Genomic DNA, 56,966 nt, shown 5'->3' on the forward strand with positions numbered 1-56,966 from the left:
TCTCAGGCCGGCTACCGATCGTCGCCTTGGTGGGCCGTTGCCCCGCCAACTAGCTAATCGGACGCAAGCTCATCCCATACCGATAAATCTCTAGTCAACCTTCCATGCAGAAGGCCACTCTCCTGGACATTAACCGCGCGTTGACACGGGTATTTCCTGATATGGGGCAGATTGCTTACGCGTTACTCACCCGTTCGCCGCTCGGCATTGCTGCCTCGCTCGACTTGCATGTATAAGACACGCCACCAGCGTTCGTTCTGAGCCAGGATCAAACTCTTCATTGATTTTATAATAGTCTGTCCTGTTTTCCGTAAAAGACTTCCAAGAAATTTTCTTGGGCCGTCACTAAGCATATCTCCGATTCCTTCAATCTTCCCGAAAGTCTCGCGGGCTTTCGCTTTTTCCTTCGTTCTCGGCTTTCGTTTCTTCGTTTCGGCCTCGTCTCTCAGGAACGGCGCCAATTATAGAATTTTCAGGAACATTTGCAAGGGGTAAATTCGAAAAAATTTCACTTTTTTTCACTTTTTTCGTTAAAAACGACGGGTCGGGGCACGCCATGACGGTTTTATTCCAAACATTGGGCAATTTTTTCCGAAACCATGGCGCTTCGTTTCAAGGCACTTGGTGTTTTTCCTAAAAACCAGGACGTGTCGTGCACTTTTTAAAGGGAGGTGCCCGCTCGGTAGCGGACATGACAGGCGCAAGGACAGCTCATAATGGCGACCCTGCAGCAAGTGCGGGCATGACAGGCGCAAGGAAAAACGCACAAAAACCGAGGTGACAGCACAAAAAAAATCCCGGAAGGGATACTTCCGGGACACATATTCCAATAAATTTATTCGTACACAGGACTAGTAGGTCTTTGCCTTGTCTGCAGCCAGCTGGTCAGGATCGCAGTATTCACCCTGTGCATTGGGAGTTTTGCTACAGGCGTCCGTGGTGATAAATTCACCGCCCTTGTATTTAGACCAGTCTGACTGGAACAATATCTTGGTTTCAATGGATGTGCTGATTGTAGTCTGATACTTGTCAACCAAGTACTGCGGACATTCAACTTCTTCCCACTGATAAGTCGGGTTATCAGCGGCCATATACCAATCGGCAAACCAGTGGCAACCGCGAAGCAGGTTCGGATACTTGGAGTCACCAAAGGCAGCATCGCACATGTCCTTGACGCAACTCTGGTAGCATTCCAGCGAGCCATCATAACCGCACTTTTCTCCGTTCTGGCAGTATGTCAAGAAGCCGCCATAAGTAGCACCCCATTCAATGCCAGGCTTGGTAATTTGAAGCTGCAAGGCATTGAAGATGCCCGGTCCACCGCCCGGTACCATAAGGTCGAACTGGCCAGGTTTCACATCGTGACCGATGTTGGATGCCATCACGATGATATGCTTACCCTTAAGGGCCTTGTGCGTTCCCTTGGGAGCATTATTGCCATCGGCATCTTTAAAGCTACCGTCATACTGTAGATGGAAACACTTACCACACGAAGTTGTCGCATCGCTACCAGCAACGAAAGCATATGCCAAAGTATCATTCACAGCTACAGGGGCCATGTCAGTACAAGTGAAGCCGCCACCAGATGCAGGGCTTGCTTCCTGACATGCGTTTGGCGTATTCTGAATACCAACCCAGTAGCGTTCCAAGCCCTTGCTATAAGTGAACGTTGGAATTTCAATATCGTGGATATTGCAGACACGGGCCGTGTAATGCCTAGACTCGTATTCTGCCTGGGTATTGATCTTGGGCTTGCCTTCGGCGCCATCGGTACTCGTCTGGGAGCAATGAGCCTTGCAGGCGTCCCAATAGCGGGTATTCCAGCCGCTAGTGCCATTGCCAAGAATATTCTTGAGCGTGGGCACAGGGTACAACTTGACGTCTTCTTCGGGATTGCCAACAACCTTGACAGTTCCATTGCTGCTAGAACTTTCGGCAGCAGACGAAGTCGGTTCAACTGCAGAACTCCCCGGATTGACAGCAGAACTAGACTGCGGCGGAAGAACGCCAGAGCTAGAACCAGGATTTACCGGACCCGTGCTGGAGCTTGAACCAGGATTAACAGCGCTAGAAACCGGCGTTGCAGAAGAACCCGGAATAGCAGTACCTGCACTAGAACTACTTTCAATCCCCGGCATAGAACCAGCTTCGCAACGCTGCTGTGCACTCAAGTTGACGTTAGAGATGAGAACATTGCCCGCGTCATCCACAATGCTTGTCCCGTTAAAAATGCCAACAGGATTGTCCACAACGTCCGTGACTTTGTTATCATCACCAATAATCCAATAAGAGTTGCCCACTTCAAGCAACCAACCAGAATGGGTCAAAGTCATGTAAGAACAGACGTTTGACGGAGTAGGGCCCACCGGCGGCGTAAATGGAGATGGGGAATCATCCGAACAGGCGCCAAACATTGAAACAGCGCCCACAGCAAGCAAAGAGCTCAATAAACGTTTTTTCATAATTTTCCTTTTTACACACTTCCTCTAAAACTAGATTTTATTAGAACAAAAGGCACAAAAAAAAGTTTTTTGAAAGAGAATTAATAAAAGAAAAAGGCCGCGCATTACACGCAAGCCTTTTAAAGGGGACAGGTTGTAGGTTATAGGATTTAGGAAAAGTATCATGCGCTCCGCACATCCATATTAGACGACGAAGTCGCGATAATTAACCTATAGCCTAATACCTATTACCTAACTCCTAGTCGCGGAACTTCACCTGCTTGGTGCCGGCGACAACTTCACCGATCTGCGTCCACTTTTCGCCCTTAGCTTCGAGGTGAGCAACAACTTCAGCCTTGTCAGCCGGATCAATGAACAAGAGCATGCCCATGCCCATGTTGAACGTAGAGTACATTTCGTCCTTTTCGACAGAGCCAGCCTGCTGGATCAACTTGAAGATCATCGGAGGATCCCACGTGGTGCGGTCGATAATCACGTCAACGTTGTCCGGAAGGATACGCGGGATGTTGCCCTGGTAGCCAGAACCCGTAATGTGAGCAAGACCCTGAATCTTCTTCTTGTTGCAGAGGTCGATGAGGCTCGGGTAGTAGCTGCGGTGCGGTGTAGCAAGAGCTTCGCCGATGGACTTGTCCATGCCATCCACAACGGTGTCAACCTTGTAGCCAGCCACGTCAAAGAGCACCTTACGAGCAAGAGAATAACCGTTTGTATGAAGACCAGTAGACGGAAGACCGAGAATGATCGTACCCGGCTTGATCTTCTTACCATCGATGATGTTTTCGCGTTCGACGACACCCACGATAGTACCAGAAATATCGTAGTCACCCGGACCATAGAAGCCCGGCATTTCAGCAGTTTCACCACCGATCAAGACGAGATCGTTTTCACGGCAAGCCTTTGCCATACCGGCAACGAGCTTGTCCATGACACCCGGTTCCAGACGGCCCGTAGCCACGTAATCCAAGAAAAACAGCGGACGTGCGCCCTGAACAAGAATATCATCGCAGCAGTGGTTCACGATGTCCTGGCCCGGCAGTTCGTGCGTACCCATTTCGATATCGACCTTGAGCTTGGTGCCGACACCGTCAACAGAACTCACGAGGACAGGGTCCTTCATGCCGAGGTGGTTCAAAGTGAACAGGCCACCGAAGTTGCCCACGTCGCCGAGAACGCCCTGGTTGAATGTGGTACGGACGGACTTCTTGACACCGACCATTGCCTCATCGGCACGTGCCAAGGAAACTCCTGCGTCTGCGTAATTCATCTTTTTTCCTTTGCCCTACGAGCGGGCAGCGATTTGGCCCTATTTACGGGCGCTTTGTTTTTTCATCAATATTTCTGAGCGCATCAAGGATGAGGCTTGTCGTATCCGTCATCTGGTTGATGTTTACAACATCAGGCATCACATGCGTGTCTAGCTTGAATAACGTGTCATCGCCCCACGAAAGCATCTTTTCAAGAGCATCCGGCCCTGCAAGCTTGCCGCACTTGGCACAGCAGATTCGGCCATCCTGGAAGGCGATAAAGCCATGTTCCCCGGCACATTCGAAAATAACCGTACCAGTGATATAGCTCTTTTCCATCGTTTGCGCAAAATCTATAAACGGAAGCACTTTCGCCGAAGCCAAAAGCGACAAACGTTCGAACTCGTCAAACGCCTCATCTTTTGCACGGAGTCGGTTCGCCATCACCTTGTAAAGGTAAACCATGACACTTGGATTCTTCTCCAAGAACTTCAAAAACTCCGCCTTAGGGATGTGGAGCACCGTGCAGCCGTCTTCCGCGGCAACAATCGTATTATCGGAGGGCTCATTACACAGAATGGACGTTTCACCAAAGCAAGAACCGCTTTCCAAAGTCGCAAGCGCGCTATAGTGACCATCTGGCAGAATCTGACCGCAAATCGTGGCGCATCCACTCTGCAAAACGCAAAAGAATTCGCCATCAACTCCGCCCTGAAGAATAATCTCCCCGGCGTCGTATTCGCGAATTTGGGCATTCAACAGTAAAAAATCCGCATACTCTCTTGGCACCTGTTGCAAAAACGGTACACCAAGATCATATTGAGCGGCAATCCAATCTCCAATACCTGCGTGTGACATCATACGTTAAAAATTATAGATATTTCTGTACCATTTGTAACTAGTATCGATCGAATTTACGCTCGGAACAGTGCCTTTTATGCATTTTGTAAGATTCCAGAGGAGTTCCGCCGGCCGGGTGATGGCACCTTCGTAAAAATCGTTACCACCCCCAGGCCCCTTGCGCCCGTCATTCTGGAAAATTTTTTTCTCCCTGAAAGCCTTGATATTTTTCACACGAGGCTCAAGCGAGAGGATTTCATCGACAGTACCAAATGCAGACGGATTCACCCACATGTCCACGCTATCGGCAAGCGCATAAACCTGCTCGAACGAGAACGTTAGTTCACGGGAAGTATCGGAAGCCCACAAGTAGCAGCCGCCCGCATCGCGAACCAAGTTCGCCGTAAAACTGTTGCCGCCAGAAGCATGCCAAACACCACCGTAAGACATGCCTGCCAAAACGCGAGGACAGGATTTAGTAGGCGGTAGGAAGTCGGAAGTCGGAAGTGAGTCACTTGCAGAAGAAGCTATCATTTTTTTCAATGTTTCGTACTTATTCTTCTCTTGTTCAAAAATGGTATCGGCTTGAGCGCGGAGGCCAAACAGAATTCCGTACAACTTAATCCATTCCAGCTTTGCAAGTGCGCTGCTTTCTTGCCACTCCGACGTGAGCATCAACGGCAAGTTCGTTCTTGCAATTTGTTCGTAGTTGTCATAATCGCCGCCCGTAGTAAAGTCTAGAACCAGGTCCGGACTTAACGCCATGAGCTTTTCCAAGGCGCCCGCATCGTAACCAATGCTTGCGACAGATTTCTGCCGAGCGCGTTCGTACAAAATACTATCCACAATGTACTGCCCATCCGAGACGCCAATAATGTTGTCTCGAAGTCCAAGCCTAAGCATATATCCGACCTGCGCAGTCGAAAGCGCCACCACCCGCTTGAGCGGAACACGCAGCACGAACGCAGACTGCCATTTTTCTGGGAACCCCCGACGGCGCAAATCCGTCCCCAAACCAGCAGCCGCAGAATCCATCATCACATACTTGTGAACAAGCGTATCCTTCCCGACCACGGAGCGCACAACGGCGACATCCACCCCGCATAGCTTGCCAATCGAGAAATAATCGCTCCCCACCGGCTCAAACTGTACGGAATCGCTACAAGCAGCCACCTTCGACTCTTGCTTGTCGCTGTTGCAGCCAACTACAAAAAAAACTCCCGCCAGAGTACCGCAAAAACACAAAATCGGCAAAAATAAATGCAAAAAACGCCCTATTTTGCCGTTTTTCAATATTCCTTCGTAAATTTTCATGCACAAAACCGTAAGATAATGTATTTTATTGTTTGACTTCATATCTCTTTTATGAGATTTCCTATTAGGAGAGAGCCTGTATGAAAACAAAAATAGCCTCTTTATGCGCGGCTGCGGTATTTAGTATTCTTGCATTTGCCACTTCTTCATCTGCAGCCGAAGAAGGATTCTATGACAAGGACCACATCCGTGGCTTTGTTTCCTTTGGCGCCGACTTCCGCGGCATGACCGAATCATTCCACGATTACGTCAACAAAGTTGCCTTCATAGGACTTAAAGAAGGTACACTCAGACACAAGGGTGATTCCACAGTCTACCGATTCGCCACCAACCCCAAATACAGTCAGTTCAACGAATTCTACCCAGCCCTCCATTTTAATATTGGTGCACAATACAAGCAATTCCTGACTTGGTTCGACATCAACTTTGCTTTAACGCAGATTTCTGAAAGACCGGCAAAAAACGTACAAGGCATGGACGAGAATGGAAAGCTCTCTCCATTCCCTCTCTACGACGCACGCTGGTTCAACTATGGCGCGGACTGGATGTTCGGCTGGAAGGTTCTCGGCGAAGACGAGTTCTTCAACTTGATTCCGGCTATAGGTATCGGTTTCAACATGATGAACATCCACTTCACGTCGAACTACATCGTCACCAATACGTCGTCCTCGGAAGAAATCATCACACGCGACCGCTACTATAGCACCATCGCCGCCACGTTCAACGCAGAACTCGAAGCTCGCATACAACTTGAACAATTCTCCGTAGGCCTCTATGGCGGTTACCGCGTAGTACGTTACAACGAACTCAACGTCGAAGGATCAAACCTCGACACCGAGAACTTCAACACCGACAACGATGGCGACACCTGGTTCGTAGGTCTCCGCTTCACCTGGACGTTCTTGAGCCCCTGGGCCAAAAAGCAGCAAGACAAGCTTTAAAACAACATAGCTTTTAGACGAGCCCTGCCACTGCAGGGCTTTTTTCGTATCTAGCGTTTTCGTAACTGCATTTAGGTTCATCAATCGAATCCACAATTTTTTTCAAATACGTTCGCCAAGCGCTCGAATGTGACGGATGCTGGCTGTAAGGCAACATGAACAAATTCCTTGCGACACCATGCTTAGGCGGATACTTTTCGGCCACATCTTCCATAGCAACGTAATAACCGCTCAGTTCACGCAAGCACGAATCCGTTTTCCAGTAAACAGGCGTATCGCCCTTTAAATACTCAAAATTCCAGCCCAGCAAAAGCATGGGCACTCCTTCTCGCTTGAGCCGTTCCGGCAGCGTCGAATACTGCCCCTGTGTACTTAGCAGTACAAGAACATCAATCTTGTGATAGTAAGCATAAAGGTACGCATCTTCGACAAGCTGCATGTTCGGCCCCATTTTATCGGCCCGCGTGGGTAAATTGTAATGGACTTCAAAGCCCGCAAGCGTAAGCTGTTTTTCAAAGCGTTCCATGCCATCCCCGATGGGCGATTCAGCGACATCGGTACTCCGGACATACGGATGGTAGTAGTGCCCCTCGACCTCCACCGGACATGCCTCCCTGCCCAAAAGCCTTACAGCGTAATCCCTCACCCATCCTTTTAACGCTCTAAGATCAATACGTGAATGGTAACGATGATACTTGAGATAATACTCATTCACCTTTTTAAGCGTGTAGCCGTCCAAGAAAAAGCCAACGCGCAATACGGACAATTTGCTCGACATAAAACCTCCCGATATGTTAATGAGCTTCTACCTTATTAACACGCTTTTTTGTCGAGTTTGTCCTAAAATTTTTTGTAAAAAAATATTAGTGGTTAGGGAATGAAAATTTCGTTATTTTCCATCAACTACGCCCATAAATAAGTTCGCATTCCCTTGCGTAACAGACAAGACGGCCTTTTGCTCGCCCAAATGCTTGGGCCATTGGAATTGCAATTCCGTACCATCCATCTGCTTTTCAAACAAAAGCTGGCCATTTAGCGAGAACATGTGAACCTTTTTTGTTCCAGGCAAAGGCGTGGTGATATTTACGATTCCGTTTTGCGAGATGACACTTGCTTGCTGCGGTGAAGTTTTAGATACAGCTATAGAAGATGCCGAAACAGGACGTGTTTCCGAAATCGCTATAAATATCACACCAGTTGAACTGCTAGACATTTCTTTCATCCTACCCCACTTAAAACATGCGTTGATTTATATCTTTTATACGCATGTTCGTCAATTTCATTAGCACATGCATACCAATCTATGTACAAATGCTCCCTTACCTTTTTTGATTGATTGCCGCTATCTTTACTCAAAAAACCAACGTGAGGCCATATCTTCAAATTGGATCCACTTGATGATTCTCCAGCATAAATCATAAAAGCATACTCAACAACACCATTGCCATTATTATCGTACTGTAAAAGCCCATTTAATGAATAAAGTTACTATTTTACAATCAAAATAAATAGCATTACGCATAAATTTACACATGAAATTCATGGGAGAGTTTTTTGTCAATTCTCGCCCAACCTCGGCAATTCTTTATAGACCACAACAAAAAAAAGTTCCTGCCTCAAAAAAGCACAATAGAAACGCAGCAGGAAAATTTCTTAAAGATTCACCATCTAAAATAATCAAGTACTAAAGATGCCGGAACAGGGTCCGGCGTGACGTTCTTGCAATAAACATTACTTGCAGTCATCTCCTCCAATTGGAGGGGATTTTTTTCAACTTCACTACTATCCTAAACAAATTTGAAAACGACGATTTCATTTGAAAATTGCCAGTTTTTTCATGCCACGCTCCTCACGGTAGCTGTTCGAAATGTCCTTGAAAAAAGTCGCAGTAGATTTTCTCGGAGCCTTTTATTGTTCGCGTAGGCTAGATTGGAGGGAATCCTATTAAATAGGCCCCAGTCGATATGCTATTGCATCTGGCGGAAAATTTGATTATTTACTAACCGGATATAGATTTTAAATATCCGCATCTACTTCAGACCTAAATCAACTTGCGGTCGTTGAGGTCATCGAGGAGCGAACCCGGCATCCATTTCTTTTGCTTTTGGTAATCCGGATCGTCGAGCTTTTTACGTTGTTCGTTAGCCTTGGTTTCATCGCCAGCATCGTGATAGATGCGGATGAGATTCAAGATGGAGCACCAATAGCGAATGGTTTTTCCGGTGCGTTCGAGATAATCGGCAGCGCTCTTTTCGTAGATGGCGGCAGCTTCGTCATAGCGATTTAGCCTGTAAAGCATGTCGGCCTTGATTTGGAGCATCACCGGATGGTTCGGTGCCTTTTTGAGCCCACGTTCGGCAAGCGAAAGCCCTGTCTTGAAATCCTTGCGGTCATAGTGCATCCAGATGAGCGGCGTCAAGAACAGCGGCCAGAATCGGGCCGAGCGCAAAGAACCGGAATCGAGAATCTTGAGGTATGCCTCGCGATTGTCCGACTTGAACGGAAGCCATCCAAAGCTATTATCGATGTAATAGGCGTAAATCGAGTAAAACGCCTTCGATTCAAAATCCTTGGCATCTTCAAACTGATTTGCAGCCGAGCGGGTCTGCATGGCGCCCTTGACGGAGTGTCCCGTTTCCGTGAGCACATAGCCAATCTCGAAATTGCGGAGCGCATCCCACAAGCCTTCGGTCTTGCAGGTTTCGAGATTCTTGGCGGCAACCTTGAGCGACGTGGTATCGCCCTTGTCGTCGTACATGCTCACGCGAATGATGTTCTGGAACACGCAGCCAACGCCATCGTTTTCGAGGCGGAGCTTGCGAGCCAGGTTGAACGCTTCGACATAGTTAAGTTCCATCGTTTTTTGCGTGATCTTTTCGGCAAGTTCGTTTTGAGCCGGAGAAAGCGCAAAAGTATTTTCGTCGGCAAACGAAAAGCCGGCGACCATTAAAAGCGGAACGATGAATCTCTTTAACATTATGGACAATTTAGAAACTTTTGATGTAGCACACCACATTCCACTTTGGAATATGGCAAAGACTTGTTTCCGAATGTAAAAAAATATATAAATACAATAGATGCCAATAAGAAATAAACATCTTATCAACAAAATTAGATAATTTTAAACTCTAAGTTGTTGAGGCACGGGAAGTTATAATGAGTTGAATGAGAGATATTCCAGAAGGATGAAAATGAATGTAGGCTAAAAACATTTAAACGGAGGTTTCCATGAAGATGCTCCAGAAAACGCAGACCACGGCTCTTTACTACCTGTTCCATACGGGCTTCCAGACCTTCAAGGAACGGATTAAAGATGAACTGACTTCTACGAGCGGCGTAAACCTTGAAGACATCATGGACGACTCGAACCTATATGCCTACTACCAGCAAGGCGAATCGGCAGATTTTGTGGCAGCATGCATTGCCGCGTACTGCTAAAATATAATTCTCCTCCTAGTAAAAGGCCCTGTGGTTTTTGCCACAGGGTTCTTTTTTATAAGAGCGATTAGAATTGTATGGAATCCCTCCCTGACGGTCGAGAATGACCATAGCCGCGATACTCGCCTTGTAGGGAGTCTCCTAGCGGAGTGACTGCGGCGCGAGACGTTATTTCTTTTTCTTGGGCTTGGCGTTCTTTTCGGCAACATCCTGCTTTTCGCAGGCCGTGACGACTTCGAACTTGCCCTTGTTTACGGTCACGATTCGCGTGTTGGCATTTGCACCGTGACGGAACTTGATATCACCGTAAATACCCTTGAAGTCCTTTGTCGCATTGATGTAATGCGTCATGTCATCATCCTGACCCGAAACGGCAGCCAGAGCACTAAAGATGATGTTGGCGGCATCATAGCTAAGTCCACTTACTTTGTCTTCACCAGGTTCAACACCCCAACGAGCGGTGAAGTCCTTCACGAAGTTCGTGTAAGCGATATTTCCCTTGTTCATATCGAGGCTCGGGACACTGAAATAAGAACCTTCCACAAGGCGCTTGCCCTGGATCAAGAGTTCACGACCGTACCAGCCGGAAGTTCCAAGATATGTGCCGGAGACCTTGTTGAATGCGGCCTGGCTCACCATGGCGCCAGCATCGGCCGGGTTTGTTGCCGGGATAAAGAGGCCTGGGAAATCGCTAGTTGAATCGGCAAGGTAAAGCTTGCGATCTCTCGGATTCACGGTATTGAGGTCGCTCAAGCCCTTCGCAATATTGCGGCGGCGGTTCACCTGACTAAAACGGACGTCGCGGAGAAGATTGAATTCCGTCTTGTAGTCCGGACGGCCTTCTTCGTAATTGCGGAAACCGACAACGGCACCGCCACGGCGTTCAACAGCCTTGGTAAAGCTTTCGGACATTGCCGTACCGAATTCACCAAGCGGGCTCATCACGCCAAACTCGCGAATATCGAGGCACTTGATGGCAAAGTCAGCAATGGTCTGGGCGAGGTTGTCCATGGTGATATTCACCTGAAAAATGTTCGGACCAAGCTTTGCAATGCCTGCATCAGTAGCAGTCGGAGTAAGCATCGGCACGTGCTGGAAGTTACTGCCAAGCCATGCAGCCACGGACGTTGCCGGAGCACTCATGATCGGGCCTACAATAGCGATGATGCTATCCTGATTGACAGCGCGCTGCGTACGCATGAGGGCGATGGCGGCATCGGCATGCGTATCCTGGAAAATGATATTCACCTTGTCCTTGAGTCCGGCCTGTTCGTAAGCGAGGAGAGAACCCTGAACAGCGGCGGCGCCGAATTCGGCATAGTCGCCCGAAAGCGGAGCAAGAACGAGAACGGTCGGAAAACCTGCACCGAGACCTTCAAGAGCGCTGATTCCCTTCTTGGCGGTCTTCTGCAAATTCTCGGAGGAACTCGTCTTGAGAACCTTCTTGTACCAGTACCTTGCAGCGCGGTAACGCTTGGCATTCTGGCATTCACGGCCAATCTGGAGCTGCATCCAGCCCATCACTTCGCGATCGACAGGATACTTTTCAAGCAAAGACTGGAGCTGGTCTGCCGTAAGGAGCGAGGCAGCCAACGTCTGGATAACAACATCCTTAGCACGAGACCTTGCAGCCGGGTTGGTCGAATAAGAAAGCACACGGAGCATCGCTTCGACGCCATCGAACACGGAGCCCTTTTCGACATCGACAACGGCACGTGCAAGTTCCATACGTTCGCGGTAAGCGGACTTCACATGGTATTCCAAGAAGCGGGATGCCACATCGTGAGCATCGTCCTTCTTGCCGGTGCGCAAGTAGCATTCGGCGAGCATGACAGAAGCCTTTTCACCATCGAGCTTGCGGAACGAAGAGCTATAAATCTTTTGCAGCGGTGCAATTGCATCCGAGCAGCGGCCACTCTTGACCACCGACTTTACCTTTTCGACATCGTCCTGTGCAAAAACCGACGTCGAAAGCATTGCAGCTAAAAATAAAGGAAACAAGCGATTCATATTTAACCTCGCCGTCTTACTGGAAGCTATCGGCGGCCTCCTGTATTACAAAATGTTCTTTCTTGATTTGCTTTTGAAGAGATTCGGGGAGCTTGGACCAGTCGATAACATCAACACGGAACGGGAGTCCGCTTTCGACAAATGCCTTTTCCACCGAAGTCATGTCATCAAGGGCAATGGGGGAGTCCGAAATGACAACCAATTCCAAATCCGTTTCCGGGGTCAAATCCACACCCGTCACACGCGTACCGTACGCCCAGACTTCAAAGCCCTCAAAGTGGAGCCCAAGTATTCTCTGTACGGTTTCTAACTGATCCGATTCTAAACAAAGAGTCATAGTTCTTTCAAATATAGTTAATGTATTTTGACACTGAATGACATCAAAGTCTATCAGGCACAAAACGGAGGAACCAAATTTCGGTATCGCTACCGACACGGACAGGCGGTCCCCATGAATCAACACCGCTAGAGACTAGCCATTTGACCTGATCCAATTCTCCAAGACCATACGCAAGGCGCCAAACCCAGTTAATAATAACGGTTCCCGGGAAGAATTGACCGTTGTGAGTGTGACCGGACATGGCAAAGTCGGGGCGACGACCGGGATGTTCTTCTTCGATGCCGCGCGGCTGGTGATCCAAGAGCAGCCAGGGGAGTTTTGCAGCCTCCATCGGAGGGCGCAAGTCAAAAAGCGGCTTACGTTCGACATCGCGCATTTTGGCAACGCTGAAATCAACGCGACCGGTAATGCAGGCAAACGACGTACAGACCGTAGAATCTTCGAGCACGACAAAGCCGTTATTCTGCATCCATTTTTTGTAGTCGCTGCCTTCACGTTCAACAAAACCTTCGTGATTCCCGTCGATGGCAATAGCAGCGACCTTGGCGGTTGCCGCTAGCTTTTGCACAAGGAAGTCGTATTCCCAAGCAGAAAGTGTTGTATCCACAACGTCGGCAAAGTCACCACCAAACAGAACCAAGTCCGGATGGAGACTGTCGGACACATGTACAATACGTTCCATCTTTTCGCGATTGAACAAGGGATCGATGTGGAGGTCGCTAAAGAACACGGCCGTAAATTCCTTTTCCGTCGGGATCGCCACCTTGAAACTGCGGACATGGAAATTCTCGTTTGCACTGCTGCCTGCAATACGGAAAATAATCGTGAGTAGCACAGAAACAAAAAGCAAAAGCCTTGAGACCGAAATAACAAGACGCGGGTCAATCGGCTTCTTCACGATAGCACGGCGGATGCCTCGGACAATCCACCAGAGGGTATAGAACATCAAAGCTTCGCAAAGCCATACCGCAAAGAACGACATGCAAAGCGAGGCAAAATAACTTGTTCTAAGTAAGAGACAAACAGGAAGGAGGATAACCGTTGCACCGGCAATAATGCTCCCCTTGATTCCAGGCGCCACATTCCTCACATTCATGAACAGGAAGAGTACGCCAAAAATGAGAATAAAAAAGAATATCATTTCAGTTTTTCCTGGATGAGCGAAAGAACTTCGCGATGGACTTCGTCGGGAGTACGGTCGGCATCGACGATGCTCACGACATCGCTATAATCGCGGCCGGCAGCAAGGTAGCCTTCGCGGACGCGTTCAAAGAATTCCGCTTTTTCGCTTTCGAGGCGATCGGGCGCACCGCCACGAGTCGCCATTCGCTTGCGGCTTGCCTCAACAGTCAAGTCGAGTACCACGGTAAGTTCCGGGAAGCAGGAGCCACAAGTGAGTTCCGTCAGACGCTGAACCTTGTCTGCCCCGAGCCCGCGGGCATAGCCCTGATAAGCAAACGTGCTCCACGCAAAACGATCAGCGATGACAATGTTCCCAGCATCGAGCGCCGGCTGGATAATTTCGTGAATCACCTGGGCGCGAGCGGCATTGTACAACAAGAGTTCGGTATCGTCTGCCATGATGCCCTTGAAAGCGGGGTCAAGCAAAAGCTCGCGAATGCGTTCGGAAATTTTAGCACCGCCGGGTTCGCGCAGCCTCACGACCTTATGGCCTTCGGATTCTAGCACGCGAACGAGCATGTCGATTTGTGTAGACTTTCCGGAACCGTCAATGCCTTCGAGGCTGAAAAATTTCTTCGCAGTTTTCATAAGAACAAATATGCAAAAAAAAATAACATTCGTGGATTAGGGCAATTGATTTTATATCCATATATCTTTTTCCCATTAATAAATAGCCTGACAAAAAATGATTCTAGAATAGAATCGACTTTCATCAACAACCTTAAAATTCATCCATGTTGGATTATAATTTCCGTATTTATAAATAAAAAAAATTATTGAAATAATTTATACTTCTACATATGGGGAACTTTAAGAAAATATCTCGTTTCTTAATTTTATCTATAGCTTTTTTTATAAATGGCTGTGGTGGTGTATCTACTCATGTTAATAATTTCAACATGGAAGTTTCTGAAGCACCTGAGGTGTAAGTGTTACAACATCACCTATTATATCTAATTACTTTACAATTGGCTATTATTTAAGTAAACATATATCCGTGACAGCTGGGGTTATAGGTACATCAAGTAGCTCAGATATGCAATGGGCCACATCTTTTGGATTAAATTTTTACCCATTTTAGCTATACACCCTTTGTAAAAAGCCAAGATATCATAAACAGCATGTTAATAACAAAGTAACAATATGTATTTCCCAAAACATGTGATTTTCAATATCAAATAAATTTTGTAAAAAATCCTCGGCGGGGAAGCCGAGGATTTTTCAATTACGTTTTGTGCGAGAGTGCTCGCGATTCTTGGAAGGAGATGCCCGATTAAATCGGGCATGACAATTTTGAATTATCTAGTAACTCTTATTCCACGTCCTTGCCGTGGCACTTCTTGTACTTGAGGCCAGAACCGCACCAGCAGAGGTCATTGCGACCGAGCTTTGCACCGGCCTGCTGTTGGGCGCGCTTCACTGCGGCAGCGAGAGCCGGGTTCACACGGTTCGGGCGGGTGCCCGGAAGTGCGCTTTGCGGCATCGGCTGGGAATCCTGATCTTCAGAAAGAGCGTTCGTTTCAGAAGAAGCGGCTTGGCCAGCGAGACCTGCAGCCTTGGCACCATCGGCGCTCAATTGTTCTTGCGCTTCGGCAGGCGTCCCTTCGGCAGGCTCAGGGACCTTATCGGTTGGTGAGCTTGTCGAACCATCGGCGGCCTTGCGTTCGGCGTCGATCTGTTCCTGGCTCTTGAGCTGGAGCTGGTCCGGAGAAACCGTCACACCGTTCGGGAGCGTGATGCGGATATTCAAAATGCGGAGAGCCGTGAGCGTTGCAATCTTTTCGAGGCAGCTTTCGAACATCTTGAAGCCGTCGTTCTTGTACACCATCAGCGGATCCTTCTGGGCGTATCCGTGGAAGCGGATAGCATCCTTCAACTGGTCCATAGCATACAAGTGTTCCTTCCAAACTTGGTCAATCGTCATGAGGAGGAAGCGACGTTCGATATTACGGAAGTCTGCATCCGGAATAATCTTCGTGAGCTTGTCGTAACGCACCTTGCAGAGGTCGATAATTTCGTCGAGCACCTGTTCCGGAGTCTTCGTTACAGCTTCTTCAAGCGTGAGACTGTATTCCATGCCGAGCGTGCGCTGCAAGTCTGCATGCAAGTCTTCGAGCTTCCACTGTTCCGGATAGCTCTTAGCCGGGATGTAAGCGGAAACCTTGATATCGCAAGCGTCTTCGATTCGGTTCATGATTTCGTCACGGATATCTTCACCGTTCAAGATGCGGCGGCGGAGCCCGTAAATCACCTTGCGCTGTTCGTTCATCACGTTATCGTAGTCGAGCAAGTGCTTACGGATATCGAAGCTCTGGCTTTCGACGCGACGCTGTGCACCACGGATAGAGCGGGACACGATCGGGTGGGTAATCACTTCGTCTTCACCCACGCCGAAACGGTTCATGAGGTTCTTGACGTTGTCGCCACCGAAGATACGCATCAGGTTATCATCGAGGCTCAAGAAATACTGGCTAGAACCCGGGTCACCCTGACGGCCGGAACGACCGCGCAACTGGTTGTCGATACGGCGAGATTCATGGCGTTCTGTACCGAGCACATGCAAACCGCCGAGTTCAGTCACTCCCGGTCCAAGCGCAATGTCGGTACCACGACCAGCCATGTTCGTTGCAATCGTCACCTTGTCCTTGTGACCGGCGTACTGGATGATTTCAGCTTCGCGGCCATGGTTCTTGGCGTTCAAGACTTCGTGCGGGATGCCTTCCTTTTCGAGCATGCCGTGGAGGATTTCGGACTTTTCAATGGAAGCCGTACCCACGAGGAGCGGCTGGCCCTTAGCGTGGCGTTCCTTGATTTCGGCCACGATAGCGCGCCACTTGGCATCTTCGGACTTATAGACCAAGTCCTGCAAGTCCTTACGGATGCACGGCTTGTTCGTCGGAATGACCCACGTGTTCATGTTGTAAATCTTGATGAATTCCGTGGCTTCGGTTTCTGCCGTACCGGTCATACCCGAGAGCTTCTTGTACATACGGAAGTAGTTCTGGAACGTAATCGTTGCAAGCGTCTGGTTTTCACGGCGTATAGGCACGTTTTCCTTAGCTTCGATAGCCTGATGGATACCGTTAGAATAGCGGCGGCCTTCCATCAAGCGGCCCGTGTTTTCGTCAACGATGATGATTTCGCCATCACGCACAATGTAGTCAACATCTTTTTCGAAGAGGTACCAAGCGCGGAGAGCGTTATCGAGGAAGTGAACCCAGTCGGCATGTTCGCCATAGAGGTTCGTAATGTGCATCAAGTCCTGGATGTGGAGCACGCCCTTTTCGGTAAACTGGATGTTCTTGTCCTTTTCATCGACAGAGAAGTCCTTGTTGCGGACGAGCTGCTTGGAAATTTCGTTGGCCTTTGCGTACTTTTCGGTAGCGTCTTCGGCCGGACCACTGATAATAAGCGGCGTACGGGCTTCGTCAATCAAGATAGAGTCGACTTCGTCAACGATACAGAAGTTGAGTTCACGCTGCACGAGCTGGTTCGGTTCAACAGCCATGTTGTCACGGAGGTAGTCAAAGCCGAATTCGTTGTTGGTACCGTAAGTCACGTCGGAGTTGTAGCTTTCGCGGCGCTGTTCCGGATTGAGGCCATTGATAATGAGACCGACCGTAAGGCCGAGGAACTTATAAACCATGCCCATCTGCTTAGCGTCACGGCCAGCGAGGTAATCGTTCACCGTCACCACATGCACGCCATGGCCAGAAAGACCGTTCAAGTAAACCGGGAGAGCGGCAGCAAGCGTCTTACCTTCACCGGTTGCCATTTCGGCAATTGCACCTTCATGGAGCACAAGGCCACCAATCATCTGCACATCAAAAGGCAACATGCGGAACGGCTTCACGGAATCCGGATAGAGTTCGCGAACCTTAGCGTAAAGAGCTGCCGGCAAGTAGACTTCCCATTCGTTCTTTCCGCTTTCGAGTTCGGCCTTAGCCTTGTTTACAGCTTCCTGGAGTTCCGGGCCGAGGCGGCTAAAATCAAAGCCAAATTCCGGCTTGAAAATGTTGAAGATACCCAAGCGGCGGTCGCAAGCTTCGCGGCAAACCGCAAATGCTTCAACCTTGATATCGTCGAGCGTTGCGCCGTTATTCAGTTTTTCGCGGAATTCCGCACTCTTTGCAGCGAGTTCAGCGTCGTCCAAAGTTGCAAGGGCCTTGCAGGCTTCGTGAATCTTTGCAATCACCGGGCGGAGCTGCTTCACCTTACGTTCATGAGGTGTACCAAAAATCTTATGGAGTACTGTATCTACAATGCTCATGGTTATCCTTTATAATTACCCCTCGGAATTCCGTAGGGCATGATTTAAAATTAAACGTGGTTAAAAGTAGCAAAAGATGTGCCACTTCATCCAACGTTTCAACTTGAAATAGCGGCTAATCGCCTAAAATTTAGTTTTTATTCAATAAAGTATGTCATGCGGGCGGGGCCCCAGCTCAGAGTTAATTTAAACCCATCCTGGCGCAAGCGCCAACCTTACGGCTCAACCATGACCATACAAGTATGGTCGCGGCATTGACGCTTTGCGTCATGCTAAACGGCTCAGTTATATTCATACAAGTATGAATGCAACATTCGCCTTGAGGCATACTCGCCTTTTAAGGTTGTGGCCGACGCTTCCATTCTCACAACGTCAACCTATCATTTCGTTATAACAAGCTAACATCCCACTTAACACTAAATAATTATAGTCTTGATACTCATTTTTATTTTTGCACGAATAAACCAAAACATCAATAATGTTATATTAGCAATATGAAAAAACTGGATTTTGCCAAGGGCTTTTTTGTACTCGCAGCGGGATTTTTATTCTCCGCACCCGTGAGTGCACAGACGAATGACGCTGAACTTTTAAAACATCCCGAATTTACATCGAGCAATTATCTCGTGTACCCAGAACCCGTAAATATTAAATACACAAAGGTTCCCGCCGGATACAAGCCGTTCTACATCAGCCATTACGGAAGGCACGGTAGCCGCTACCACCACGACTCAGACGAATACAAATACCTCTACAAGACACTTTCCAAGGCAGATTCCGCAGGCAAGCTCACCGAAACCGGTAAGCAAGCGCTCGCCTACGCCAAAGTCCTCGCCACCGAAGCCGCCCCGCGCAAAGGCGACCTCACGCAAGTAGGCGTCAAACAGCACGAGGGAATCGCAAACCGCATGTACAAGAATTTTGGGGAGGTTTTTAAGGACTGGAATGTCGGCGGAAAAAAAGTCACACCACATGTCAAATCGTATGCAAGCACCAGCGGACGTTGCATCGTGAGCATGACCGCCTTCATCGGGGAACTCCGTTCGCTCCATCCGAAAATCAAACCCGAACTCATCTCTGGCAAAAGCTACATGAAGTTCATCAGTGCCTTTGACTGGGGCAAACTCGACTATTCCAAAGTCAAGACCTACACGGACGAAAGCGACAAGCTTTGGCAACAGGTGAACCCACAACCGTTCTTGAAAAAAATATTCAACGACAGCAATTACGTTGCAAAGAATATCGAAGCAGACAAATTCTACAACCGCTTCTTTGAAATCGCAACATCGCTCCAGGGCATGGACAAACCGCTGCTCGACGAAATCGCCCAAGCCGCCAAAGTCCCCGCCGATTCATTCGTAAACTTGTTCACAACCGAAGAAAAAATTACACGTTGGAAAGCGCAAAACGCCTGGTGGTACAGCCTCGAAGGCACAAGCCCGCTAATCAATCGCCCCGACGGACTCAACTTTGCAAAACCCACTCTACAGAACATTATTGAAGAAGCTGACGAAGCCATTGCCGTAGACACAACGATAAACGCACGCGGCAAATCCACCAGCACGAAATCCGAGATGCGTGCGACTTTGGAAAAGCAAGCAACGCCAATAGCCGCGACACTCCGCTTTGGCCATGACGCCACACTCCTCCCGCTTGCAGCCCTCATGCAACTCCCGGTTGCAAACGCCAAAGTTTCCGACCTGTCCAAGCTGCACGAACAGTGGAACGACTTTAGAATCATCCCGATGGCCGCAAACCTGCAGATGATATTCTACAAGGCAGCAGGCAAGCCCGTCCTCGTCAAAATCCTGTACAACGAAATCGAACAGACACTGCCCGTGCCCTGCGGCACTTCAAACGAGAGACTAGAGACGAAAGACGAAAGAACTATTCTAAAAGTCTCACAAAATTGCCCCGCGGCTCCGTACTACCGCTGGGACGATATCCGCAATTTTTATAACGACCTTCTCCAGAAATAGTTTATCATGAAAAAATCAATCGCACTCCTTTTTTGCATCGCCACAACGTCGCTTTTTGCCGCCTCCAACGCCACCAAAAGCGCTAACGCCGACGCAATCGAACGCCTCATAAACGAAGGCGTACAGTTCCACGAGCAAGGTCAATTTGACGATGCCATCGCCAAGTACAAACAGGCCGAAAAGAAAGACCCGAAAAACGCACTCGTCAAATACGAAATGGCTTTCACGTACCACGCCAAGCGCGATTTAGACAAGGCACTCACATACGCCAAAGCCGCGACAAAACTCAAGACAGAAAACATCGACGAAAATCTTTATAGCCTGCTCGGAAGCATCTACGATGAAAAAGGCATGCCCGATTCCGCGCTCGCCATTTACCGCGAAGGATTCAAGAAGTCGCCCAACTCGGCCAACATTCCGTATAATGCGACCATCACGTACATGCGCAAGAACAACGCCGACAGCGCCTACGCCTGGATCAAACGCAGCATCAACAACACACGCACGCACGAAGGCAGCTACTATTACGCCGGATTCTTGGCAAGCCAAATCGGCAAGTGGCCCGCGTTTTACGCTTACACGATGTACTCCACGTTCATCTCCAAAAAAGCCGAAATCATCCGCGACAACCTTTCGAGACTTTACGGCAAGACCAAATACCTCGTTATAAAAAAAGACAACGCCGTCGAAATGAACACGCCGAACATCAAGCAAACGGATAGCGATTCCACCGTCAACAAAGAATTCCTGCTCGCCATCCAGACCATGCTCACCATGGATACTCTCGGAACCCGCAAACTTTACGACAAGGATTCCACCTCGGAGCAACAAACCGAATTCCTAATCCACATCTTGGAAAAAACAATCAAGCTTGTCGCCTTCACCGACGAAATCAACGACCCCATCCAAAGATTTTTTCAAGGCCTAATTCGCGAGAGATTGGTCAACGCCTTTATCTATACCATCTGCGAACCGATTGACCGACCGACATTTGCGCAATGGCTTATCAAAAACCGCACTGAACAAGCACGGCTCTTCCAGTGGTTCAACAAAGAATGGTTGATGCTTTAATCTTCAAAGGAACCTTATGCGATTTTTTGTACCCACAAATATTTACATCGAAAACGACTGCGTCAAAAATCATGCAGACCTTCTATGTGCCATCGGGCAGCGCGCGCTCATCATTACAGGACACAACTCCGCCGCCGCAAACGGTTCACTAAACGACGTGACGAACACCCTGATTGCAGGCGACATTCCATACCTGATATTCAGCGAAGTCGAAGAAAATCCATCAACGGATACCGTAGAAAAAGCCACACAAATCGCACAAAAATTTAACGCCGACTTTATCATCGGCATTGGGGGAGGTTCCGCCATCGATGCCGCCAAAGCCGTGGCGCTCCTCCTCGTAAACCCCGACATCAACGCAGATGAAATTCACAACGCACCAAACCATCCGCGCAACCACGCGCCCGTCGTAGCCGTACCAACAACATGCGGAACAGGCTCCGAAGTAACGCCAGTTTCCATCATCACAAACCATAAAATCAATCTCAAGAAAAGCATCCCGCATGTTATTTTCCCTGAGCTCGCCCTCGTCGATGGAAAATACCTTGCCTCCGCAAAAAAGCAACTGATTGTGAACACCGCAGTCGATGCGCTTGCCCACATGGTCGAAAGCATCCTCAACGTGAAATCGAACTTGCTCAACCGCATGTGCCCAGAATACGGCCTCAAACTCTGGGGCGAAATCAAATACGCGCTACTCTTAGACTGCGATAATGGCGACAAAAATGGCGCTGCACCAAACGCAACACCCATCGATGCAATCTTGTACGAAAAACTCATGCTCACCTCGACAATCGCCGGCATGTCCATCGCGCAGACAAGCACCGCCGTACCGCATGGAATGAGCTACGACCTCACACTCCACGCAGGCATCCCGCACGGCCCCGCAGTGGGATATTTCCTCGCCGCCTACGTAGAAGTCTGCGCCAAGTTCGTCCCGCAAGACGTCGAAAAAATCCTCTCGCTCTTGGGGCTCAAAAACGCCGAAGAATTTAGGGAAATGCTCTGCAAGCTCATCGGCACATGCACCGTCACCCGCGAAATGCGAAACCAATTCGCTGCCGCGATGAAAGAGAACCACTCCAAACTCGACCTCGTCCCGGGAAAAATCACCCCCGAAGACATCGACTACATCTACAAAAAATCGCTAGTGGTGGAGTAGGGGAGACGGGAAAAGGAACCTGCGATAAAATGCGCAGGAATGCCCCTCTTTGAAGTCATCCTCCGCAAGGAGGAACCATACAATCTCGATTTACACCTGCATTAATACACACCCCAAAATTTATATATTGCTTATGTAACTCGAAAAAATCGGAGTCATAATGAAAAAAGCTTTAATCGCCGTCGCAGTCGTTGTCGTCATCCTGCTCATCATCGTGGGAAAATGCATCGGCACTTACAACAACATCATCGCCCTCGAAGAAGGCGTCAAGGCACAGTGGGCACAAGTCGAAAACACTTACCAGCGCCGCTTTGACCTCATCCCGAACCTCGTCAGCACCGTGCAAGGCGAAGCCAACTTCGAAAAGAGCACCCTCACCGAAGTCATGGAAATGCGTAGCCGCATGGGCGGAACCATCAAACTCGACGAAAGCCTCATGAACGACGAAGCCGCACTCAAACGCTTCCAAGAAATGCAAGGCTCCCTCGGTGGCGCCCTCCAGCGCCTCATGGCCGTCTCCGAAAACTATCCGGATCTCAAGAGCAACAAGAGCTTCCAGGAACTCCGCGTACAACTCGAAGGCGCCGAAAACCGCATCGCCGTGGAACGCAAGCGCTACAACGAAACCGTCAAGGAATACAACACCACCATTCGCCAGTTCCCCACAAACCTCGTCACAGGATTCGCAGGCGCCTCGCCAAAAGCCCTCTTCTCCGCTGACGCCGGCGCAAGTACAGCCCCGAAAGTGCAGTTTGATATAAAGTAAAGTTACGCGGCTTCGCTGCAGTTAACTGAAATGCGAAACGGTCACCCCGGACTCAGAGTTCCGGGGACACCTTATGATAAAATGACAGCGTCATCCTGGAGGGCAACGCCCGATAGGATCCAAAACAATTCGTCATTCTGGGCAAAGCGAAGACAACTCAGAAGGTGAGCGTTGCAAAATCTAAACCTGCGAAAAGCATTTAAAACGGTCATCGTGAAACACGATGACCGAATTTTTTATTTCCCCATAACCTTATGGGTTCTGTCCAATTGTTCAATAATATCCTCTTTAAATTTCCGTAATGGATACTGTTTATCACGAATATTAAGAGGCTTTCCCAATATTATATTTTTTATTCGACGAGTATATGCTTTAACGATTATTGAATTATTAATATCATTATTGCCACCTCCCAGTTGAGCTTGTAAAATCAACTTTGTTATTTCATCAATTCTAGGCTTACAATAATATCGATAACGAGCAAATAAATCTTTCAGCTCTATTTGCTGACATGAATACAATTCATTCAAATGAAAAGCCTCTATTGAGTTTTCAATTTTTCTTTCCATTTCTTGAGGTAAGGAATTGTTCCTTTTTATTTTAACACATATAGAATTTTCTATTGACGTCTCATCGTTTATTTCTCCATAAAAAGCATGAAACCAAGCTTTTTTCTCCACATCATCATCAGAATCCTTACATTCAAAAGCCTCTTCATACGGATAAAGAACAAATGCCCTTCCATCCACATCATATTTAAATTCTTCATGTTCAGTTTGTTCAGTTTTACTCGCATATTTATTTAGAATATCTCCTTTTTGTTGATTACATTGAGGACAAGAAGGTATGAAATTATACAAAGAACATGAAAGGTAAGGATAATCAGATTGAGGAAAATAATGATCTAATTGGGGACGACCATCACCATCACCTATTGTAAAAATATATTGTCTTCCGCAATAAGGACATACATCTACATGCAATTGCTTCGTAAATTCATATGCACTCCATCTTTTTTTTTCAAGTACCTCACCATTATCTTTTTTTATTTGAAAACTACCTCCTTCAAAATCTCCGTAACCAAAATATTCTTTTAAAATTTGCCCCACACTCCATTCCCGTGATTCTGTCCAACCACGTTTTTGAATTTTTACAAGTATGTTTTTCACATAATTATACTGTTCAAAAAAAAAGTTATTCTTTTCTGCCAAAAAATGTAATATTCCAGGATTAGCCAATACAATTTCTTTTAGTATAGACTTATCCCATCCTAAAAAACGCTCTATAAAAGACAATACATTTTTTTTCCCATTTGGCAAAATATCTTTTAATGGAATATCTTTATTTTCTAAATAATACTCATACCATTCCCAATGAAGATTTTTAATTTCTTCAGAAAGTTTTATTTTAATCATTTTCTAATGGCTCCACCTCATCAATCAAACTTCTAATTACCGAATCGCCAATACAATCCAAAATATATTTCGCTTCTTCCACATCGGTTATCTTCGACTCAACTCCCTGTTTCTTTTTTACTAATTCTTTCAATTTCCATTCAGCAAAAGCACCAATTGTATGCTCCATAAAAAACGAATCATAAAACATTTCACCAATATTTTCTGCAAAGGTCCTTCGTTCTTTTCCCGAATAATCTTGACCACCTTCTTTCAAGAATAGAACATTGCTAGTAGGAATATCTGACAATATAAATGGAGAATGTGTTACTAAAAAAATGTTAATTACACATTTCTCATTTATTTTTCTAATCTTTAGCATTTGAAGCAACGTATTTACAAATGTTCGCTGATATTCGGGGTGGAAACAAACCTCTATTTCATCAAAAACGAGATTAATGTATTTATACGCTAAACGATCTCCTCCATTAGCCTCATTTGATGTCTGCACAGAAATCAAATTCATTAAATGATATAAATGCGTTGAAATCGTTTGATATTTTTGATGTTCACCAGAACTCAACTGTTTATAATCAATAAGAACATTTTTCGTTTTATTTTTTAATTCAATATTTTTTTCAAAAATCGAAGGAGGCAAATGTTCAATAATATCTCCTAAATTTTTTTCTTCATATCTATCATAAAATAATTTTATATATTTTTTATAATCAAATTTAAAGCCCGCAACTAACGTACGTATTATTTCGTCCCCTAAACCTAAAAAATTAATTGCTCTTTTCGCCTTTATCTCTATATGAGATTTTCCATTTAAAATTTTATCCATTAACTTTTCTTGCAACTCTGCCGTCAATACAGGCTCGGGCCTAGTTATACTATAATAACCTTTTTCATCAAAAGGACTAAATTCTCTATATCCTAAATACTCAGGATACCTTAATACAATTTGACAAATTTTTTTATACAAATAAAGCAAACATATTTTTTTCGCTCTAGGAGACTCCTGTAATATACTAAAATTAAATTTTTCCTTTAAATATTTAAACCTGGTATCAATGTGCAAATAATTATTTAAATATTCCTCAAAATTTTTATCAATACGTCCCTTTTTCACTATAGGATTTCCTTCCTTTATAAGAAAGGTATGAATTAACGAAGAAAAGTATTTTTGTAAATCTTCTTCCTTTTTAACGGAAAAATCATAAACAATATTCTCTAAAGAATAATCATCATCTATTTCTTTATCTTTTATCATTAAAGCAACAAATCTTTCTTTAGAAAGTTCTAGTTCGTTTTCCATATCTATTACACCATAATTTCGATATGGGTTTAAAACAATAGATCGCTTATAACCGTCATTCTTGTGAAAAATTGAATCAATCCAGCTAGATGTACATTCTTCATCCCACTGCTTATCTCCATCTTTTTTATGCACATAAACTTCACATATATAATTTGAAGAAATAAAAGATTGTAATGAATAATTAGATACAATTGTATAGAAAAAATTCTTTAGTTTTTCAGGCATCTCTGTATCAGAGATCCCTTTATACTTATCTTCTTTTTCTTCATATTTCTCTTTAAAGTCAGCACGATTCTTTTTGTCTATTTCAAATACTAAATCATCAAAACCAATTTTATCCCCATTACATGTTAAAACAAAAGGATTATTTTCAATAGTGAAATAAATATTTAAGTATAAATTTTTTACATAATACAAATCGGCTGCACCAGGACGATCATTTCCCCTTTCAAACATATATGAGAAATTATTTATAGCCATATACATCAAATCAAGTACAGATGTTTTTCCAGAACCATTTTTTCCCACAATAGCTTGAATATTGATTTTATCCCCAAAAAAGGAATTTGGGTAACTTTTTCTTTTTTTTTGTAAAATAAGATTTCCACTTTCGGCAAATTCCTTTTCATAGAAATCATTAAAAAAGAATCGTTTAGGCAAACTTGATTTTGAGAAATCCTCCGCAGTCAAAAGATTTTTATAAATGTTTCCATTTGTTTCAACAATATCTTTAGATGCAGTTATCTCTAGACAATTAATACTAAATCTCATTGTGTAATCCTTTTTTCAAAAAAATAAATATGCCATATTATGCATATTTATTTTTCAAACATTATATTATTTTTTCTCTATACTAATGTTTTAACATTTTTGTACAAATCTATCAGATGATACACAGACATGTCAATAAGAGGCTCAAACATAAATGCATTAACATGAATATTTTCAGGGGTCATTAAATTAACTTTATCTAAACAAATTATCGAATCATCAGTAAAATTTTTCCGATATTTATCATATAAATCTCTCGTTTGATCTTTTGTTATATTATCAAGATCAGCCTTTTCTCCTAATTTAGCAATCATATATTTTTCAGCTAAAAGTCGAATAGCAATTGATAATGTAAATTTATTTTCAAGTGCAGTTTCATCAATATTATGATCTACAGAAATAATCTCTGCTACCTCATAAATTAATTCATGTACCTTTTTTGCTCCATAGCTAATAGAATGCGTCTGTAACTTAAATATTGCCTTTTGCATAATATCAAAAATATCAGAAACAAGTATTAAGTCACTTCCTTTCTTCAAATGTAAGCACGAAGTCAACTGTTTATATTCTGAAGAATCCTGACCTTTAGTATACTCAATAATATTCCTTACAAAGGGAATTAAAGAAATAAAAATTCGTGAATCATCCACAGATCCACCAAAAGTCATTGCAAAAGCATCCTTTATGTATTTACCCTTTTGGTTTATTTTAATTTCAGAATCACATTTTGTTGCAGTCCAAAGGTTGCTTCTTGATATTCCAAGACGACTAGCTATAGTTCTGTAAAAATCAAAATTATGTGTTAAAATAATGGCATAAAAAAGATTTGTATCATCATCTTTTAAATCCTTTAAATATTCAATAATTGCATACTTATTTTTATAATCGAATGAATCAGCAATATCATCGCAAACTAAAATAGTTTGCTTTCGTTCCGCTTTTCTAGCCTCAATTTCAAAAAGAAACTGAAGCATAAAGAAAGCTCTTTTTTCACCTTTACTTAATACATTCGTTATTTTATCTTTATCGCAAATTTTCTGTTCTCTATTATCTTTATATTTAAAATTAAGAGTTGCAACTTTTTCCTTTAAGATGACATCTTCCTGATTTTCCAATATCACTTCAAATGGAACATGAAATCTTGAATTGTAAATTTTTACAATTGTATTCCAACGGTCATTTTCTTTTTTTGCATCTTCTATAATCTTCTGCAATTCAACTAGTTTTTCATCATATTTCTTTACAAGATTTTCAACATCATTTTGCAAAGTTTTTAAATACCCATACCATACCTGTTTTTTAAATTCATCATAATTTTGAATAGAAGGAATAATACTACGATCTTGTTCTATAACATTTTCAAATGCTCTTAATTCAGCATTTTTATCTATTTCTTTTTCAATTTTATCAAATGCCTTTTTTAACTTATCATCATCATTTATTTTTTTCCATTCATTATCTATAATTTTTTTCAACTCATCATGAGATCCTACCGACAAATCTCCCTTCAAAATCATTTTATGCTCAGCCTGAAAAAAAGCACCATCGGATACCGATTTACTTATAGTATCAGCTTGGAACATTCCAAATGATTGTTGATTTTCTTGGCCTTTATGAAAAAAATCTGATTTTTCTAACAATTCTACATAGCGATCCATGTATTCTTGAATTAAGGAGCCATTTTTTTCTATAAATTTTTTTACGTGTCCCTTTTTATCAAATACATCATTATATCTAAAACTATATAACCTATATTCATTACATAAATCAGGTTGAATTCTTTTCAAGCAAGAAAATAAATCATCCGAATCAATTTCTTTAAATGTTTCAACTATTTCTGACTCACAATCAGTACTTTGAGACTTCGATTTTAAATTAGCAATAAAAATTTTCTTTTCTGCATCCAAAAAACTATAAATGCTATCATATTTTTTCTTTAATTCCTTACTCGCAATAAATGAAGAAATTTTTTCTTTAGTATCAATTTCATCATCTGGATTAACAACAAAAATTGCTTTTGGATCTAATAAAGTATCATCTAATTTAATTTCACATGAACCCTTTCTATCTTCAAAAATACGGTCAATAGGCTCTTTTCCGTCCGCGTAATAAAGAAAAGTTTTTGCAAAAGATGATTTCATCGTTCCATTAGATGCATACACAACAAAGTATTTATTATCATTTGAAAAATTAAAGTTGGTTTTTAATTTTCTTATGCCAAAGCAATTGGTAAAATCAATACTTAAATTCATTTTATACTCCTTAAAAGAATTTTCTCGCCTAATTTATACTTTCACTAACACCTTGTCAACAATAGGTATCAAAGTAAGTTTTTTATAAACTTCTTACTTTTATCTGTTATGGACAATGTTTATTTGCAATGATTTTGAGATTGTTCATCATTCAGGATGACATAATCAATGGCGATTCCGGCTCGATTGACGGGGTAGGGTAGGCGGGGCATTGTTCAGCACTTTTCCATCAAACATTCCGCGCGGTTTCAATTGAGTCTTGGCGCAGTTTTCTCTCACACTCCGCGCAGTCTATTTTGCAATCCACATTTGCAGCATAGGCATTCCAGCGCAGTTTCCTTCCCGTATCCTGCTGCACTCTTGTTTAACATCAACAGTGCAGTTTCTTTTTTTTGCATTTCTACAAACATAAGGTGATTCCCGCTCGGTGGCGGGAATGACAGCATAAAGAAAATGTCACTGGATTCTTCCGCCTTTGGCGTCAGAATGACGGTGCAAAGGGGTGGGCGGGACGGGGCTATGTTCGGCGCATTTTCGTTCTGCATTTCGCGCGCAGTCCCATTCCGCATTTTCCGTGCACTCTCGTCTCACAATTCCAACGCATTCCCGTCCCGCATCCCGCGCATCTCGTTTAGCAAACTCAGCGATATTTCCTTTCCGCATCCCCCAAAAATTTTTACTACTTTTCCTACTATGATCAAATCGCAAGTTATCGTGCATCCTTACAACATGGCGCAATCGGACTGGGTTCGTTGCATTTCTCCCTTGACGCAGTTCATGGGGCCGAATGATTTTCAGATCACGCCTTCAATTACGCAAATTATCTGCAACAACAAAGACGCGCTCAAGCAGACGCGCGCGGTGATTTTGCAAAAACCGACGGCGCCGGGGCGCGCGCAGATTGCGTTATTCTATTCCAAGCTCAAGAAGGAATGCGGGTTCAAGTTGGTGACCGACCTGGACGACTTGCAGTGGGACTTGTCACCGATAATCGCTTCGTACGCAAAGAACATTCCGAATCACGACCAGATGATGCTCACGAGTCTCAAGCAGGTGTTGCCACTATTCGATGTCGTGGCCTGCTCGACGCGATACCTTGCAAGTCGCATCAAGTCCGACATCGGCGTAAACGCGGTGGTGCTACCGAACGGTGTTTCAAAGTCGCTGTTCGGGATGAGGCAGAGGACGTCTGCGTTCACGGGTAAACCGAAGGTGATGTATGCCGGCAATCTCGGGCACTTCACTGCCGAAATTCCGGGTGATCTCGAGGGCGCATGGATTCCCTGGATTCGCAAGCATATCGAAGACGGGAGCATCGACTTCCAGATTTTTGGCGAGCCTGATTTTCTGAAGGACCTCGACGGAAAATTCACGAAGATTCCGTACACGAACTTCATGCAGTTTGCATCGACGGCGGCAAGTTACAGGCCCGATTTTTACATCACGCCGCTAGCGAACAACAATTTCAATAAGGCGAAGAGCGACTTGAAGCTCAAGGAAGCGGCGGCACTCGGAGCGGTTTTCATCGGAACCGATTTTGCGGGGAGTCCGTATAGCTACGCTCCGAAGGAACAACTCGTTGGTTCAAATGCAACTGTCGATGACCTCGATGCGATTTTCAATAATCTCTGCAATCCGGAAAAATTTATGCAGGCCATCAACTGGCAGTACCAGGCGATGGAAGAAAAACACTGGGCACACGAGGATCCGGAATTCCAGAAAAAATTCGTGGCGACGTATTTAGGTTAAGGGAAATGCCCGATCATGTCGGGCATGACAAACTGCGATTTTATTAAAATGTTTGCATTACGTGGGCACAGATAACTTCACTGTCGCGTTTCAGAATTTGCTTTATTTTCACTTTTGCGTAACATCTCGGCAGCGCGTTCGATATCACGTTCGCGGATGGCTTCTTCTACACGCTTGTTGAAAAGTTCTTCCGTATGAATCCGGAAAATTTCGCGTTCCTGTTTGACGTATGCCGAAAAACTCATGATGTACAAAATGGGAATCACAACAACAAGCGTCTTTTTTAAAAATTCTATAAATTGATTTCCATCGACTTGTACCGTCGTAGAAACAACCGTCAAAAATCCAAGCTGATTGGGATCTACAAAAACAAACAACAACAACAATAGCGATGCGATAAACCATGCGTTCAAAATCCTTTTCGGGAACCGTTCCTTGAGAATGCCGCGCTGTTGCATGTATCCTTCTTGGCTCTTGACCATATCGCTAAAAATGAAGTAATTCAAAATGTAACCGACAAACGGAATACAGGTGAGGAGCACCGCGCCCATCGGCGAAAACGATGTCGTCGTCAACAACCGCAAATTCGAAATTGCCCGATGCAGCCACGACAAATAACTAATGCAAAAAACAACTAGCGATATGAATATACCGGCAGCGATACAAAAGGAGAGTACCATAAAAAGCATTCCCGTAAACAAAACCAGCAAATCTCCAAATAAGAGATATATGCTCGCTATCATGAAAACAAATTGCAGCCAAAAAGCGACGAAAAGAATAAAGATGACCTTAATCCAAAAAAGCACGCGCTCTCCGCGTTTCGTATTATCCTGCATAAATCCTCCAGTCAAAATATAACAATTGCAAATTTACTCCAGTTACTACAGGTATTTTTTCGTAGAAAGAGCACTATAAATAGGCAAAAATCTATTCACATTCATCTACAAAAAACAAAGAAGGGTAGTCCATAAAGTCGCTAAAGATTATTCGCGCATTTTTCCTGACATTTATTCTAAAATAAGATGTGTTGATATAATGTACATATTTAAAATAAAATTTTCACAGTTTAACATCATTTTTTACAATTTATCCACTTATTCAATAGACTGTTTCACGTGAAACATGTTTTAGTGGAAATATATAAACATCGTCTATCAACAAAAATTTTAAAATAATAGCGACTTTAATTTCAGTTATAAATCCGTGTTTATAGATTCACTTCATTTTATTAACATACGCAAATAAAAATTATCAACATATAAAAAATCACCAAGCCCATTATGGAGCTCGGTGTTAATAGATTCTTCTAAACTTTTCAACAATCGTCTAGAATGTCACAGTGCGCGGCGGTTCAGTGAAGCTGCAAAATGTGGCAGACGCATCCTTGAAATAGAGAACTTCGGTGTTTTCATCGTCCGGAGAATACATGCGTTTTAGTTCGGGGTAGGCTTCGAGCATGTGGACCTTGGGTTCACGGCGGTCATCGCGGACGAGAGTTCCCGACAGACGGAGCCACTTGGAGCAGGTTTTGTCCATAGCGCAAAGCTGCACCTTGCCGTTTTTCTGGATCTGCTTCGAAACATTCTTGGACTTGCCCGTCTGGATGTAGAGCTTGCCCTCGAAAATTTCGATAGTGCCGAACGGGCGCACCTTCGGTTCATCGCCATCGACCGTTGCGAGGAAATAGGCGCCGCATTCCTTGATAAAGTTTTTGACTTCTTCCATTATATACTCCTTAATGAAATTACAGTGGATAATATATAAAAAGAATAGGGTATTAAAGAGAGAATAATTGAATTTGCGAAACTTCTCGATAGATTTTTTCCATCTCTGCACTGAAACAGCAGAAGACAACTTTCTTGACATTCCGCGCAGAGAACTCACGAACAGTTTTCACGGCAATTTCAGTTGCTTCTTTCCAGGGATAGCCGTAAACGCCAGTAGAAATAGCGGGGAAGGCGACAGTCTCGCAACCATTTTCTTCGGCAAGATCAAGACAGCTTTTATAGCACGATTCCAAAAGTTCGGGTTCACCATGTTTGCCATCGCGATAAATTGGACCCGGGGTATGGATTACAAACTTCGCCGGAAGCTTAAAGCCCGGAGTGATTTTTGCCTGACCCGTCTTGCAACCATTCAGGGGAATGCACGCCTGCAAAAGTTCCGGACCCGCTGCCCTGTGAATAGCCCCATCGACACCGCCACCTCCCAACAGCGAACAGTTCGCCGCATTCACAATAGCATCGACTTTCAGCTTGGTAATATCACCCTGGATAATTTCAATATCGATCATAAAAACCTCATAGAATCAAATATATAATATTGAGGCGGTATTCTTAAAGCACCATTCATATTTTTTTACCTTATTCAAAACCATTTATTATATTAATTCTTATGAAAAGTATTATTCTCATTTTTAGTTTTATGGCAGCCATAGTGAACGCCTCATCTGATGTCGATTGTCTCCGCGCCAGGTTAAAGATATTCGTTGCACAATACGAAGCGCTCAATGACAATTACCACGGGCTGATTATAGACAGCACCTGTACTAAAAGCACCCAAAACAAGTTTACCTTTTCAGATGACCATACCTATTTATGGACTTCATACGCACGTTTAAGTCCAAATACTGAATTTCAGAAAAGGGATCCTGAAAAGTTGAGTTACAAGGCAAAGATTTCACAAGAAGGCGACTTCAAGATATACGACCGTGGTCCAGAAATATACAGAGTTTTTCATACGGAAGATTCCGTTTATATCGAGAAAAAATCTAGCTTAACCGAAATCACCGAGAATATATGGCACATAAAAAATGATACCCTCTATGAAGTAACTATCAAAAGCGACACTACCATAGAAACAGATGGAACCATATCCAAAATACCGCATTCCACATCTACACTCATAATGACATACGATCCTGGATTCAAAAACAGATGCTATGAAACTTATTTGAGCGGTGGTAAATATGAGGTATTATATGAATATGAATCTAGGGGAGACACCCTCATAGAATATTATGGAGCATTGCTAGGAAACGTAGGATTCGCCACTGCACACAGTGAAGCAACCGACAGTGTTTGGAGCAGGACTTTCTACGTACCCTTCAATGCAGAATCAACTTTAGATATCATTCGTAAATCCCGCCCAGGAAACATTCCTAAAGAAGCAAAGTCATTCGACCTTCTCGGCAGGCCCGCAAGGAACGAACACTCAATCAGAGTACTGAGATAGAATCGAGCAGATGTTGGGGCACTTGTTGGGACTTTGGCTGTGTTTGGACTCTTCGAGTCCTACCTTAATCAGCTCGGAAATAGAAACAAATAAATTTGTTTCTACTTCACTCGCCTCATATTACGTTGGGACTACGATTACATCGTAGTCCTACACTCTGCGAATACCAAATAAAAACATACGAGTATGTTTTTGCTTGGTATTCTTGATTGTGTTTCACGTGAAACATATTTTTGGTTATAGGATCTTTTTTATTTCAGTTTGTATATTAGGTACAGAGGTTTTATGAAGATTGAACATGTTGCCATTTGGGTTAAAGATATCGACAAGGTTTGTGAGTTCTATCGGAAATACTTCGGTGGGGTAGTCCACCCGATTTACCATAACCCAACAAAACAATTCACCAGCCGGTTCATCACCTTTAAAGAAGGTGCCCGCCTAGAAGTCATGCACCGCCCTGATATAGATGTTTGGACCGTAACTTCGTTACAGTCCAACACCCATCGGTCAGCAAATAAAAAAATGCGAGCATTTTTTCGCTTTCTGACCTCGGCCGTGTTTCACGTGAAACAATTGCAAACCGAGGAAGCGACGGGAAACTCGTTTACCGACATTTCCGAGGTGCAGCAAGTTGGCTCCGAAGGAGCAAACACGATAGCGAGTGTCGCGACAGGACGTTTGCGTACTGGCATGACCGAGCATGAGCATGTAGGACACAAAGTGTCCAAACAATTGCAAACCGAGGAAGCGGCGGGAAACTCGTTTACCGACATTTCCGAGGTGCAGCAAGTTGGCTCCGAAGGAGCAAACACGATAGCGAAGCCAGACACCCAACATCTCGGGTTTACCCATCTTTCCTTTTCCGTTGGTTCAAAAGAAAAGGTGGACCGCCTGACCAAAGAAATGTTGGGCGATGGAATCGTCATTGTAGGACAACCCCGAACTACCGGCGATGGGTATTATGAAAGTGTAGTCCTCGACCCCGAAGGAAACAGAATCGAGATTACTGTATGAAAACACATCTGCTCATTTTCGTTTTCTGTTTTATTGTTAGCCAGGCATTCGCAGCCCCTGACGTTTTAAACGACAACACTATAGCAGAAAAAGATACCTTTCTCGTAGAGAAGAAAGAACTCACTCAAAACAATAAAACAGAATCTTTTCATTTATGCTACTTATTGAGCGTTGGGTTCAATTTCGATTCCAGCATATCTGATTTAGACGGCATCATAGCCGGTACAAGCATATTCGATTCAAAAAGACTACTCGCATACTTATATATGATTAGGCTTGATGTAAAAGAAGTTTCCAAGAACGATATAGAAAGAATCAGTAGACTTTCAATAATCAACCCCATACTGGATTTCTTTTTAGGGGCATCAATAATCTTTACGCAATCCAATAAGAAACTGACAAATATTCTTCTCCATGCCATGTGGATAAACGCAGGTGGAACTGAATTCATATTATTGGGAACTCCTTTCCTAAGCATATCCCTCACAGAAAGTCATGCATTTAAATGGTACTTCATCGAAAACCACTATTACGATAACAAAAAAAATGAAAAGGAAGAAAAAGAAGAATTTTTTTACCTCAACGATATTGGCTATTCAATGGAATTTGGAATAAAAGCCAACATCTTCCCTGTATCTGTCATTGCTGGATGGCAAGCTGAAGCAACAACGAAAAATCGAAATTTTGGGTGGTATATTAGAATATTAGCAATTCCGATGTCATTCTAGTCTAATATTTTTGTTTCACGTGAAACAGTCGATAGCGAGAGTCGCGACGGGGTGCTTGCACACCGGCATAACCGAGCATGAGACTGTAGAACTATAACGAAGTTATAGTCTCAACATTTTTAAACTGAAATATTCAAATCATGTTTTCCAAAGTACTTACCATATTCCTCATCTTCATATCTTTTGCCTCTGCAAAGATATCTGCACTGGAAGATTCAGTGCAGGATTCCACTTTTTCTATAGACCTAAGTAACATCTATGAAAACAAATACAATCCTTTCCAGGTAATATTCCTAGGGGGGATAGGATATACATCTACTAAAAGATTTGAAGTGGATATATTTTGCATGAGCGCTCAAGACATGGGGAGCAAACTTTTCGGCATCGACCGACTACTTGCTGACTATACATTTTTAAGATTTGACCGCAGGCTAGAAAAGACCGAAGGTGACAAGAAAATCGATGACTTATCAATCGGAAGTGCAGTATCGTTTATAGGATTTGGTTTTCTCGGAATGGCAGCTCCAAAAGAAAGTACCTTACGGAAAATAGCACTTGGAGGAATGTGGTTTGCATCCGGAACAACAAAGTACATATTGCATGGGAATAACCTTTCTGGAGTTGCACTGGCTGAAAGCCATGCCATAGAATGGTTCCTTAGATCTGAAGGAAAAGACAACAAATATCATTATTCCGCTAAAGAGTTCGGATTCATCGAAGAAGTGGGTATACAATTTGGGATTTTCTTAGCTCAAGTAACGGCAGGTGCATCTTTTGAAATAACCAACAAGCAACGCAACATTGGATGGTTCTTGAAAATGATTACACTTCCGTTCTTCATAGAAAACTTTTCGCGACAAGAACAAAAACCAGCTCACTAACAAATATCCTTGCATTTTCTCATCCATTTGATTAGATTTACACACAACTTAATTATCTATTTAATCTTTTCAAATATATCTTGGGGGAGTTATGAACTCTAAAATTCTTCTTTTAGCAGCAGCACTATTTGTTGCCTGTAGCGACGATTCTTCAAGCACAGCACCCGTCAACAATCCACCCATTAATAATACTGTAGGATATACCTACACCAACTGTCTCCAAACAGTATTCGATTACAAGAGGTCAGTTCTTTCTCTCTACGACAAGGATTATCATGGTTTAGTACCAGACAGTCTTTACATGGACAAGGGTAGCGCTAGTAATAGAGGCAAATCCATCTACATTTACAAAGACTATTGGAACGGCACACACCTCGACAGCGTTTACGAAGCAAACCTCCGCAATGGTGAATGGACATACCAGACCACTGTAAGAACCCTAGAACCTACAGTTGTACACGAAGGCAACATTTGGACAATAACTGAAACAGTCGGCGATGTAAGCAACACAATGACCATCTATTTCGATGGGGATTCCCTGGCCACCACATCCTCCGACGAAGACGGCGAATTTACCATCACTTACGTCATGAAAACAGATACTATTTTCAGAATTGATTATAATGAAATCATTGTCATGGACGAGAACGATAAAAATACCTGCTATAGGAAAGAACATCGTGGCGACATTTGGTACACCTGGAATCGTTACGAAACTGGTGTTAAAGACGGGATGGTCATACTGACCGATACACATACGGAAGATGGGGAAGACCGCAAGACCGGAACTTACTTCTTTTTATACCGCTAACATTTAGCTTTAAATTTCTTGAACATCCCCCCAGAATCGGGAGGATTTTTTATATGTTTGGACTATAGCAAAGCCATAGTCCAACAACCATCGGTCAGCAAATAAAAAAATGCAAGCATTTTTTCGCTTTCTGACCTCGGCTGTGTTTCACGTGAAACCTCTACAGGGCGAATGTAGCGCCCATACTTGTATGGGCATTACTGAGCCCCAAGAGGTAGGATACAAAGTGTCCTAACAATTGTAAACCGAGGAAGCGGCGGGAAACTTGTTTACCGACATTTTCGAGGTGCAGCAAGTTGGCTCCGAAGGAGCAAACATAGTCCAAACAAAAACAAAGCGATTCTCACCTTAACAACATTTGCGCAAGCGCTATGTTGGTCGGCTCGGTTATGGAAAGCATGCAAGCATACTTTCCGCAACTCTCGCCTTAACAACATCTCAACATTTATCAAAATGTTATCAACATATATTTTATGAATTTTAGGGAGCGGGGGAGTTTGTTAATTGTTTTCTAAAAAAGTTATACTAAATTTCAAATCGGATCGAAAATGTTTGGACACTTCGTGTCCTACCTTAATCGCCTCGGTCATAGAACATACAAGTATGTTCTGCGACTCTCGGCTCATAAGGTTTCACGTGAAACATGCAACCATAATTCCAACAAAAGGGAGATTCCCGCTCGGTGGCGGGAATGACAATAAAAAAACTTGAGTTATAAAACTAACAAAGCGCAGCAAGATCTTTTGAACCAGTTCCTCTCGGGACATGGTGCACAGCTGTCCGATGAAACTCTCGACAAGCTTTACCAGTTTGCAGACTTGGTGGTGGACACCAAGGAATATGGTAACTTGATTTCGGCAAAGGATTCTGAAAAGTTTTTAAGCAGGCACATTGCCGACTCGCTCGTTCCCTTTGTGTTTTTAGGAAAGGAAATTTCCGCTCAAGGTGGCAAATTCCGTTGGGTAGATATGGGTGCTGGTGCAGGTTGCCCAGTTTTCCCGCTTGCGATTGCCATGCCGAACGTACAGTTCTATGCTGTCGAACCGCGTCATATGCGCGTGAACTTTATGCAGATGGTCAAGGAAAAACTCCACTTGGATAACTTGACTGTCGTCGGCAAGCGCTTTGAAACTTCCGGTCTTTCCAATCTTGATTTTATCAGTTGCCGTGCCCTTTCGACTTTCGAAAACGATTGGGAACGCGCCAAGGCCGGACTCAAGGCAAGTGGCACATTCGTCACCCTTAAGAGTTACAATAACATTGTCCATTTGGAAAACGATCCAAAAGTTCATATTCAAAAATACGAACTTCCAGAAGAAGAACAGGTGTACGCTTTAGTCACCCGAGGTAATAATGAGTAAAATTATCGCCATATGCAACCAGAAAGGTGGAGTCGGCAAGACTACAACGGCCGTGAACTTGGCCGCCAGTTTTGCAGCCCTTGAAAAGAAGACTCTTCTCTTAGACATGGACCCGCAGGGTAATGCCTCGCAGGGTTTAGGTTTCATGGAATCCCAGGAAATGGATATCCACGAAATCTTGGACATGGCTGGCAATCCGGATAATCTCACAATTGAAAATATTAAGCCTGCCATTTTGGACACGCCGCTTGATTTTTTGAAGATTATTACTTCTGGACCTGACCTCGCTGTCATGGAAATCGAACTTGTCAACGCCATGAGCCGCGAACGCAGACTCGAACGCGTGATGAATATTCTCAAGCAGGAGTTCGATTTCATCATTATCGACGCTCCTCCGAGCTTAAACTTATTAACAATTAATACACTAACAGCAGCGACTAGCGTTCTCATTCCGGTGCAGTGTGAATATTATGCATTGCAGGGTATGACTGAACTTTTCAAGACGATTCGCGAAGTTCAGAAGAACCTGAATTCTAACTTGAAAATCGAAGGCGCTCTCCTCACGATGTACGATTCTCGCTTGAGCCTCTCGAAGCAGGTTGCCGAAGAAGTTCGCGAAAACTTGAGCGATACCGTTTTCCAGACGATGATTCCGCGCAACGTCAAGTTGAGTGAAGCTCCGTCTCACGGCAAGCCGGTCATCCTTTACGATGTTCAGAGCACGGGTTCGCAATCCTACATGAAACTCGCCGAAGAAATATTGAATAAGGAAAAGTGACGAACGTCATCCTGAGGGTACCGAAGGATCCAGGCAACAACTTCACTGGATTCTTCGACTTCGCCTAACGGCTTCGCTCAGAATGACATCAATCTATAACTTTCTCTAGCAACTATTAACTACTAACTGAGAACTAAAAAATGGGTAAACAAGCACTTGGTCGCGGTCTTTCTGCAATTTTCAAAGCACACGATGTTCTCGGCAATTCTGTCGATAACGCTATCAACAATTCCGCAGCTCCTGAAAACGCAAATCCGGATAATCAGAAAATCGTCGAAATCAACATCGACTTGATTGACCCGAACCCGTTCCAGCCGCGTAAGTTCTTCGACGATGACGAACTTGTTGAACTCGCCGAAACCATCGAAAAGCATGGTCTTATCCAGCCGATCGCAGTCCGCAAGGTAGGCGACCGTTACCAGATCATCAGCGGTGAACGCCGTACCCGCGCATCCAAACTCGCAAACTGCAGAACCATCAAGGCTCAGGTTTACGAAAACCTCGACGACAAGACCATGAGCGAATGGGCCTTGATCGAAAATATCCAGCGCGTGGACTTGAACCCGATCGAAGTCGCTCAATCTTATCAACAATTAATTGACAATCACAATTACACACATGAAGACCTTGCAAAGACGGTAGGCAAGTCTCGTTCTGCCATCACGAACGCACTTCGTCTTTTGAAGCTCCCGAACCAGGTCCAGGCATGGATCCAGGAAGGCAAACTTGCAGGTGGTGCCGCCCGTGCTCTTTGCAGTGAAAAAATTGCAGACCCGGAAGCACTCGCCAAACGTGTTATCGAAGAAGGTTTGAACGTTCGCCAGATCGAAGCCATCAGCCGTGGTGAAGATCCGTTTGCACAGACGAGAGACGAGAGTGGAGAGACGAGAGAAGGCAAATCTGAAAATAGTGCAGCCGCTCCTGAAGAAGAGCTCCCGCCGGAAGTTCATGGTTCTGAAGATTTCGAATCTGATGTTCCTGCAAAACCGAAGGTTGAACTCAGCGCCGATATGAAGCAGTTCGAATCACGCCTCGAAACTTTCTTCGGAACGAAGGTCGCCTTGAACCCGAATGCCAAGGACCAGACCAAGGGCACAATTGTTATCAACTATTATTCTATGGATGACCTGACCCGAATCCAGGAAATCATGGAAAACCGCTAACGGTAAAATCGTGAGTCGTAAGTATTACACAATCCAGATCATTCCGGAAAATCCGTACGGCACAAAGAAGTACCGCATTTCGAGCAAGCAGTTTATCTTGTTCAATGTCGGGCTTGTCATTGTCGCCATTATCCTCATTTTATTCATCGTTCACATCGCCAAAATCAACAAGACGCTTGCGAACTATGAAAAAATGCGCGTGCACAATGCGCAGCTCGTGAAGCAGAACGCCAACTACGAAGAGCTCTTTTCACGACTCGATTCCTTGTGGATCATGGAAAACCGTATCCAGAATATTTTCGAAACTTTCCTGGAAAACGACTCCAACAAAATCAACAGCATTATCGAGCGCAACCGATTTGCGCATGTGCCTTCCCAGAAGAACCACATCGATTTCGAAGGTATCCACAACTGGTTGACCACTGACGAAAAAATCAGAATGGAACGTATCCCGAACGTGATTCCGGCCGTGGGCATCATCAGCAAAAAGTTCTCTTACGAAAACAAGCATTTGGGAATTGACATTTCCGCTCGCAAAGGAAACCCGGTTTTTGCATCGGGCAGTGGAAAAGTCACTTTTGCAGGTCATAGCGGCGACCTCGGAAATACAGTTGTCATTGACCACCAGAACGGTTACAAGTCCTCCTATTCACATCTGAAAACGATAAAAACAAAAAGAGGATCTAACGTAACAAAGGGCGATGTCATCGGTTACATTGGAGAAACCGGCAACACGAGCGGCCCGCATTTGCATTACGCTGTTACTAAAAACAACGTTCCACAAGATCCAGAAACGATATTTACTTATTAGAGGTAAGCCATGTCAAAGAACGAACAGGAATTTACCCAAATTGGAAGAAGTGTCCAGGTCGATGGAGACATTACCGGAAAGACGGATTTACGAATTGCCGGTAAGGTTTACGGAAATATTTCTATCGATGGAGAATTGATTCTTGAAAAGTATGCCATTGTAGAAGGCGACGTCAAGTGTGGCGCTGCCATTCTTGCTGGTTCCATCAAAGGCGATGTGGATTGCAAGACAAAGCTTATTCTTCAGGATAACTCCAAAATTGTCGGAAATGTAAAGGCAGAACAGCTTATCATTAACGAAGGTGCCATTTTCCAAGGTAACTGCGACATGAATGAAGCGCTCGCAGCAAAAAAGGAAAAGTAATCAACCACCTATATTAAATAATATTAGATATATTTATATATGATATTTAGTATTTAATGTGGTGAATAGTGAATAAAAATTTTGACCAGGAAACGTAACTCGATGATATTCAACGAGATACGAAAATAAATAAAATGTGGATTAATGTTGAAAATTTCAATTCTATTCACATTCGTCAACGTTGACAGATGTTGAACCTTAGTTTTCAATGTTTATTCACGAGGTGGTAACAAAAGTATGTTGAAGATTTAGTGAAATTGTGCATAAATGCTCATAAAGTATGAACTAAATCACACAAAGTATAAAAAAAACATCCACCATCACGTTTTCTGTTATCAATAGCTATATTCATTTATGATCTACGTAGATGTATGAAAAATAAAGTATTAAAAATAGGTCAGATATCGGACGCCCATATTGGGAGAGATTCTAACCCTGTGCAGGAGATCGATGTTCGGGAGAACTTTCTTACTGCATATAATTCCGATTCCATGAGGAATCTGGATCTTTTGGTACTTTCTGGGGATTTGGCAGACGATGCCGCTCTCGGTGCTTATTCCTTTATTGCCGATATTTTAAAAGATTGCAAAGTTCCGGTATGCATTATTCCGGGAAACCATGACAATTTAGAAGTCATGGAAAAGTTTTTTGATTTGAAGGGTAAAGTTCATAACGGCAAGTGCTATTACCGTTATGATATTGACGGCCGTTCCATTTTCTTTTTAGACAGTGCGAACGGTACGGTTTCTAGCGAACAGCTTTCGTGGCTCGAAGAAGAAACCGCAAAGGTCGATGGTGAAGTTCTGTTGTTCCTCCATCATCCGCCATGTCATTGTGACCACAAGTTCATGGACTTGAGATATTCACTCCAGAATATGGACGAGGTCCAGGCGACGCTTGCGAAGATCAAGAATCTCAAGCATATTTTCGTGGGCCATTATCACAGTGAGATGACGGTGCAGTTGGGAGACAAGACGGTTTATGTAACGCCTTCGACGCAGATGCAGATCGATCCAAACATTTCTGTATTTTGTTTGAGCTCGGCGGCACCGCGTTGGCGCGTGATTGAATGGGGTGAAAATTTTTTGGAAACAAAAGTCTATTTTTAAGGTATATTTTTAGAACAACCCCTTGAAATTTAATATCACTTTTGCTAAATTTGCAATCGATGGCGGTTTAGCTCAGTGGTAGAGCACTGGAATCATAATCCATTGGTCCGGGGTTCAAATCCCTGAACCGCTATTACAAAAAAAAGAGGCGAGCATGTCAAAAAAAATTTTATTAATTTCACTTTTGGCAGTCGCCTCTTTTTTTGTTTCTTGCTCTGACAAGCAGCCTGAAGCAAAGCCGACTACTCAAGTCGTGCTGCCGCAATCGCAGCCTATTGTTCCTGTACTTCCGTTTACGGCTCCTGCAAAATCCAACATTACAGTCGAGAAAGCTGTTACTTACGCAAAGGCAAGCAATGGTCTTGTTGAACTTGGCGTAACGTGGTCCGAACGTATTGACCATGCCAAGGATTTTGAAAAGATCCAGATTCTCAATGCATATAATGTGGCTCGTGACCAGCTTTGTGCACGTGCAGGTTTGCAGGGCGGCATTGCCGAATTCGATTGGATTACGAATGTGGCCATGAAGAATCCGGATAACAAAGTTGCTTTTGAAAAAGCCGGATTCAAGATTAAATAGATTATTAGTTCTAAGTTACTAGAAATATCAAAACAGAATGCCGCGAAGAATCGCGGTTTTTTTTATATGAAAAAATCCCACGACAGCGCGCGGGATGAAAATCTCTAGTAACTCTTAACTAATGACTAGTAACTGTGCCGAAGGCACTTAGTAACTAAGTTCTGCCAACTAACCACTGTTTACTTCCTACTGTCTACTACTCGCTTATAAACTTCCACTTGGCGTTTGATGATGCCGTCCCAGGTGAAGCATTCGCTGATGCGCTTGCGGGCGCCGGCGAGGAGATGCTCTGTTAACGATGGATCGGCTGCGAGTCGCTTGAAGGCGTCGGCAAGCGCGACAGGATTTTTTTCGGGAACGAGGATTCCCGATTCGCCATCGATAACGACGTCCGGGATTCCGCCGACATTGCTTGCGACAATCGGAAGGCCGAGCTCCATGGCTTCGATAAGGACGACTCCGAGTCCTTCGGTGTCGCCTTTGCTGTCGACAATAGCTGGGAGCGTGAAGACGTTTGCCGTGCGGTATTCGTTCGCGAGGTCTTCAGGTGAAAGCTTGCCTGTAAATATGATTTCGGCAGAATCCGGGTTGGATTGCTTCACTTCGTTCGCAATGACGTGAAGTTGCTCGGTCAAATCGCCGACACCGACGATGCGGATTTCGAACTGGTCCGCTGGCAGGTACTTTGCGGCTTCGATAAGGTATGTGATGCCTTTGCGTTCGATGTGACGCCCGACAAAGAGAATCTTGAACTTGCCGTTCACCGGATGCGGAGTACTTCCGACTTCCGACTTCCTACTGTCTACTTCTAAAGTTGTTCCGTACGGGCTCCATTCGACGTTCACGTTGCGGAGTGCCTTGATTTTAGAGGCGGTAAAGCTGGAATTCGCGAAGATTGCTTGCGATTGTCCAATGATAAATTTTAACAGTGGTTTGACCCACTTCTTTTTGCGGATGAGCAAGAGTTCTGCGCCGTGAAAGTTCAGCACAAGCGGGATTTTAAAAAGTTTTGCGGCGCCGAGAGCGATGTAGCCGTGCGGGAATGGCCAATGCGCGTGGATGACATCGGGCTTCCATTTGCGGCAGATGCGCAGGCACTGGAAAAATCCGTTGATGATATAGGGGATGGCAAGCAGTTGCAGCCACGGCTTGGAGGCCATCTTGCTCGGGGCGCCTTCTTCGTGCGTGAGGATTTCCCAGTTGGCGGGTGCGTAACGGAAACGGTTGACGTGAGTGCCATCGATGTCGTGGCTCTTGAGTCCTTTATAGGCGGGGGCGAGTACTTGAATTTCGACGCCCGCTTTTTTCAGGTGTGCGATAGAGGTGCGCAACCATGGGACTTCGGCGTCTTCTTGGAATCTGGGGTAGACGGAGCCTATGACGAGAACTTTCATTGTTCCTGCTTTTGTGTATCTTGTGGCTGAATGTCCTGGATACAGCTCGGATAGACGATGGGCTTCACGTTTTTCTCAAACACGAGGTTCATTATATCGAAGTTGTGCTTGCTCGCAGTGCGCTGAAAACGACCTGCAACGCGGGTCCAGCCTTCTAGCTTGGAGTCCAGAAGCAAAAGCCCGATTCCGCTTTCGTGTTCCAGAAAGCCGATGATATCGCTACCGCGCTTGTTCTTGGAAAGCGTTTCTAAAAAGATATTCCAGAACTGTAGCGCGTTGGCCTTGTTCCCGAGAATATTTTCGAGATTTTCAAAGTCAAATTCTATGTACACGAAGGAACTATTATCCTCGTCACTGCGGATAATTTCTTCTTGACAACGTCTTTCAAAAATATCTTCCGTGTAGATGGAGATATTGTATTGATGTTTTTTAATCAAGTTGAAGAGATCTTCCTTCATCATCGCCCTTAATTTAGTCTATTTTTTATTCATGCAGCGATTGTTAAAATTGAAAAAAGCGCTGAAGAGCAGTGTTTTGGCTACTTCGGTCGAAAATTTTAAAGTTATCAAGTCAGCGACTGGCAAGTACCGTCCGATGACGGCTTTCGAAATCCAGATTTTGGAGAAAAACGGTAACAGTTGCGATGACTGGACAAAGGTGCTGGTTGAGCCGGATTTTGATCCGAATAGAATTTTCCGTTCCAGTTTTATGGGCGATGTGAGGCTGCCGAAGTTTTTCGGTACGCTCCTCTTGCCGGGCGATGTTTCGGTCGCGACTGGTATTTATGATTGCATGGTCCACAACTGCATTATCGAGAACGCCCTGATTTACAAGGTCTCGATGCTTAGCAACGTGCTTGTGCGTGGTAGCGCTGTTGTGCATAATGTGGGTACTCTTGTCAGCAGTGGAAAGATTAACTACATGGTGGGTTCCACTATCAATGTGGGTAACGAGATGGGCGGTCGCGAAGTGCTGGTGTTCCCGGAACTCACAATGGATCTTGTCGATTTGCAGTTGTTCCACAAGGCGGAAGCGAGTGTCCAGAATTCTTTCGTGGAAATGCTTAGCGCTTACCGCTCTGAACTGGCGCTCCCCTTCGGGATTGTGGGGAAGGGCGCGATTGTTTCGAATACGAACATTATCCGTAATAGCTGGATCGGACCGCATGCTCGTATCGAAGGTGCTGCAAAGATTCGCAATTCGATTATTATGAGTTCGCTCGAAGAATCGAGCCATGTCTATGATTCCGTGATTCTCGAAAATACGGATATGCAGATGGGCGTGACGGTACATTCCGGCGCCGAAGTCCAAGGCTCCGTGCTGATGAGTCGCTGCAAGGTGGGGAGCAAGGCTATCGTAAAGTCTTCGATTATTGCGCCGTGCTGCCATATCGAAGAAGGCGAAGTCAACAGTTCGTACATGGGACCGATGACGCAGATGCATCACCACTCGCTTTTGATTGCAGCACTTTGGCCGGAAGGCTGTGGCAACCTGGGCTATGGCGCGAATGTCGGTAGCAATCACACGGGTCGCATGCCGGACCAAGAAGTGATGCCTGGCCAGGGAATGTTCTTTGGGCTTGGCGTGAACATCAAGTTCCCGTCGAATTTCCGCGAGTCGCCGTTTACTTTGATTGCAAGCGGGCTTACGACACTTCCGCAACGGCTCAAGTTCCCGTTCTCGTTGATCCATGCCGGGGACCCGCAGTTGGTGGGCGTAGCGCCGCGCTTGAACGAAATTGTACCGGGCTGGAACTATTCCAAGAATGCGTATGCGCTGGACCGCAATGCGTACAAGTATGCCATTCGCGGGAAAGGCCTTGTTCCGTCTACGTTCTACTCGATTTACAATCCTGAAACGGCGCGCCTTGTGTTTGATGCGTACAATCGTTTGCAGGTGGACAAGATTAAGGACGTTTATACGAAATCCGATATCGATGGCCTTGGTGAAAACTTCATGCGCGAGCGTGTGCGCCAGAGTGCTATCAAGACGTATAGCGAATACTTGGAACGCTATGTGCTTGACTTGATGCTTTCGCTTGTAGAAAGCGATGAGTCACTTTCGAAACAGTCTGTGCGGGAGTTGCGTAAACTCCTTGGCGAGTCGAACAAGGAAATTGCACGCGTTGTATCTTTGCCCGAGACGATGGATGAATTGGTCAAGCGTTACAAGCAGCTCGAAAAGGAATGGTTCGATAACGTAAACCATGGCTTGGATCGCGATAACGAACGCGGCCGCAAGATTTTCGATGACTACGACAGCGCTCATCCGGTAGACAAAGGCTTTATGGAATGGGAAAAAATACGCCTTGAAGAATCGGCAAAGCGCCTGAATGCGATTGTGAAAAATCTCGCTTAGGCGTGGATTGAATTGCGCGGACTTTTTTCTGTTATGTTGTTATATATTTTACTTTGTCTAGAAATTGTTTTGCGGACGTTTCTTGAAATTCGCGAACGTAGGCTTACGCAATTGCGTGGTGGCGTGTTTGCGGTTTTGCGTGCGATTCCGCTTGTAAACGATATTGTGCCGCTTCCAGAAAATCGTAACGAAGTGCCCGAGTCGAAATTTGTGAAGCTGCACGAAGAAGGGCATAAAGTGCTGCATCATGCGATGTTGCGCAACTTGATGAAGATTGCCTTTTGGATGGTGGCGGTGTGGTTCATGGCAGCAATGATGGTGCGCTGGAACGCAAGTTTTATCGAAGCTGTGCTGTGGCTCCATTTGGCGGCAATTCCGTTCCGCATGCTGTTTCATTTTTACTGCTGGAGCCAGGAATACGAATGCGACAGGTATGCGCTAGAAAAGACGGACAAGAAAGTGGCAAAGGCCGCATTGCGCGAACTTGCTGCATGCGAAATTCCGTACACCGCCTTGTTTGCGCTCGTGTATCGTGAACACCCGACTGCTGTGTTGCGCAGCCAAAGACTGCTTCGAAAAGTGGTGAAGTAGTTGCGCTTTCGTGAATGGCGTGCTTGGCCTGTCGACTTATGCAAAATCACTTGCGTTAATTTTGCTGACATCGGCCTTTCCTAGATCGGATAATGCGGCAAGGCGGTTGGCCTGTTTTTCGATGACTTTTTCGAAAAGGTTTCTCACGTAGCGTCCGTTGCCAAAACGGCTGTCCTTGTTTTGCACGGCTTTAGCAATGCATCTTTTCATGGCCACTTCGGCATCGTAGTCCATCTTGTAGTCGTATTTCGACAAGAGCGTTTTGAAAATTTCAGCGAGTTCATCTTCCGTGTAATCGGGGAATTCAATGTACCGGTTGAATCTCGAAGAAAGTCCCGGATTGGAATTCACGAAATTCTTGATTTCGTTCGTGTAGCCTGCGATGATGACCACCAGTCTGTTGCGATCGTCTTCCATGCGCTTGAGGAGCGTGTCTATCGCTTCTTGACCGTAATCGTTTTCGGCATTTTTCGAAAGTGTGTAAGCTTCATCGATAAAGAGGACGCCATCGAGTGCACTGTCAATAACCTTGTTTGTCTTGATTGCCGTTTGCCCCATGTAGCCTGCGACCAAGTCGGCACGCGAGGTTTCGACCAGGTGCCCTTTGGCAAGAACGCCCATGTCCCTGAATATTTCGGCCATGATTCGTGCAATTGTTGTCTTGCCGGTTCCGGGGTTACCGGAAAATACCAAGTGGTAAGATGTCGGCGGAACGGAGAATCCTTTTTTCTTGCGCTCTTTTTGAATCTTGATAAAATTGCGGAATGTAATGACTTCTTTTTTGACCGAAGAAAGCCCGATGAGCTCGTTGAGTCTTGTTATCACATCGCTACTGACGAAATTATCAGGTTCGATTTTAGACTTGTTTTTTATGACCATGTCGTTCAGCGGATTTTTGTAATTCACTTGACGGGTTGTACATTTCACGTATCCCGCCTTGCGCGCAAACAGGTGGTAATTGCCGATGAAACGTTCCAGGTGCTGTAACCACTGGACTTCTTGCGGGGTGAGTTTGCGGTCGATGTTTGCAAGTGCTGCCGAAAAATCATACATCAGGCGCATGTACTTTTGAGTGGCATCCGGTGATAATTCTGAGAAAATGGAAGCGAACAGGAATATTTCGCCTGTAGCTTCGACTTGGGCATGGTTCTTTTGCAAGTTGTCGAGCAGTGAATCCATGTCGATGATTCTATCGACGAATGCCTGGAAAACAAGGCGATTCCAGTCCGTGTTTTCTGGAGCGTTTGTTCGGAGTTTCAAGAGGAGCGTCACGAAACCGCACGATTCAAATGTGTCGAAACTGACCTCGTGTCCGAGCTTTGCCGAAAGGAATGCCACGTCCGAAAGGAATATGGTCGAAAGTTCATGGAATGTATCGCTCCCACTTCCTAGCGAAAAGTGGTTGCGCAGTTTTTCGGCAACGCCGTTGTAGTGTATAAAGTCGTCGAAAAATTTCGAAATTGCAGAAACTGTCGGCTCAAGTCGTTTCATGCTCCGTACGAGTTTCTGATCGATGGTTCCATCGGGCTTGATGGCGGCGGCATACCCTGACTCGCCAAGGGAATTACTTTCTAGCGGGCTGGTCAAAGCCTCTTTCATTAAATCCGCAATCTGTTGCGTAGTTTCGTTTTCGCGGTTCTTGCTCCAAAAGAGAAAACCCATCAGCAAAACAAACAATGCGAACCCGGCAAAAATCAAATATGTAATGGGGCCATAAACGACAGAAAGTTTGACAACAACAATCGTAGCAAACATCAACACCATCGTAATAATGAGCGTTAATCCCTTGATCAAGTTTTGGTTTTTCTTGCTAGACATAAAAATCCTTCTTTATCATCTCAAATGTATAATAATTTCTAGGAGAGTATTGTTTAAATGTAATGACTGGATGTCAGTTGCTAGTTCATAGAACTTAGAACTGCGGCGGATGCGGACTCAGTAACTCGGAACCCGTAAAGAGGCAAACCTAAGAATTAGTTTTTTTGTATATTCTTTGCCACAGAGGTTTTTATGTCCCGAATGAATGATTTGAATGTTTGCAAAAAATCTGTAGCTTTGGTTGCGCTTGCGTTTTTGGCGGTTTCTGCCCACGCTTTTGATTTGTCGGTCAAGGCAAATGTCGATAACGCACAAGTTTTTATCGGTGACAAGTTCAATTACGAGATCCAGGTGACGGCCCCCGAAAATGCCATCGTGGATTTACCGAGCTTTGTCGGGAACCTTGGCAGCTTTGAAGTCAAGGAAATGAAGAACGAAAAGATTACCGAGGGCATGCCTAAGGGAACGGCGAAGTTTACCTGGATTGCAACGCTCAATACATTTGTAAGCGGTGACTTTTTGATTGCACCGCAAGAAGTGAATGCAGTTGTCGGAACGGATACGGTTAAGACGCACACGGACCCGGTCGCGGTCAAGGTTTCGAACCGCACAAACGGCGAAGAAACGGATATCATCGAAGTGGAAGACCCGATGAGCGATCCGCGCCTTCCGCAGTGGCTCTATGTGATATTCGCTGTGCTTGGCGTAGCTTTGCTCGTGTTCCTTGGATGGTTCTTGCACAAGAAATTTGCAAAACGTGGCGAGGCGCCTCAATTGCCGCCGTACGAAGAAGCGGTACTTGCACTCAAGAATTTGCGCAACAGAAATTACCTTGCCGAAGGCAATCAAGGCGATTTCTTTATGTCGCTTGGCTTTATTACTCGCCGTTACATCGAAAGGCGTTTTGAAGTCGATATTTTGGATGCAACCGTTGCCGAACTCAAGAAGCGTATGTCGCATGTGGCAGGCCTCCCGCAGGCTTACAAGGAATCCGTGGTGACGCTCGCTGTTGAAACGGAACCGGTCAAGTTCGCGAAGATGAAGCTCGAAGGCGAACGCTGCAAGTTCTGGGACGAATGGGCCGACCGCCTGCTCGAAGACACCAAGCCCGTGCCGGAAGAAGAAAAAGCGAAGAAGTAGATTTAAAAGAAGGAGAAAAAACATGGTCACTCTTATTGTTATCGCTGTCATAGTGGTTCTTATCTTGTGCTTCATTTCCATGTACAATGGACTTGTGAAGCTACGCAACAATCGCGAGAATGCATTTGCAAATATCGATGTGCAGCTCAAGCAGCGCTATGATCTTGTGCCGCAGTTGGTCTCGACGGTCAAGGGTTATGCTTCTCACGAAAAGGAAGTGCTTGAAAAGGTGACGGCCGCCCGTACTGCTGCCATGAATGCAACGACTATCGACGAGAAGGTTGCTGCGGACAAGGCGATGAGTAGCGCGCTTTCGGGACTCAAGATATCGCTCGAAGCGTATCCGGAACTCAAGGCTAACCAGAACTTCTTGCAGTTGCAGACAGAACTTGCGGATATCGAAAACAAGCTTGCCGCTGCCCGCCGCTTCTTCAATTCTACGACTCGCGAATTCAACAACGCTTGCGAAACATTCCCGAGCAATATCATTGCCGGCATGTTCAACTTTAAGCGTGCTGCCATGTACGAGGCCACTGAAAATCGCGAAACACTCGAAAAAGCACCAGAGGTGAAGTTTTAATGAGTAGACAGTAGGCAGTAAACAGTAAAATAATGGCGCGACTGGTGTCGCGCGTTTAACTAGCGCCTTCGGCGCATTTTTCTCCGTCTACTTCCTACTTCTAACTTCCTACTGCCTATGCGTTACGTCGGTATCCAGACTCAGATTTGGCGGAATAACCGCAATACGGCGATACTGCTTTGTACGTTCCCGCTGCTTGTGCTGGGAATGGTTTTGGGTTCTATCGCCATGCTCGACTGGATCGGTTTTTTTTGCTGGGAAGGGCGCTGTGATGCCGGGAGGCAGGCTGCGGCGTTGCATTGGCCTGTCATTTGGGAAATTTTTTATTCGGTAGCGCCGTATGTGCTTGCGATAACCGCGATTTGGTTTATCATTGCCTATTTCGCAAACGTTTCTATCATCCGTCATGCCACGCATGCGCGCCCGCTCGAACGCAAGGAAAATTTGCGTGTTTATAACATCGTCGAGAATCTCTGCATTGCAGGCGGCATCGAGATGCCGAAAATCAACATTGTGAATGATTCGAGCTTGAACGCTTTTGCAAGCGGTATTGACATCAATTCTTATACGATTACACTCACGACGGGAATTATAGACAAGCTGGACGATGCGGAACTTTCGGCCGTTGTGGGCCACGAGCTTACGCACATCAAGAATCGCGATACGCGCCTCATGGTGGTGTGCATCGTGTTTGTAGGGATTTTCTCCATGCTTATGCACGGGATATTCCAGATTTTAGGTTCTATGTCGCATACGCCGCGCCGCTCCAGCCGTAAGGGCAATGGTGGCGGTATAATTATCGTTTTGCTCGTCGTTTTGCTTTGGTCAATCGTGGGGTATTTCTTTAGTTCGCTCACTCGACTTGCGATTTCTCGAAAGCGCGAGTACGTTGCCGATGCTGGCGGTGCCGAGCTTTGCGGTGACCCGCTTGCTCTTGCTTCGGCGCTCCGGAAAATTTCGGACGATCCGGGGCTTGGTAATGTGAATCGCAGCGACATTGCTCAGTTGTACGTGATTCACCCAGACGAAGAAGCCGATAACGACATGGGCCTTAAAGGTTGGGTGGCAAAGGCGAACATCTTGTTCTGCACGCACCCGGATACGCCCGAACGCATTAAGTTGCTCGAACAATTTTAATTATTTGCAAATAGAAAAGGCACCCCGTCTGGGGTGCCTTAAACCTTCCTATGAAAGATTAGAATTGTGCCTTAAGAGCTTGCGGGCATGGAACTTCTTTATAAGTGTGGTTCGGGTTGCCTGCGGCTTCCATCCATGTAGCGAGGAAGAGGCAGCCTTCCTTGGCTTGGGGGTCGTTTGCAAAGGAGCTGTTGCATTTCTTGGTGAGGCATTCTTTACGCTTGGTGAGAAGGTCGCCGTTGTAGCCAACTTCTTCTTCGCAGTCGGAAAGGAGACCGCCGTACTGTTTGCCTTGTGCACCCCAACCCATGCCTGCACAGCCGTTAAATGCACCTACGCCACCGCCCGGAATCATGATGTCGAACTGGCCACCCTGCACATCGTAACCGATGTTGGATGCCATCACGACGAGAGTCTTGCCCTTGAGTGCCTGGTGGTTTGCCTTGGTTTCGTACTTGCCTGTACCGGTAAAGGTGAGAGCGAAGCACTTGCCGCATGTTGCATCGTTACCCGGAGTTGCAGCGAACGCGTAGGCGAGCTTGTCGCTCACGATTATAGGAATCTGGCTTGTGCAAGTGGTGCCCTGGCCACCGGAGCAGATGCTACCATTCGTGTTGCCGATCGGGGTCTTGCCCTTGGCATCGCAAGTCTTGGCAGCGCCGCCGTGTTCCGGCCATGCACAGTGAGGCATGCAGCAATCCCAATAACGGGTGGCAAAGCCCTGCTGTCCACCGGCGCCTGCATTGAGGTACTGGGCTTCTTCAGCGGAAGCGTTGGGGTTGCTCTGTGAGCTCGAAGATTTGGGAGCACTGCTGCTAGAGGATTTCAGCTGGCTGCTAGAAGACTTCGGTTGACTGCTGGAAGACTTCGGCTGTTGCGTAGACGAAGAGGACTTCACGCTGGAGCTGGACTTCGGCTGTTGCTGTTGAGACGAGCTGCTTGCCGGTGCGGCGCCAGTCATGTTTTGGCAATTCTGATTGTTCGGGTCGTAATAGCAGTTTAATTTGCAGGATTCATCGTAGGCGTATTTTTCGCCTTTAGATCCCGTCTGTTGGTCGTGATATCCAACGCATTTATCCGAGGCGCTGTCGTAGCATTGGCCGTTGCATTGCTTGTCCGACTTGGCGGAGGAAGATTTTGGCTGTTGCTGCGAAGAAGAGCTTGCCGGCTTTGGCGGGTCAATCTTCTGCGAAGAGGAAGAGGCAACCGGGTTCGGAGTCTTGGCAGAGCTAGAACTCGGGCCCGAAATGAATACAGACGAGCTACTTACGATAATGCCTGAGCCAGAATTTGCTGCGGAAGAGGAGTTTGGCGTAACGACTCCGCCTGAAATTTTATTTCCCAGAAGATCAGTCTTGGAACCATCAGGGTTGGTGATGGTCTTATCCGGATTCACGATGGGAAGCGTCGCGAGGTTCACGTTGGCAACAATCGTATTGCCGTTTGCATCAACGATGGTATTCGTAGCGACATCGAATGTGCCGACAGGAATGCTATTTTCGTTGGTGACAAGATAAGTGCCTGTTCCGTTGGGCACAATCAAGAAAGTCTGTGTGCCTACCGTAATCTTCCAGCAGCTTTGATCTACTTCAAGCGCTGGTTTTGGTGTGAGTATTGCTCCAGTGTCTTGTGGTGTGGAGGCGAGATCTTCGGAACAGTTCCATGCAATAAAGGAAAGGCCGAAAATGGCGAGGGTTTTGAAAAATTTATTCTTCATAGTGTATACTAAGCCCTTGAAAAGTTGCACCCATGAATCCAATCATCCCAGCGTAAAGATAAAATCTTATTGAAAAAAATGCTCGTAAATAAGAGTAAAAAGAACTAAACAGGGATTAGTTGTGAGGCCTAACACAACTTGTTTATTATCAAAGACTTACAAAAAAGAAAAACGCCCCGATTGTGGGGCGTTTACTTTCGTTTTAGACTTTTCTATTAGTACTTGTCCTTGAGCACTTGCGGGCATTCCACTTCCACATAGTTGTGTTCCGGATTACCTGCAGCGCCCATCCAGTCGGCAAGGAAGAGGCATCCCTTTCTTGCTTGTTCATCGTTGGAGAAGGACTTGTTGCACTTTTCGGTGAGACAGCTCTTATACTTTGCAGCGGAGTATTTAGTTTCGGTTTCGCAGTCGGAGAGGAGACCGCCATACTGTTGACCTTGGCTGCCCCAGCCCATCTGGCTGCAGCCATTAAAGGCACCAACGCCACCACCCGGAATCATGATGTCGAACTGACCCTGGTTCACGTCGCCACCGATGTTGGTCACCATGATGATGAGCTTCTTGCCTTTGAGCTTTTTGGTATTTGCGTTGGTTGAGCTGTAGTGCCCTTCGCCAGTAAACGTGAGCTGGAAGCATTTGCCGCACTGTCCGCCGTTGGATGCAGGCACTGCTGCGAATGCGAATGCCATTTCGGTACAGCCGTCAACTGTGAACGGAATCTGGCTTGTGCAAGTGGCACCTGCGCCGCCGGAGCAAACGCTGCCGCTGCCGTTACCGATGGTGTTCTTGCCTTTGGAATCGCAAACCTTGGCCGGATTTCCACCAGAGTTTTCGTTCCAGGAGCAGCTCGGCATGCAGCAATCCCAGTAACGGGTTGCCCAGCCAGAACCGCTTGCGCCGCCCTTGGTCTTGATGGTCGGGCATTGGCCGGTGACAGCTGAAGAACTGCTGCTCTTCGGTTGAGAAGAACTGCTGCTCTTCGGTTGAGAAGAACTGCTGCTCTTGGGAGTGGAACTACTGCTCTTCGGTTGAGAAGAACTACTGCTCTTCGGTTGAGAAGAACTGCTCAAGACGGGCGCCTGCGAGCTTGAAGAAACGACAGGAGGAACATAGTCTACGCATTTTCCACCCGGCAAAAGAATCGGGAGTGCTACGATGTTCGCTGTTGTAATCGGGGTTCTCTTATCGGTTTTGTAGATAGTTCCCGTTGTGAAGTCGACATAACCGATGGTGGTTCCGTCCGGCGATGTGACAACGGTGGTTTCATAAATGAGATAGTCACCCGTTGCATCCTTCAAGTGGTATGCCGGTTGCACAATTTTGTAACGGACACCATCCCCATTAATAATTGGTTGCATTGCAAGGTCGATGTTATTGACAATCGGATTGCCAGAAAAGTCGATTATGTTCACAACTGTATTTTGGACTGCAACGGCCGTACCGACTAGATTGCCGGTTTTATCTGTTACCGTGAAATCTTCATAGATAAGGTAGTCCTTGTCTGCTTTGAGATACCAAGCGCTAATGCAAGACGAAATGGATGCATCGGGTTGTGGGACTGGATTTGTATTGCACTTCGACGGATCACCAGTGAGCTTCGTCGTTTTGCTTAAATCCACTTGGTTGATCAAAATGTTTCCGGCCATGTCCTTGACAACGGCAGCTGTTGTGCCTGGAAAAAAGACAATCGTACCGACTTGTTGGTCGGCAAGGTCTGTAACTCTTTGGTCTTGGTATGCCAGTAATCCTTGATCGGGGAAGTACCAAGCGTCTGCGCATGGTACAGGAATTTCACTGCCGCCATTATCGCTAGGCGACGGCTTATCGTCTGAACAAGAGCAAACCAGCATAAGAGTCCCGAGCGAAATCAGGGACTTCAAAAGGGGATAATTCATAGAAGTTCCTCGGATAAAAATCTCCAAACACCTCTATTAAAGATAGAAATATTAGATATAATGTCTTGTAAAAAAACTTTTCAGGCAAAAATAGTGTTTTGCAAATCACATTGAGTGCTATGAGGTGGTCGAGGTTTTTATGTCCGAAGTACCATCGAAAATTTTTTTGTCTTTTTCGGTTTTCATTTTTTGAACAACTTTCTTGGTGGCGCCTGTCGATTGAATTTTGATTTGATTGAATATCAATGTGTTACGGAAACCGGGAAAAATTGTAAATCTTTGTAAAATTACATCATGTAAAAAAGATTTTACAATTGAATAGGCTACGAAAGCTACGTGTGTTATGAATTTGTGAAGAATGTTGATAAAATGTTGGAAAATTGGTTTTATAGTTGAAATAAAATATTGAACCTTTGAAATTTGAGCAAAAAAGGGCATTTGGACGTAGCAAATTGGCCGTGATTTTGGTCACCGAAAATGTCCCCGAAAACCTGTGGATAAGTCCGAAAAACCGCATTTTTGGCGAAATTTCAAAAGAAAAAATCTTGCAAATAATCTAGAAATTATTAAATTTGTGTTCCAATTTCGCAGAGTACCGCTTCCTATGCTTTGCGAAAATCCGGAGAACTCAAGTAGTTCTCTTGAACTTGAAGCGATAAACCTTCTGCTGAAGAAGAGGAAAAAATGGCAAAAGAACATTTTGACAGAAGCAAGCCGCACTGCAACATCGGCACCATCGGCCACGTTGCACGTTGACCACGGTAAAACCACTTTGACCGCTGCAATCTGCACCACCCTTGCTGCTAAGGGTCTTGCCGCTGCAAAGCGTTTCGACGAAATCGACAACGCTCCGGAAGAAAAGGCTCGTGGTATCACGATTAACACCTCCCACGTGGAATACACCACCGCTAACCGTCACTACGCACACGTCGACTGCCCGGGGCATGCTGACTATGTGAAGAACATGGTGACTGGTGCTGCTCAGATGGACGGC

Annotated in this window: 47 protein-coding genes, 1 tRNA gene, 1 rRNA gene and 2 pseudogenes; 27 read left to right on the top strand and 24 right to left on the bottom strand. The window is 45.2% G+C overall.

Annotation, left to right across the window (positions count from 1 at the left end):
• From HUF13_RS09915 to HUF13_RS09935, 5 genes are all read right to left on the bottom strand, one after another.
• Window positions 1-284: ribosomal RNA gene (locus HUF13_RS09915) — 16S ribosomal RNA — on the bottom strand; the annotation flags it as partial.
• 567 nt (window positions 285-851) lie between these two features.
• On the bottom strand, window positions 852-2,462 hold the full coding sequence (locus tag HUF13_RS09920; RefSeq protein WP_304039062.1) for a glycosyl hydrolase family 5: 1,611 nt from the start codon (window positions 2,460-2,462) through the stop codon (window positions 852-854).
• A gap of 238 nt (window positions 2,463-2,700) precedes the next feature.
• On the bottom strand, window positions 2,701-3,726 hold the full coding sequence (purM, locus tag HUF13_RS09925) for a phosphoribosylformylglycinamidine cyclo-ligase (protein WP_173474979.1): 1,026 nt from the start codon (window positions 3,724-3,726) through the stop codon (window positions 2,701-2,703).
• A gap of 43 nt (window positions 3,727-3,769) precedes the next feature.
• The gene (locus HUF13_RS09930; protein WP_173474980.1) at window positions 3,770-4,567 is read right to left on the bottom strand and encodes a cyclic nucleotide-binding domain-containing protein; all 798 of its coding nucleotides are present in this window, start codon (window positions 4,565-4,567) and stop codon (window positions 3,770-3,772) included.
• Between the two features lie 3 nt (window positions 4,568-4,570).
• Complete coding sequence (locus HUF13_RS09935; protein WP_304039064.1) at window positions 4,571-5,719, bottom strand: ABC transporter substrate-binding protein; 1,149 nt, start codon at window positions 5,717-5,719, stop codon at window positions 4,571-4,573.
• Window positions 5,720-5,940: 221 nt separating this feature from the next.
• Here HUF13_RS09935 and HUF13_RS09940 point away from each other — a divergent pair, with 221 nt between their 5' ends.
• Complete coding sequence (locus tag HUF13_RS09940; protein WP_173474982.1) at window positions 5,941-6,801, top strand: hypothetical protein; 861 nt, start codon at window positions 5,941-5,943, stop codon at window positions 6,799-6,801.
• Between the two features lie 13 nt (window positions 6,802-6,814).
• On the opposite strand, the gene HUF13_RS09945 is transcribed toward HUF13_RS09940, so the two are convergent.
• From HUF13_RS09945 to HUF13_RS09955, 3 genes are all read right to left on the bottom strand, one after another.
• Window positions 6,815-7,579 (bottom strand): NYN domain-containing protein, encoded by a 765-nt coding sequence (locus HUF13_RS09945; protein ID WP_173474983.1) that lies wholly within the window; start codon window positions 7,577-7,579, stop codon window positions 6,815-6,817.
• A 111-nt stretch (window positions 7,580-7,690) separates the two neighbouring features.
• Window positions 7,691-8,023 carry a hypothetical protein gene (locus tag HUF13_RS09950; protein WP_173474984.1) on the bottom strand — a complete coding sequence of 111 codons (333 nt, stop codon included), beginning with the start codon at window positions 8,021-8,023 and terminating at the stop codon, window positions 7,691-7,693.
• Window positions 8,024-8,842: 819 nt separating this feature from the next.
• Window positions 8,843-9,778 carry a M48 family metallopeptidase gene (locus HUF13_RS09955; protein ID WP_304039066.1) on the bottom strand — a complete coding sequence of 312 codons (936 nt, stop codon included), beginning with the start codon at window positions 9,776-9,778 and terminating at the stop codon, window positions 8,843-8,845.
• Between the two features lie 251 nt (window positions 9,779-10,029).
• Here HUF13_RS09955 and HUF13_RS09960 point away from each other — a divergent pair, with 251 nt between their 5' ends.
• A complete protein-coding gene (locus HUF13_RS09960) occupies window positions 10,030-10,239 on the top strand; it encodes a hypothetical protein (protein ID WP_173389847.1) in 210 nt (69 codons plus the stop codon).
• A 168-nt stretch (window positions 10,240-10,407) separates the two neighbouring features.
• Here HUF13_RS09960 and HUF13_RS09965 read toward each other — a convergent pair whose 3' ends face one another.
• The 5 genes from HUF13_RS09965 to secA all read right to left on the bottom strand — a co-directional run bounded on the left by HUF13_RS09965 (window position 10,408) and on the right by secA (window position 18,041).
• Entirely contained in the window at window positions 10,408-12,249 is a 1,842-nt protein-coding gene (locus tag HUF13_RS09965) for a penicillin-binding protein activator (protein WP_173474985.1), read from the bottom strand.
• 16 nt (window positions 12,250-12,265) lie between these two features.
• Window positions 12,266-12,586: a nucleotidyltransferase domain-containing protein gene (locus tag HUF13_RS09970; protein WP_173474986.1), complete on the bottom strand. Its 321-nt coding sequence runs from the start codon at window positions 12,584-12,586 to the stop codon at window positions 12,266-12,268.
• A gap of 43 nt (window positions 12,587-12,629) precedes the next feature.
• Window positions 12,630-13,730 (bottom strand): metallophosphoesterase, encoded by a 1,101-nt coding sequence (locus HUF13_RS09975; RefSeq protein ID WP_173474987.1) that lies wholly within the window; start codon window positions 13,728-13,730, stop codon window positions 12,630-12,632.
• A complete protein-coding gene (gene tmk, locus HUF13_RS09980; RefSeq protein WP_173474988.1) occupies window positions 13,727-14,359 on the bottom strand; it encodes a dTMP kinase in 633 nt (210 codons plus the stop codon). Before tmk ends, HUF13_RS09975 begins: the two co-directional genes overlap by 4 nt.
• A gap of 724 nt (window positions 14,360-15,083) precedes the next feature.
• Complete coding sequence (gene secA, locus HUF13_RS09985) at window positions 15,084-18,041, bottom strand: preprotein translocase subunit SecA (protein ID WP_173474989.1); 2,958 nt, start codon at window positions 18,039-18,041, stop codon at window positions 15,084-15,086.
• A gap of 494 nt (window positions 18,042-18,535) precedes the next feature.
• Here secA and HUF13_RS09990 point away from each other — a divergent pair, with 494 nt between their 5' ends.
• From HUF13_RS09990 to HUF13_RS10005, 4 genes are all read left to right on the top strand, one after another.
• Window positions 18,536-20,020 (top strand): histidine-type phosphatase, encoded by a 1,485-nt coding sequence (locus HUF13_RS09990; RefSeq protein ID WP_173474990.1) that lies wholly within the window; start codon window positions 18,536-18,538, stop codon window positions 20,018-20,020.
• Window positions 20,021-20,026: 6 nt separating this feature from the next.
• Window positions 20,027-21,091, top strand: a complete 1,065-nt coding sequence (locus HUF13_RS09995; protein ID WP_173474991.1) for a lipopolysaccharide assembly protein LapB — start codon at window positions 20,027-20,029, stop codon at window positions 21,089-21,091.
• Between the two features lie 16 nt (window positions 21,092-21,107).
• Window positions 21,108-22,253, top strand: coding sequence for an iron-containing alcohol dehydrogenase family protein (locus tag HUF13_RS10000; RefSeq protein ID WP_173474992.1), 1,146 nt, complete (start codon window positions 21,108-21,110; stop codon window positions 22,251-22,253).
• 160 nt (window positions 22,254-22,413) lie between these two features.
• Window positions 22,414-23,019, top strand: a complete 606-nt coding sequence (locus HUF13_RS10005; RefSeq protein WP_173474993.1) for a LemA family protein — start codon at window positions 22,414-22,416, stop codon at window positions 23,017-23,019.
• A 236-nt stretch (window positions 23,020-23,255) separates the two neighbouring features.
• Here the strand turns inward: HUF13_RS10005 and HUF13_RS10010 are convergent, their stop codons facing one another.
• From HUF13_RS10010 to HUF13_RS10020, 3 genes are all read right to left on the bottom strand, one after another.
• Window positions 23,256-24,434, bottom strand: coding sequence for an HNH endonuclease (locus tag HUF13_RS10010; RefSeq protein WP_173474994.1), 1,179 nt, complete (start codon window positions 24,432-24,434; stop codon window positions 23,256-23,258).
• Window positions 24,427-26,505, bottom strand: coding sequence for a hypothetical protein (locus HUF13_RS10015; protein WP_173474995.1), 2,079 nt, complete (start codon window positions 26,503-26,505; stop codon window positions 24,427-24,429). Before HUF13_RS10015 ends, HUF13_RS10010 begins: the two co-directional genes overlap by 8 nt.
• A gap of 77 nt (window positions 26,506-26,582) precedes the next feature.
• A complete protein-coding gene (locus HUF13_RS10020; protein WP_173474996.1) occupies window positions 26,583-28,757 on the bottom strand; it encodes an AAA family ATPase in 2,175 nt (724 codons plus the stop codon).
• A gap of 693 nt (window positions 28,758-29,450) precedes the next feature.
• Here HUF13_RS10020 and HUF13_RS10025 point away from each other — a divergent pair.
• On the top strand, window positions 29,451-30,506 hold the full coding sequence (locus HUF13_RS10025) for a hypothetical protein (RefSeq protein WP_173474997.1): 1,056 nt from the start codon (window positions 29,451-29,453) through the stop codon (window positions 30,504-30,506).
• 77 nt (window positions 30,507-30,583) lie between these two features.
• Here HUF13_RS10025 and HUF13_RS10030 read toward each other — a convergent pair whose 3' ends face one another.
• From HUF13_RS10030 to HUF13_RS10040, 3 genes are all read right to left on the bottom strand, one after another.
• Window positions 30,584-31,090: a hypothetical protein gene (locus HUF13_RS10030; RefSeq protein ID WP_173474998.1), complete on the bottom strand. Its 507-nt coding sequence runs from the start codon at window positions 31,088-31,090 to the stop codon at window positions 30,584-30,586.
• Between the two features lie 742 nt (window positions 31,091-31,832).
• Window positions 31,833-32,231, bottom strand: coding sequence for a pyridoxamine 5'-phosphate oxidase family protein (locus tag HUF13_RS10035; RefSeq protein ID WP_173474999.1), 399 nt, complete (start codon window positions 32,229-32,231; stop codon window positions 31,833-31,835).
• A 52-nt stretch (window positions 32,232-32,283) separates the two neighbouring features.
• Window positions 32,284-32,799 carry an O-acetyl-ADP-ribose deacetylase gene (locus HUF13_RS10040; protein WP_173475000.1) on the bottom strand — a complete coding sequence of 172 codons (516 nt, stop codon included), beginning with the start codon at window positions 32,797-32,799 and terminating at the stop codon, window positions 32,284-32,286.
• A gap of 101 nt (window positions 32,800-32,900) precedes the next feature.
• Here HUF13_RS10040 and HUF13_RS10045 point away from each other — a divergent pair, with 101 nt between their 5' ends.
• The 14 genes and pseudogenes from HUF13_RS10045 to HUF13_RS10105 all read left to right on the top strand — a co-directional run bounded on the left by HUF13_RS10045 (window position 32,901) and on the right by HUF13_RS10105 (window position 43,339).
• A complete protein-coding gene (locus HUF13_RS10045) occupies window positions 32,901-33,740 on the top strand; it encodes a hypothetical protein (RefSeq protein ID WP_173475001.1) in 840 nt (279 codons plus the stop codon).
• Between the two features lie 285 nt (window positions 33,741-34,025).
• Window positions 34,026-34,205, top strand: a pseudogene (locus HUF13_RS17585) (VOC family protein); the annotation flags it as partial.
• A gap of 57 nt (window positions 34,206-34,262) precedes the next feature.
• Complete coding sequence (locus tag HUF13_RS10050) at window positions 34,263-34,754, top strand: VOC family protein (protein ID WP_369697079.1); 492 nt, start codon at window positions 34,263-34,265, stop codon at window positions 34,752-34,754.
• On the top strand, window positions 34,751-35,482 hold the full coding sequence (locus tag HUF13_RS10055) for a hypothetical protein (RefSeq protein WP_173475003.1): 732 nt from the start codon (window positions 34,751-34,753) through the stop codon (window positions 35,480-35,482). The genes HUF13_RS10050 and HUF13_RS10055 overlap by 4 nt, the downstream gene beginning before the upstream one ends.
• Before the next feature lie 140 nt (window positions 35,483-35,622).
• Window positions 35,623-36,363, top strand: a complete 741-nt coding sequence (locus tag HUF13_RS10060; RefSeq protein ID WP_304039068.1) for a hypothetical protein — start codon at window positions 35,623-35,625, stop codon at window positions 36,361-36,363.
• Between the two features lie 91 nt (window positions 36,364-36,454).
• On the top strand, window positions 36,455-37,174 hold the full coding sequence (locus HUF13_RS10065; RefSeq protein WP_173475004.1) for a hypothetical protein: 720 nt from the start codon (window positions 36,455-36,457) through the stop codon (window positions 37,172-37,174).
• Between the two features lie 707 nt (window positions 37,175-37,881).
• Window positions 37,882-38,535 carry a 16S rRNA (guanine(527)-N(7))-methyltransferase RsmG gene (locus tag HUF13_RS10070; RefSeq protein ID WP_173475005.1) on the top strand — a complete coding sequence of 218 codons (654 nt, stop codon included), beginning with the start codon at window positions 37,882-37,884 and terminating at the stop codon, window positions 38,533-38,535.
• Window positions 38,528-39,313, top strand: coding sequence for a ParA family protein (locus tag HUF13_RS10075; RefSeq protein WP_173475006.1), 786 nt, complete (start codon window positions 38,528-38,530; stop codon window positions 39,311-39,313). The genes HUF13_RS10070 and HUF13_RS10075 overlap by 8 nt, the downstream gene beginning before the upstream one ends.
• A 140-nt stretch (window positions 39,314-39,453) precedes the next feature.
• Entirely contained in the window at window positions 39,454-40,476 is a 1,023-nt protein-coding gene (locus HUF13_RS10080) for a ParB/RepB/Spo0J family partition protein (RefSeq protein WP_173475007.1), read from the top strand.
• A 10-nt stretch (window positions 40,477-40,486) separates the two neighbouring features.
• Window positions 40,487-41,287 carry a M23 family metallopeptidase gene (locus HUF13_RS10085; protein ID WP_173475008.1) on the top strand — a complete coding sequence of 267 codons (801 nt, stop codon included), beginning with the start codon at window positions 40,487-40,489 and terminating at the stop codon, window positions 41,285-41,287.
• Between the two features lie 9 nt (window positions 41,288-41,296).
• Window positions 41,297-41,650: a polymer-forming cytoskeletal protein gene (locus tag HUF13_RS10090; RefSeq protein WP_173475009.1), complete on the top strand. Its 354-nt coding sequence runs from the start codon at window positions 41,297-41,299 to the stop codon at window positions 41,648-41,650.
• Window positions 41,651-42,021: 371 nt separating this feature from the next.
• Window positions 42,022-42,759 (top strand): metallophosphoesterase, encoded by a 738-nt coding sequence (locus HUF13_RS10095; RefSeq protein WP_304039069.1) that lies wholly within the window; start codon window positions 42,022-42,024, stop codon window positions 42,757-42,759.
• 61 nt (window positions 42,760-42,820) lie between these two features.
• Window positions 42,821-42,892, top strand: a tRNA-Met gene (locus tag HUF13_RS10100).
• A 21-nt stretch (window positions 42,893-42,913) separates the two neighbouring features.
• Window positions 42,914-43,339, top strand: a complete 426-nt coding sequence (locus HUF13_RS10105) for a hypothetical protein (RefSeq protein ID WP_173475010.1) — start codon at window positions 42,914-42,916, stop codon at window positions 43,337-43,339.
• A gap of 179 nt (window positions 43,340-43,518) precedes the next feature.
• Here HUF13_RS10105 and HUF13_RS10110 read toward each other — a convergent pair whose 3' ends face one another.
• Together HUF13_RS10110 and HUF13_RS10115 are read right to left on the bottom strand one after the other, a co-directional pair.
• Complete coding sequence (locus HUF13_RS10110; protein ID WP_173475011.1) at window positions 43,519-44,733, bottom strand: glycosyltransferase; 1,215 nt, start codon at window positions 44,731-44,733, stop codon at window positions 43,519-43,521.
• The gene (locus tag HUF13_RS10115; protein WP_173475012.1) at window positions 44,730-45,194 is read right to left on the bottom strand and encodes a hypothetical protein; all 465 of its coding nucleotides are present in this window, start codon (window positions 45,192-45,194) and stop codon (window positions 44,730-44,732) included. The genes HUF13_RS10110 and HUF13_RS10115 overlap by 4 nt, the downstream gene beginning before the upstream one ends.
• A 73-nt stretch (window positions 45,195-45,267) precedes the next feature.
• Here HUF13_RS10115 and HUF13_RS10120 point away from each other — a divergent pair, with 73 nt between their 5' ends.
• On the top strand, window positions 45,268-47,091 hold the full coding sequence (locus HUF13_RS10120; protein ID WP_304039071.1) for a DUF4954 family protein: 1,824 nt from the start codon (window positions 45,268-45,270) through the stop codon (window positions 47,089-47,091).
• A gap of 69 nt (window positions 47,092-47,160) precedes the next feature.
• Window positions 47,161-47,682, top strand: a complete 522-nt coding sequence (locus HUF13_RS10125; protein WP_173475014.1) for a M48 family metalloprotease — start codon at window positions 47,161-47,163, stop codon at window positions 47,680-47,682.
• A gap of 36 nt (window positions 47,683-47,718) precedes the next feature.
• Here HUF13_RS10125 and HUF13_RS10130 read toward each other — a convergent pair whose 3' ends face one another.
• Window positions 47,719-49,500 carry an AAA family ATPase gene (locus HUF13_RS10130; protein WP_173475015.1) on the bottom strand — a complete coding sequence of 594 codons (1,782 nt, stop codon included), beginning with the start codon at window positions 49,498-49,500 and terminating at the stop codon, window positions 47,719-47,721.
• 192 nt (window positions 49,501-49,692) lie between these two features.
• On the opposite strand from HUF13_RS10130, the gene HUF13_RS10135 reads away from it, so the two are divergent.
• From HUF13_RS10135 to HUF13_RS10145, 3 genes are all read left to right on the top strand, one after another.
• On the top strand, window positions 49,693-50,640 hold the full coding sequence (locus tag HUF13_RS10135; RefSeq protein ID WP_304039073.1) for a BatD family protein: 948 nt from the start codon (window positions 49,693-49,695) through the stop codon (window positions 50,638-50,640).
• Window positions 50,641-50,662: 22 nt separating this feature from the next.
• Window positions 50,663-51,220 carry a LemA family protein gene (locus HUF13_RS10140; RefSeq protein ID WP_173475016.1) on the top strand — a complete coding sequence of 186 codons (558 nt, stop codon included), beginning with the start codon at window positions 50,663-50,665 and terminating at the stop codon, window positions 51,218-51,220.
• Window positions 51,221-51,337: 117 nt separating this feature from the next.
• Entirely contained in the window at window positions 51,338-52,357 is a 1,020-nt protein-coding gene (locus tag HUF13_RS10145) for a M48 family metallopeptidase (protein ID WP_173475017.1), read from the top strand.
• 58 nt (window positions 52,358-52,415) lie between these two features.
• Here HUF13_RS10145 and HUF13_RS10150 read toward each other — a convergent pair whose 3' ends face one another.
• Window positions 52,416-54,074, bottom strand: coding sequence for a glycosyl hydrolase family 5 (locus HUF13_RS10150; RefSeq protein WP_173475018.1), 1,659 nt, complete (start codon window positions 54,072-54,074; stop codon window positions 52,416-52,418).
• Between the two features lie 215 nt (window positions 54,075-54,289).
• Complete coding sequence (locus tag HUF13_RS10155) at window positions 54,290-55,972, bottom strand: glycosyl hydrolase family 5 (protein WP_173475019.1); 1,683 nt, start codon at window positions 55,970-55,972, stop codon at window positions 54,290-54,292.
• A 684-nt stretch (window positions 55,973-56,656) separates the two neighbouring features.
• On the opposite strand from HUF13_RS10155, the pseudogene HUF13_RS10160 reads away from it, so the two are divergent.
• Window positions 56,657-56,966, top strand: a pseudogene (locus HUF13_RS10160) (GTP-binding protein); the annotation flags it as partial.

Origin of the sequence: Fibrobacter succinogenes (genome assembly GCF_902779965.1) — a bacterium.
GTDB lineage: Bacteria > Fibrobacterota > Fibrobacteria > Fibrobacterales > Fibrobacteraceae > Fibrobacter > Fibrobacter succinogenes_F.

What these genes read in the sequence shown, in the direction of transcription:
- HUF13_RS09945 (WP_173474983.1), bottom strand. Translation starts at nt 7,579, where the DNA reads ATGTCGAGCAAATTGTCCGTATTGCGCGTTGGCTTTTTCTTGGACGGC.
- HUF13_RS10010 (WP_173474994.1), bottom strand. Translation starts at nt 24,434, where the DNA reads ATGATTAAAATAAAACTTTCTGAAGAAATTAAAAATCTTCATTGGGAA.
- HUF13_RS10075 (WP_173475006.1), top strand. Translation starts at nt 38,528, where the DNA reads ATGAGTAAAATTATCGCCATATGCAACCAGAAAGGTGGAGTCGGCAAG.
- HUF13_RS09975 (WP_173474987.1), bottom strand. Translation starts at nt 13,730, where the DNA reads ATGATATTCTTTTTTATTCTCATTTTTGGCGTACTCTTCCTGTTCATG.
- tmk (WP_173474988.1), bottom strand. Translation starts at nt 14,359, where the DNA reads ATGAAAACTGCGAAGAAATTTTTCAGCCTCGAAGGCATTGACGGTTCC.
- HUF13_RS10140 (WP_173475016.1), top strand. Translation starts at nt 50,663, where the DNA reads ATGGTCACTCTTATTGTTATCGCTGTCATAGTGGTTCTTATCTTGTGC.
- HUF13_RS10145 (WP_173475017.1), top strand. Translation starts at nt 51,338, where the DNA reads ATGCGTTACGTCGGTATCCAGACTCAGATTTGGCGGAATAACCGCAAT.
- HUF13_RS10055 (WP_173475003.1), top strand. Translation starts at nt 34,751, where the DNA reads ATGAAAACACATCTGCTCATTTTCGTTTTCTGTTTTATTGTTAGCCAG.
- HUF13_RS10080 (WP_173475007.1), top strand. Translation starts at nt 39,454, where the DNA reads ATGGGTAAACAAGCACTTGGTCGCGGTCTTTCTGCAATTTTCAAAGCA.
- HUF13_RS10095 (WP_304039069.1), top strand. Translation starts at nt 42,022, where the DNA reads ATGAAAAATAAAGTATTAAAAATAGGTCAGATATCGGACGCCCATATT.
- purM (WP_173474979.1), bottom strand. Translation starts at nt 3,726, where the DNA reads ATGAATTACGCAGACGCAGGAGTTTCCTTGGCACGTGCCGATGAGGCA.
- HUF13_RS10015 (WP_173474995.1), bottom strand. Translation starts at nt 26,505, where the DNA reads ATGAGATTTAGTATTAATTGTCTAGAGATAACTGCATCTAAAGATATT.
- HUF13_RS10040 (WP_173475000.1), bottom strand. Translation starts at nt 32,799, where the DNA reads ATGATCGATATTGAAATTATCCAGGGTGATATTACCAAGCTGAAAGTC.
- HUF13_RS09930 (WP_173474980.1), bottom strand. Translation starts at nt 4,567, where the DNA reads ATGATGTCACACGCAGGTATTGGAGATTGGATTGCCGCTCAATATGAT.
- HUF13_RS09920 (WP_304039062.1), bottom strand. Translation starts at nt 2,462, where the DNA reads ATGAAAAAACGTTTATTGAGCTCTTTGCTTGCTGTGGGCGCTGTTTCA.
- HUF13_RS10105 (WP_173475010.1), top strand. Translation starts at nt 42,914, where the DNA reads ATGTCAAAAAAAATTTTATTAATTTCACTTTTGGCAGTCGCCTCTTTT.
- HUF13_RS09955 (WP_304039066.1), bottom strand. Translation starts at nt 9,778, where the DNA reads ATGTTAAAGAGATTCATCGTTCCGCTTTTAATGGTCGCCGGCTTTTCG.
- HUF13_RS10025 (WP_173474997.1), top strand. Translation starts at nt 29,451, where the DNA reads ATGATCAAATCGCAAGTTATCGTGCATCCTTACAACATGGCGCAATCG.
- HUF13_RS10060 (WP_304039068.1), top strand. Translation starts at nt 35,623, where the DNA reads ATGTTTTCCAAAGTACTTACCATATTCCTCATCTTCATATCTTTTGCC.
- HUF13_RS10110 (WP_173475011.1), bottom strand. Translation starts at nt 44,733, where the DNA reads ATGAAAGTTCTCGTCATAGGCTCCGTCTACCCCAGATTCCAAGAAGAC.
- HUF13_RS10020 (WP_173474996.1), bottom strand. Translation starts at nt 28,757, where the DNA reads ATGAATTTAAGTATTGATTTTACCAATTGCTTTGGCATAAGAAAATTA.
- HUF13_RS10115 (WP_173475012.1), bottom strand. Translation starts at nt 45,194, where the DNA reads ATGATGAAGGAAGATCTCTTCAACTTGATTAAAAAACATCAATACAAT.
- secA (WP_173474989.1), bottom strand. Translation starts at nt 18,041, where the DNA reads ATGAGCATTGTAGATACAGTACTCCATAAGATTTTTGGTACACCTCAT.
- HUF13_RS10150 (WP_173475018.1), bottom strand. Translation starts at nt 54,074, where the DNA reads ATGAAGAATAAATTTTTCAAAACCCTCGCCATTTTCGGCCTTTCCTTT.
- HUF13_RS09960 (WP_173389847.1), top strand. Translation starts at nt 10,030, where the DNA reads ATGAAGATGCTCCAGAAAACGCAGACCACGGCTCTTTACTACCTGTTC.
- HUF13_RS10155 (WP_173475019.1), bottom strand. Translation starts at nt 55,972, where the DNA reads ATGAATTATCCCCTTTTGAAGTCCCTGATTTCGCTCGGGACTCTTATG.
- HUF13_RS10000 (WP_173474992.1), top strand. Translation starts at nt 21,108, where the DNA reads ATGCGATTTTTTGTACCCACAAATATTTACATCGAAAACGACTGCGTC.
- HUF13_RS09970 (WP_173474986.1), bottom strand. Translation starts at nt 12,586, where the DNA reads ATGACTCTTTGTTTAGAATCGGATCAGTTAGAAACCGTACAGAGAATA.
- HUF13_RS09995 (WP_173474991.1), top strand. Translation starts at nt 20,027, where the DNA reads ATGAAAAAATCAATCGCACTCCTTTTTTGCATCGCCACAACGTCGCTT.
- HUF13_RS10035 (WP_173474999.1), bottom strand. Translation starts at nt 32,231, where the DNA reads ATGGAAGAAGTCAAAAACTTTATCAAGGAATGCGGCGCCTATTTCCTC.
- HUF13_RS10005 (WP_173474993.1), top strand. Translation starts at nt 22,414, where the DNA reads ATGAAAAAAGCTTTAATCGCCGTCGCAGTCGTTGTCGTCATCCTGCTC.
- HUF13_RS10135 (WP_304039073.1), top strand. Translation starts at nt 49,693, where the DNA reads ATGTCCCGAATGAATGATTTGAATGTTTGCAAAAAATCTGTAGCTTTG.
- HUF13_RS10130 (WP_173475015.1), bottom strand. Translation starts at nt 49,500, where the DNA reads ATGTCTAGCAAGAAAAACCAAAACTTGATCAAGGGATTAACGCTCATT.
- HUF13_RS09940 (WP_173474982.1), top strand. Translation starts at nt 5,941, where the DNA reads ATGAAAACAAAAATAGCCTCTTTATGCGCGGCTGCGGTATTTAGTATT.
- HUF13_RS10065 (WP_173475004.1), top strand. Translation starts at nt 36,455, where the DNA reads ATGAACTCTAAAATTCTTCTTTTAGCAGCAGCACTATTTGTTGCCTGT.
- HUF13_RS09950 (WP_173474984.1), bottom strand. Translation starts at nt 8,023, where the DNA reads ATGAAAGAAATGTCTAGCAGTTCAACTGGTGTGATATTTATAGCGATT.
- HUF13_RS09965 (WP_173474985.1), bottom strand. Translation starts at nt 12,249, where the DNA reads ATGAATCGCTTGTTTCCTTTATTTTTAGCTGCAATGCTTTCGACGTCG.
- HUF13_RS09990 (WP_173474990.1), top strand. Translation starts at nt 18,536, where the DNA reads ATGAAAAAACTGGATTTTGCCAAGGGCTTTTTTGTACTCGCAGCGGGA.
- HUF13_RS10050 (WP_369697079.1), top strand. Translation starts at nt 34,263, where the DNA reads ATGCGAGCATTTTTTCGCTTTCTGACCTCGGCCGTGTTTCACGTGAAA.
- HUF13_RS10045 (WP_173475001.1), top strand. Translation starts at nt 32,901, where the DNA reads ATGAAAAGTATTATTCTCATTTTTAGTTTTATGGCAGCCATAGTGAAC.
- HUF13_RS10090 (WP_173475009.1), top strand. Translation starts at nt 41,297, where the DNA reads ATGTCAAAGAACGAACAGGAATTTACCCAAATTGGAAGAAGTGTCCAG.